Here is a 57,671-nt window from a genome sequence, read left to right on the forward strand (position 1 = left end):
GGGCGGGGCGGGGTGCGGTTCTGCGATCGGCGCCTGTGGCACGAGCGGCACGTCGGGCACCTGCGGCACAGGCGGAGCGAACTGCGGCGGAGCCGACTGCGCGAACTGCGGCGGCGCAGGCTCGGGCGAGACCGGGAACGGCGCCGCGGGAACCTGTCCCAGCGCATGCTGCTGCGGCGCGACGCTCGGGTAGCCGGTGTAGTACGCGTTCCAGTCGGGAGAACCGTCGGGCAGCGGCGGGAGGGGAGTCACCCCGTCGGCATAGGTCGGCCACGTCGGCGCGGATGCCACCGCGCGTCCTCTCTGCTGCTGCGGCTTCTTGGGCGCGAAGAGCGCGTTCAGCAGAGGGATGAGCGTCGTGCCGACCGCGGCGAGGATCGTGAGAGCGACGACGATGCGCCAGTACAGCTCGCCGTAGTCGAAGCTGTTCGGGAAGGCGAGGAAGAAGATGAGCATGGCGACGAGGCCACCGAGGAAGACGAGCGTCGCGATGTAGATGATGCGTGTGAACGTCGTCACGTGTCGCTGCGCGGCCGGCGTGAAGAGTCGCACGTGCAGCAGGGCGAGCTGCAGGATGCCGATGACCAGCAGCAGCTGGAAGAAGCGCTCCGCTCCCGTGAAGTAGCCGTCTTCTTCAGGAAGCCAGATCTTCACCGCACCGACGAGAAGAGCGACGATCCAGGTCACCATGCTGGCGAGGGCGAGCCAGTCCGGCCTGTTCGGCGCGAGTCCCGCTTCGAGGATCGCGATGCCGGCGAAGGCGGCCAGGAGCAGGATCGTGAGGAACGCGCGGCCGATCAGACCGTCCTGATCCCCGATGAGCACCCAGACGACACAGACCAGAGCGGCGGCGATCAGGGCCCCGATCGCGATCCAGATGGCCCCCCTGATGAGCAGTGACATGTTCTTCTTGTCACCTTGCGTCTGTTGATGCGCGGTGATCTCCGGCTGAGACATGGCCATCCTCTCGTTGAGCGGCGATGCCCTCATCCTGCCACGCGGCGTGCCCGATGCCACGGCGGACGTCCGCCTTGTGCGATGTCCTCGTCAGAAACGGCATCTGTGCAGAGAGAGTCAGCCAGCCTTCTTCGCGGCCGCGCTCGCGGATGCCGCGGCGAAAGCGGCGACCCGCGCCTGGGCATCCGATGTCTCCAGCGCCGCCCCGATCGAGCGGGCTTCCTCGCTCAGCTGTTCCACGAACGAGCGCTCCGGCTGCGAGCGCACGAGGCGCTTGGCCTGGCCGTAGGCGTCTGCCGCGCCGGCCAGCCAGAAGCGAGCGATCTCCTCGCCACGGGCCCGCACGAGTGCAGCCTCCGCCGCAGCATCCTCGCCGTCGACCGCCTCCGCGACCAGCCCCCACTCGACGGCCTCCTGCGCGGTGAGCAGACGATCCTGCAGGACGAGCTGCAGCGCGCGGCGCTGCCCGACGGCGTGCGCGAGCTGCGCCGACACCGAGAGGTCGGGCGTGAGACCGATGTTCGCGTACAGGCTGCCGAGGCGCGATCGAGAACCCACGACGGCGTAGTCGCTGCACAGCAGGATGCCGAGTCCTCCCCCCGCGGTCGTCCCGTGTGCCGCGGCGACGACCGGCACGGCCGACTCGGTCAGCGAGCGGATGCCGGCGTTGATGACCTCGGCGAGCGCGGTGATGTCGGCACCCGATGACGCCCCCATCGTCGTGGCCATGTCGATGACGTCGCCACCCGCGCAGAAGGCTGGGCCTGCCGCGTCGATCAGGATCGCCTTCACGTCCGCCCGCGAGGTGGCCTCGGCGGTGGCATCCTTCCAGGCGTGGGCCAGATCGGCGTTGAACGCGTTGAGCCGCGCCGGACGGTTCAGCGTGAGCCGCGCCATCCCCTCTTCGACGGCGAACAGGATGGCATCGCTCATGGCTTCTCCTTCGAGCATGGGACGGGTGGGTCCAGCGTAACCGCGTTCAGTCGTGCTCCCACACGCGGGAGACGAACGCCTCCATCCGTCGACGCGTACCGTCGAGCCGGAAGTCGACCTGCCCCGGCGAGCGCACCTCGTTCGGAGCGAGCGGATGCGCGAGCCGCACGTTCTCATGGCAGGAGAGGTCGGCGCAGATGTAGGTGCCGAAGGAGTCTCCGCGGCGGCCTGCCTCGCCGGAGCGCCGGGCGGAGAGGAGCGCGACCTGATTGCCCGGCTGCATGGTGTGACAGATGCTGCACATGCCCGAGCGTCCGCGCCCGGGCTCGGACGCGCGCAGCACGACGCCGACGACGGTTCCCTCGTGCTGGATCAGCACATACCCGCGCTTGGCGGCACTCGGATCACGCCAGGCGAGGAAGTCGAGGTAGTCCCAGTCGACGAGCACGAAGTCGTGCGGCATCTCGAGAGTGCGCAGTTCGTCGTCGTCCGCGTTGACGAACGACGCCCGGACCTCGGCTTCGGTGAGCGCTCGCATCGCTCCAGTCTATGAACCCTCAGCCGTCTCGGCCGCCGACGGCTGATCCGCGACCGCCCGGTCACGGATCAGGAAACCGAACCCGAAGGCGATGAAGAACATCAGCACGCCGTAGACGGCTGCGGGAAGGCTCAGCTCGACCGAGCCCAGGATGGACTGCGCGATGACGATCGCGAGCGTGGCGTTGTGGACGCCGATCTCGAATGAGATGGCGACGGCCTGTCGCCGGCCGACGCGCAGCCACCGGGGGACGAAGAACCCAACGGTGAGACTGATCAGGCAGAACAGCATGGTGATCAGCGCGAGTTGGGTGAAGTTGGCGACGAGGAGCGCCCAGTTCGACGCTACGGAGCCGGCGATCACGACGACGAGGATGACGACGGAGGCGATGCGCACCGGCTTGTCCATACCGTCGGCGAACCTCGGCCGGTACCGGCGGATCAGCATGCCGAGCGCGACGGGGAGCAGCACGATCGCGAAGACCTCAAGCGCCTTCGACCACTGCAGCCCGAGACGGTCGTCGAACGGCTCGAAGTACGCGATGGCGAAGTTCGTGATGAGCGGCAGCGTGATCACGGCGATCACCGAGTTCACGGCCGTCAATGAAATGTTGAGGGCGATGTCACCACGGAACAGATGGCTGTACAGATTGGCGGTCGTGCCGCCGGGCGAGGCGGCGAGCATCATCATGCCGACCGCGAGGATCGGCGGCAGCTGGAAGGCGAGCACGAGACCGAAGCAGATCGCCGGCAGCAGCACCAGCTGGCAGAGCAGCGCGATGAGCACCGCCTTGGGCTGCTTCAGCACTCGCGCGAAGTCGGCGACGGTGAGGCTGAGCCCGAGTCCCAGCATGATGATGCCGAGGGCAACGGGCAGTCCGATGGTGGTCACCGCTGATCCCATGGGACTCAGTGTGGCGGATGCAGAGCCTCGGTATCACCCTCGTCAGCGCCGATCCCTCCTCCCGCCGTCACGAGATGATCGGGCATCGCGGACTCGCGAGCGCGCAACTGGGCTCGGTGAGCGTGTCGCCTACCGCCGGGCGAAGGCGAACCGCACCGGCGCGGTGTCCGGAGTCGCCGCCACGCACGTCCCCACCGGAAGCGCGGAGAGGTCCCAGTCTTCGACGACGTAGCCGTCGATGATCGACTCATTGAGGCCCTTGGAACGGACCGACGAATCGAAGCGGATGATCTTCTTGTTTCGGCCGTACCGGTCTCGGACGAAGTCGCGCGAGGGCCCATCGAAGAGGCGGAATGAGAAGACCGTCCCGAACGCGGACAAGACAGACATCGCCATCTGCGGGCCGTACATCGCCTCAACCTGCTTCACGTTCTGCGTCCCCACGATGAAACGCAGGCCGAGAGAACGCCCGAAGTTCAACCCATTGGTCAGGTGCGCGAGCTCCGGGAGCAACGCGAACTCATCCAGAACGAACAGCACGCGACCAACCGTTCGCGTGCGCGACATCGCCTCTTGCATCGCGATGTCGAGCATCGTCTTAAAGATCGGTCCGAGCGTGGAGCCTGCGGCGATGTCGTACTCCAGGAACAGCGCATGCCCACCCTTCTCCCGGAGGAACCGCCGGATGGAGAAGTCTCCCGAACGCCCGAAGCTCGAGCGGAAGGATTCCTGAATGACCTGCTGCATGAACGCAACCGTCGCACCGGTGGACGGCGACCCTTCGCGGGCGATGTACTGCTTCACCCCACGGAGATCTTCGTTCCCGGGTCGATCGAGAACCTCATGCATTTCCGCGACGGACATTCCAGCTATGCCCCCGCGGATGTCTGCATTCGTGCGGACGACCGACTCTCGAAGCATTGCCGTGAGCAGAGCGACGAACAGGTCCCGGGCGGCGCTGACGAAGTAGATGTTGTCGCCGGAGTTCTGCAGCAGATTCGCGAACAGTCCGCTGCTCACCTCGTAGATCTCATCTTCCACGTCTCGGCCGTCGGGGGCCGCGCCAAACTCCTCGAAGATGTTCCAGACGACGCTTTTCGCCTCGGGAGACTGCTGCACCGCGCCGACGACGACGTCGCCCGCTCGTCCGAACGCGTCGACGTAGTCACCTTTCGTATCGAAGAAGACCAGGACATCGTCCTGCCCGAGACCTGCGCGGATCGATTCGACGAGGGCGTGCATTCCGACAGACTTCCCGGTTCCGATACCGCCGAGGAACAGGATATGCCGGCTGAGAATGGCGTCCGTCAGTCCGACTGACGTCCCCGCGATTCCGCGCACTCCGAACTCGCACGGCAGCGGGCCGATATGACCGATCGCGTCTGCGAGGGATTGTCCCTCGATGACGTCCTGGATGACATTCACCATCCGCTGGGTCCGAATTCTTCGTCGGGGTCCGGCTCGGACTCGGGTTTTGGCTCGGACTCAAGCTGAGGCTCAGGCTCCAGCTCCAGCTCCGGCTCCGGCTCCGGCTCAAGCTCCGTCTCCGTCTCAGGCTCAGGCTCAGGCTCAGGCGCAAGCTCAGGCTCAGGCTCAGGCTCAGGCTCAGGCTCAGGCTCAGGCGCAAGCGCAAGCTCAGGCTCAGGCTCAGGCTCAGGCTCCGGCTCAGGCTCGAAATCCGATGACGGTTCTGCGGGAGTGGACCTCGCTTCGCTCGGCGGAGCGTCCGTTTCGGGTTCGGTCTCTTGCTCGCTCGCACTCACACCTTCCGGCGTGCTCTCGCCGGGTCGATCGGCTTCCGCAAAATCAGCCGGCTCTCCCGTCGACGAGGTCATATCAAGGACATACAGCTCCCCATGGTGCGGGCCGTCGTCGACGGGCTCCGGTCCCTGGCCCGAGTAGTCGGCATTCGTGGCGTCGACCGCGTCCAGGCTTTCCCGGCGTTTGTCCTGCGCTTCTTTCGTCCCCGTGGTTCCTCGGGAGATGTCACGCGCGAACTTGCTGAGGTCTGCGGCGGATGGAGTGCGAAGCGAGCTCGGCGCGACTGCCGTCTGCGCTGGATGGCTCAACGTCGGAGGGACCGACGCCGGGGCAGGCCCGGCGAAGCCCACCGTCACGCCGAGTTGGACCACCGCGGCCGCCTTCTGGAGCCGCTCGAACTTCCCTGCGGTCATGCTTGGCGCTCGAAGTGGCCGACGCCGACGTCGAAGAGCTCCCGGATGAGCAGCAGCGCCTCTTCCGCAAGCATCTCGTCGAAACTCTGGCCGCTATCCCGTTCGATGTCCTCCATGGCTGCGCGCTGCGCGCGGTCCGCCAACACGGTGGCACGCACGTCGACAGCCACTTCCTCGAGTGTGCGTTGCCCGTCGAGCAGCGGCAACATGCGAAAAGCGAGCTCAGAGACTTCGAACTCTCGCCCGTCCGCGTCAAGCACGTAGGAGCCGCTGCCTACCTGCTTGACAGTCACCGGAGCGACGCAGGTGACGACGACATCGAGATCCTGCAGACCTGGGTGCGCCGGGAGGAGCTTCACTAGCCCTTCGCCGGCGAAGTCCTTCAGCAACTGCGCGGACCCACCGTGCGCCTCAGGAACAACGACCGAAGGATTGAGGGCTTCGTAGAAGTCCCTGAACTCCGGCACTAATGACACGCCAACGGGCGCATCACCAGGAAACGCACCCACCGTGACGACCGCAGCGCCATTCTCGTAGGTGTCGAGTTTTCCGAGCGGTAGAACCCGGAACGGTGACGACAGCGCGGGTGGCTCAAAGGTCATAGTGGCCATTCTTGACTCCAAACTGCGGGATGCGCCAGCGTGAACACTGCGGCGACGGTGGCTGGCGCTGGGAAATACCTCGACCCGTCCCCCTTCTCGCCCTGCAGCGACTACCCGGCTGAGAGCGAACCGCGCGCCTGTGCGTCGAGGATGACGGCGCCCGCATCGAAGGCGATGACGTCGATGTTCGAGGAGCTCGCGTAGAGGAAGGCGTCTGCGGCGCGGAAGACGCCGAGAGCTCGCACCCCTCCCCAGGCGAGCAGTGCAATACCGACGAGCGGGCCGAAGAGCAGGATCAGGACGATCAATACGCCCGTCGTCACCCAGTCGCGATCAGCGGCTAAGGGGATGAACTCTTTGGGGCCGAGGACGCCGAGATACCCTCGTGGGCGAGCGAGCGCGACCACGACAAATGCACCGATGACGATCGATGCGATGGCCACGGTAGTCGAGATCGCCAGCACTGCCGGGGCGAGCCCGCCACCGGAAGAAGACTCGTACGCACCGAAACCGCTGGGGATGCTCGCGAATACGGAGGCCAGGAACGTCCCGAAGATACCGATGCAGATGGCGTTGAGGATGATGGCGACGGCGACCCCTGCACCCAACGCGTCGAGGCCGCGATGGCGTGATGCCTCGATGCCTTCGATCTTCTCGAGCTTGAACTCGCTCGACGTTGTCGATGAAGAGAAGACGTTCTTGCTCTCCGCGGCATAAACGACTCGCGAATCGGTCACGAACAAAAAGCTCACGAGCCTCCCCAACGGGCGAGAGACCGAGGCAATGGGATAACTGGCTATCACTCGCTCGCCCTCGATGAGGCGGAACGGGTAACTGGCCCCTCGCGTCGTGTCGTCTGCGTCGGGCAGCGGCACTGTCGCGTTGTGGTCCTCGGCGGAGGTCGCAGGTTCGAACATGGTGCTCCTTATTCAGAAATGACGAAGTTGATCAATCGAGTGCCGCGGACCGTACGCCGTGGCACATTCAAGTCCGTGAGCCGCGGGCGCTCTCCCGGCGATTGCGGTTGGGTTCGGAAGCCGAGCAGCGCTCCTGACGCGATCGATACGTGAGCTTGCGGCAGCGTGAAAAGCGACCCTCCCGGACGTATGGGCGCCGAGTACCGCACCGTGAACAATCCGGACCCGGGTACGGCCGCGGGCATTGCACTCGGCTGCCAGGCCACTGCAGAGACGGCCGGGCGGGAGTGACGAGCGATAAGCCGCTCGCGGTTGTTCACCAGCAGGAACACGCTGACGCCCAACGCGAGGAGGAGTGCCGCCATGCCTCCCATTCCCGCCGGGCTGAGTCCAGCAGCACGCACCTCGACAACTCCTCCGAACGGCGCGTCAGCGGACCCTCCGGCCAGCCACGAACCGAGAGGGAGCGAAAGCTGCACCGTTCCCGGTTCCTCGACAGCGTGAGCACCAGTGACGGCAGCCAATGAGGGGTTGAAGGTATAGGACCTGCTGCTCCAGAAGATATTCTCGCCCCCGCTCGGCACCACGGTGATGCCGCCGCTGCTGGCCCAGGCACTGTAGGCGGAATTGAACTCATCGAGAGTCTCGCCGGTGATATCGACGACGTACGTCGCCTCACCCCCAGCCTCCGACACGTTTATCGTTCCGACGTTCGCATCGGGCGCCAGCATTTCCTCGAATCCCTTTCCGACGAGGGCAGCCGCCTGAGAAGGAACACGGAAGGTCGTCCTGGCTGAAACGTCGCCGAACAAGCCGACTGTCACTTCCTGCGACGCCGACGTGAACGATGGCGTGTAGGACAGTTCAGCGATCTCGCCGCTGTCGGGGCGCATCGACAAGTTCGCCGGCGATACATCGGCGGACGCCGTGACGTCGTCGGTCAATGGCGGCGCTTCCACCGAACACACGTTCTCGCAACCGACAACGTTCGTGAGCGAGACGTCCAGCGAAGCGGGCGCCGCGGATGAGATGCGCGTGTCCAGCGCGAAGATCGACTCGTCTGCGTCCATGGCGATGCCGGTCGAGTCAGCGATCTCATCCGCTTCGCCCGCGAAGCTCAGCTCCCACGTGTCGGAAACTCGGCGCAACGTCGCCGCCTCCGGGGTATGGGCGGTGAAGTAATCGTCATACAGCCGCTCGTCAACGCCATCGGCACCGACGAACGTGATGGTGCGTCGGATGAGTTCGAACTCCGAGATGTCGGTCGCCATCGTCACGGCGTCGAACCCGTTGTCGTCGACGGCAGTCCCGACGATCGACCCGCTGGAGACATCGATTCCGACACCATCGAACGTTAACGCCGTGGTGCCGACCTCAGACATATTGTTGCGGTTCGACGGATCTACCACCCCGTCTTCCACCAGTCCGTCGAAAAGCCAACTCAACAACGCCTGAGAAGTGAAATTCTCCGCAATGGTCACCCCCGAAACGAGGGTCGAGTCCGCCACGTCGAACCCGATAGATGCGGTCGATCCGTCTCGGGAACCCAGGAGTCCGTAGACCACTTCTTTGTACTCGTCTGAGTCCACGAACGCCAGAGTGAGTGTCAGCATCAGAGAGCCGTCATCGAGGGTCGTGATGCCGCTATAGTCCATCGACTCAGGCAGATGCGCGCGGATCGAGGCATCCGCCCCCTCGGCTCCCCCGACCAGCTTGGCAGCGTCACTTGCGGGCAAGGTGAGTGTCATCGTTCGAGTCCCCGACCCATCACGGTTGATCACCATCGCGGTATCCAGAACCGCACCACACCCCACGAGCAGCATCGCTGCGGCAAGTCCGACAAGCGCGAAAAGCACCCTGAGCACGCGGGGCTTACCGACGTGCGCCTGCATAGATCCCCCCGGAGCAGCATGCGAAGTCACCCGACAGATATCGGCGACGCTGCCCACCATAGGGTCCCGAAACACCCCTCGCAATGCGGTAGTCCGAAAATGACAGCGGACATCCGCGTCGGCATCCGGACAGCGGCCCACAACGATCCTGAGTCGCTGGAAACATCAAGGCCCCTGAATCGGGGGCCTTCATGGTTGCTTCTCTGGTACCTGCGTAACTTCGCGATGTCCTGAGACATCACATGGTGGCGAGTGAGGGATTCGAACCCCCGAATGCGATGCAGTCTGATTTACAGTCACGATCCCACCATGACCGGCACTGTCCGGCAGTGCCCGCTGCTGCCCTTTCATCGTGAGAAAGAGCGGCAGCGAGGAACCGTTTGTCCCCCGCCGTCCGCGCGCATCCTGCGTCGTGTGCCCGCAGTGTGCCCGCTCGTCCTGGCAAGGCGGGATGCGATGTCAGTCGTCCCAGACCACGCGCGAACGGCGCGCTCGCAGTCCTGCCTCGATACCGCGGTTGGGATCACCGCGCTTGTTCAGCAACCAACCGTCCGGGACTCCGCAGGCCTGTGCGAACGCCCGGATGTCGAAGTTGGGATCGTCCTCTAGCAACGCCTGGCCAGCGACCCACATCACATTCACCAGCACGCGCTCTGTTTCCTCGGTGCTCAACGTCGGCGACTTCGTGCGGTCATAGCCGCGGTCATGCCGCGCCCCGTCTGAGCGGGTGTGGGCGTCCGACCAGTCCTGCGCTCTGATCTCGGCGGCGAGGAGCTGGGCGATGGTGCTGAGGGTCGTTCTCATAGTTGCCTCCTACGGGCGGTCAATCTCTTCCTCGCCCCTACGGCGAGGACCTCACCCTACACGGATGCAGAGATCAGAGAAAGAACAGGCGCATGATCGTCCCACCCGCCGCCGCAGCTACAAGCCCGGTGGTAACAACGGCGAGCACGGCGCGGGCGATGTAGTCCGAGTTGCGACATAGCTTGTAGAACTTTGGATGGGCCTCGATTAGTGCATCGACACGCTCCTGCTCCGTCGGATACACGTACCGCATGTGGGCGTGGTATACGAAAAGGTCCGTGAAGATGGTGGCTTTGAGCAGGCTGGCCAAGAACCGGATACCAGGAATCTGCTCCTCAAGCTTGGAGGACAGCTCCGGCGAAGGATCGGCCGGGCTCGATTCAAGCTCTGTACCCTGTTGCTTCGCACGGTCGAACTCGTCCGCCTCCGCAGGAGTCACAGGGTGCGCAGGCCCGTCGCTGAACTCAGCGCTCGCTGGCGCGCCGTCATCCTCAGGCAAGGCGCAGGTTGGCCAGACGGAAGTTCATCGCATCGAGCGACACATCAAACTGAGACGCCAGCGAGAGTGCGCTGGCACCAACCCGACGAGCGCGAGTGACCTCATCTTCTGGCATGAGCAGTTCAGCCGCGAACTGGTTCGCGAAAATTTCCTCGCTGTTAGTCCCGCAGGACGACAGCGAATCTCGCTTGTGGACGAACGGGGCCTCAGCGCGCGCGGGGTCATTCACGATTGCCGTGTAGTGACCAAGCTCGTGCGCCACCGTGAAACGTTGACGCTTGGGCGCATGCTCGGTGTTGACCAATATGTCGGTTCCGCCGTCAACGTGCGTCCTTGCAATCATTCCCGAGGTCGAGTTCGGCAGTGGGGACTGATAGACGTTGACGCCAAGGGACCGAGCAACCGCCACGGGGTCGATCGGATAGCGCGTCGGCGCACCGCCGAAGTACGCGCGCAGAGTGTCCCTTGCTGCTTGCCGGGGCGTAAGGGTATGACTAGCGTTCATCGTCCGGTCCTTCCCTGACAGGATCAACAGCGTCGGCGTTGCCTACGGCAGTCCATCGCCCCACGATTTCAGCCGTAACGCCAGTGTGACAGATGGTGCTATGTGTGTCTGGCGGCGCGCTCAAAGCCTAGTAGCCCCCTCCCCCACTGATTCGACCCCGTCTGTCCCGGTCCAGAGCTACTTGACAGAACCGCCCATCATGGCGGCTATCCATCTGTCTACGATTGGCAGCTCGCGATCGTCGCTGTCGTGGCGGACCAGCAGCAGGTGCTTGTCCATGACCACGCCGAACCCGACGAGGTAACGCTGCACGTCGGCCGCGGTTGGTTTCTCGATGGTGGCACGGTGTAGCACTCCATCCTTGTCCCAGTGCGTCAGCTCGTGCGGTGCATCCGTGAGGTTCAACAGATCATTGGCCTTGGACAGCGCGCGCTCGGCAATCCGCGCCCGCTCAGCCCGCAGATCGACCACCCGCGCTTGGGTAGCGGCAGCCGTCTGTGCGCGGTCGAACGTGATCGGCGGCACCGACTCGGCGCAGATACGACTGACTGTCCTTGCACTCACGCCGACATCGCGGGAGATCGCGTTACGTGCCATGCCACCGCGCGCCAGCTCGCGGATGCGTTCCCGAGTGCTCTCGTCCAGAGGTGTGCGACCACCCGCCCGGCTCTCGCCACTCACGAGAACACCACCGAACCAGCATGGCCGATCAGCTCGACACAAGGTTCCTCTGTACCCAGATCGAAGTGCTGGCCTAGCGGCACTGCATGACCGGTCGAAGTTCCGAGGTCGATAGGCACAGGGCGCTCCCTTCTTAGGGTGCCCGTGCGGTCGAGCGCGGGGCACGTTGATCATCGTGCGCCGCGGATCCCGCCGCCAGCTACCTCAACGATACGCCCCGGCAAGGCCAGCGCCGGGGCATTCGGGGGCGGATCGGCCCCGCCGCGTCTGACTTGGACTCAGTTACCAGGCCAGACACCCGCGAGATCAAGCGGCTTTCTGCTCGCGCGGGCACAGTGCGGGCACATTGCCCCGCATCTACTCGACTGATACGCGAGCGCGTTTGGGGAATGAACCGGGGCGCTCACCAGCGCACGCGAACGGTCACGACGAAGCTCAGGGCTGCTAACCACTGACCGCTACTGGATCGGCGCAGCGAAATAGGGAATGGCAGCCTGCTCCATAGCTCGCAGTTCGGCGCTGAACTCTGTCACGTAGCCGAACATCGTTCGCATCTCGGTCGTGAGGTTTGAATCCTTCTCGCGGAGCTTCGTATCGATCTGGCTCGTGACGTCGGTAGACCGGTCCATCTCAGCGCGGCAATGCTCAATCACGGAGCGAAGCGCTGGTTCCTCAATCCTGAGAAGGATGTCGGTGAACGCCATCTCCAGGCGCGAGTGGAGCGCTCTCAGCTCAGCGGATCGTTCTTCGGCTGCTTCGCCCCTCGCTTTCTCCGGCCGGTCGGTCAGCGAGTCGATGATCGCCGAGAGCTTCGAGTGCTGGAGCTTGAGCACCCATGCGTTGCCGGAATGAAGCAGCTCCACCATGAGTCCGCGCGACGCATCCCGTCGCGCCTCAGCGCGCTGTTCGCGCTCGCGATGCGCTGCGCGCCGATTCGCAACCGCTGCTCCGCCCAGAGCGCCGACGAGGGCCGCTGCGGGAGCTACGAGAACCTTGAGCGCTTCGATGACGAACGCGCCAATCGCTGCCCACGTTCCGGCATCCATTCCGTAATTTTGCGCCACGCGGAGACTTCCTCCGAGGAGGCTCGCGGGGAGCGACGCCGCTGGACAGCTCGGCGGCCGCTCCAACCCGCCGCTGAAATCCGACGCCTTCTCGTCCACGCGTTGGGCGATGAAGCGCGGACGCCCCGGACGCGACGGTACATAGCAGACGTGACGAACGTACACATCGTACGTACATGGTGTACAATGAATACATGACTAGCGTACAAGGAGTACGCGGATTGGATCAGAAATGGAAATCTACGGATTCTGGAACAACAAGGGCGGCACGGGCAAGACCAGCCTTAGCTTCCAGAGCATCGCAACCTACGCTCACGCCAACCCTGAACAGCGCGTCCTCGTGATCGATGTCTGCCCACAGGCGAACCTCTCGGAAATGCTCCTGGGTGGACTCGTCAACGACGGCAGCGGCAAGCTCCTCGAAATTCAGGGCGGACTGATTCGGGCGACTGTGGGCGGGTACTTCCAGCTCCGTCTGCCCTCACCATATGCAGTCCCTTCCTTCACCGCGCAAGACTTCATCACGAAGCCGTCCGCTTACAACAACGCGATCCCGGCGAACGTCTCGCTACTCGCAGGCGACCCGCTTCTGGAGCTGCAGAGCAACGCGATTTCGACCCTCGCGAACACCCAGATCCCGGGTACCAATGCGTGGGTCGCCGTCATCGACTGGCTCGCAGATTTCCTCAGTCAGGTCCAGGACGACTACGACATGGTGTTCATCGATGCGAACCCGAGCTTCTCGATCTACACGCAGATCGCACTGTCCACTGCTAGCCGTCTGATCCTGCCGGTCATGGCCGACGATTCGTCGCGACGCGCCATCCAGAACGCGTTCTCTCTCATCTACGGACTCAAGCTTCCCTCTGACATCTATCAGCGATACGCCTTCGCGACGCGCCTTCGAGAAGCCGGGCGCGAACTCCCGAAGGTGCACCTGATCGTGAAGAACCGGCTGACGCAGTACATGGGCCCTTCGTCCGCCTACGCGGGTGTCCTTCGATCAATCGACCGAGATGTGGATGCCCTGCTGGCCACGAACCCGGATATCTTCACCTTCTCGGCAGCCGCTGACGGGATGGTCAACATCCGCGACTTCCAGACCACGGGTGTCGTCGCGTTCGCACGGGGCTGCCCGTTCTACGCGCTCCGCTCGGGACGGCTGGAGGTTGAGGGTCAGCGCATTCAGGTGAACGAGGACTACCGCATCAACTGCGTCAACGCCATCAACGACCTCGTCGCCAAGCTCTGACGCGGTCAGGTGCGCCCGCCTGAATCGGCTTCGGCGGGCGCAGTCCTGGCGGCAGGCGGATCACGGCGTGTGCCGTGTCAGCAGAACGCCCGAGCCGAAGGACTCCCATCCCAGCTCGGGCGCTCGTTCAGGAGCCGACTACTCAGCCGGATGTGCCGCCTCGATGCGAGCGACCGCGGCCCAGTCCACAGCCACGTCGTTGGCCAGGGCGATGTCGTATCTCGGGCGGTCTGCACTGTGGAGCTGCGTGCGCGTCCGCAGGTCGGGATCGCGGTTCTCGATGGTCGAAGCGAGGGCGTCGCGCCAGGCGGTGCCCACCACCGTCTCTTGCTCGGCGGTGTGCGCCTCAATGGCGTCGGCAGCTCCAAGGCCGACGAGGCGGGAGAACAGCAGCTCCTCCAGCTCGCTCGCCTGCTCCGGCTCCGCGGCCGCGATGCCCTCCACGGCGTCGATGAGCGCAGCCACTCGGACCTCGCTGGCTTCCCCGGCGATCTGAGCGAACGTGAGGCCAGCGTTGCGTAGCTCGGTCACCTTCTCGCGCTCGCGGCCCTGCACGACCACGGCGTCCGCGGTGGTGGGAGTGCGTGCGGCCAAGACCTCGGCACGAGTAGCGACACCCTCCGGCAGGGTGGGCATCGCTCCGATGAGCTGCGCCTTAGCGGCGCGGATCATCTCGGCGCGGCGTCGGACGGTGCCCTGGGCGGACAGGTCCGGGTCGGTGAACGCGGGGGCGTCGCGCAGGGCGACTCTGGCGGCCTGGTAGGCCGCAGCGGGGGTGGTGGTCATGGTTCCTCCATAGGGTCGGTGGCCTGCTGGCCATGGTTCCGCGAACGCTTGTCGCGGTGGTCTTGGACGGGAGGCTCCGCTCCCGGGTGGTCGGTGTCTTGTTGGGTCAGCATCAGCAGCGGGCCGGGCACGTCCAGTTCCTCAGCCGGGTTCACCCCGACACGGGCGCGCGCATCCGGCCAGAGCGAGCCAGGGAATACAAAGCTTCGACCGAGGTTCAGCAGCGGGCACGGCACGATGCACGGCGTGCCCGCGGGGTCGAGCTGGGCGCGCCAAAGGATGTCGCTCAGGGCGGCGTCCAGAGCGTTCGCCTCACTGTCGGCTTGGCCGTCGATGGTCATGGCACCGCCTCCTCGGCGTCTCGGATGCAGCGGTCGCAGGGCAGCGGGTATCCGGGGTGATGGATGCACTCGGTACCCGGGAAGTAGCCGACTGCCGGCCTGAGAGCGCCGAGGGCGTCACAGGTGTCGCAGCGTGCCGGGAACGGCTCCCCGACGTGCTCAGCGCAGCGGCGGCTCATGCTGCACCGTCCCCGTACCGTTCGATGCACGAGTCGCCTCCCGCGCAGGTGCCATCTTCTAGCCACCTGTGGACGTGAGAGCGCTGGGGTTTGGGCCTCAGAGCTTGGGCGGCGTCCCATTCCTCGCGAGCGCGACGAGCACGGCCGCAAGGGTGGCACGGGTCATCGGTCCCGTTGGGGTGTCGGCTGCATGTTGAGGGCGGGGGCGCTCCTCCCCCACCATTTTGAGAACTTGAGCTAACCCCTAGTACCTGCCTGTCCTGCCTGTCCTGTGCAGTTCCCCGGGACACGGGCGAGACTGTCTCCGCGGACGGTCCCGGGGACAGGGCGTCAGCGTCAGCGCGTGACCGCTGCGCCCTTTTCTTCTCCCGCTCGCGACGCCGGACGTTCTCCAGAGCCTCCAGCTCGGATCGGCTCGTCTGCGTCTCGGCGTAGTCCGTGATGCGCCAACATCCTCGTTGGCAGTCCATAGCCCTGAGTCGATCAGCGCGTCCACGCTCGCCGGGTTAAGCTGCGGGACCAGCGGCAGGTCATCGCGTTCGATCATCCCGTCCGTCCGATTTGCGACGGCCCAGAGCGTGGCGACGACCCAGGAGCGAAACGCGGCATCGTTCAGTCGAGCAATTCGTCGGTCCATCAGGTAGCGCTCGGGAATGCGTGCGTCAGTCATCGCTCTCCCTCCCCGGGGGTCACGTTCGGGCGTTCTCGGGCGGCGTCGCGTGATGCTTGGACGCGGCGCTGCGCCTCTCGAAACTCAGCGAGCGCACCGCGGTGCAACCTCGGCTTCGCTGTGCCATCGGTCTTGTGTCTACGCACGGGCTGGTCTTTCTCATCTAAAGGTGGTGGTGGTGATGTGTGCGTAACAGTGGGGTGGTGTCTGATTCGGAGTCAGACATGCCGCTGCATACCCGCTGAATCTCGCGCTTCTCGGTGTCTGCGGGCGCAGCGCGGGCACATCAGGCCTCTTCCAGCCCGAACATGCGCAGCAATTCCGCGCGCTTTACGTACCAGCGACCGCCAAGCTTCACGGCTGGCAGCTCGCCTCGGCGCACCGCCTCATAGGTCTGGCGCAGTCCGGACCCTAAGAGCACGGATGTCTCCTCGACGGAGAGCGTGAGCTGGGGCACCTTGGCCACGGCGCTCACTAGTCACCCGCTTCCAGTAGCGCCATCAACGCGGGCACTGGCACAACCATGCGGCGGCCAAACCGTCGCACGGGGATCTCACCGCGGTGAACGGCGGCGTAGGCAGCGGGGCGGGAGAGGCCGAATACGCGGCCCGCATCCTCCACGCTGATAGTGGTTCGCCCTGCGATGTCGGAGAGCGCCAGCGGGCGCTTGGCCGCAGGCGTGGCATCTGTGGTGCCCATGCGGGAGTCCTCTCAGCTTCGGAAATTAATCAACGAAGCCACGAGCGCGCCCGGCGTCTCACCAGTAGGGCTCCCGTCCCTGCACTGGCATCTTGCGGCGAGATCAATGGTGGCATGGGTGATGCACCTGTGTCAAGCTGGGTCTACATACATATTGCTGGAGGTGAGATGAGTGCAACACTGATTCAGGAAGTGGTCGGTCGAAACGTCCGCCACGTCCGCTCTGCTCGGGATGGTCTATCTCAGGTCGAACTAGGCGCGCGAGTGGCCGACCGCCTCGGGGTAGCGGCATGGTCGTCGGCCACGATGTCGGCAGCCGAGAACGGACGGCGCGAGTTCACGGCAGCGGAAATCGTGGCGCTCGCGGTGGAGCTAGGGGTGCTCCCTGGCGCGCTGCTGCTGATCCCGGAGGATATCGAGGCGGTCGTGATTGGCGGCAAACGCGGCCGAGGCAACGAGGTGATGGGGGGCACGGTCGTAGCCAGGGACGCGGTGCAGCCCATCCCTCATGAGACGGAGGGCGTGGACCGCCTCGCACAGCTCGCCGCGGACGCCGTGAGTCGAGCCGACGCCCTGACCGAGAGCTTGGATGAGCTGCACATTCAAGCGATGCAACTGCGGGTCCAGGCATTGCGCCACTCTCAGGGCAGCACGCCCGCACGCACCGCCGACCACGAATAGTAAGCCTGGAAACCAACCGAAAGGAGCACGCGATGAAAGAACACACGATCACGACGAGAGGCGGTGAGGACGATGGCTCGTGACGGGATAGGACGGCGATGCTATTGCCGTGATGAACTGGGCACGGCCCTCGGCTCACGTTGTCCCAAGCTCAGCAGCTCACGCCACGGCGTCTGGGAGTTCCGCGTCAGTGCGGGCACGGACCCCGCAACTGGCAAGCGGCGAACGTTGAAGCGCACCGGCTACGGCACCCGCAAGGAGGCCGAGGATGCCCGCGATGAGGTCGTGCGCAAGTACAAGCGTGGTGCTCTGCGATTCGAGGTGCCGACGCTAACCGAGCACATGGGCACCTGGCTCGCGCGAGCTGAGCGCAGCGGGGACCTCAAGGCCACCACGCTGCGGGAGTACCAGCGCTATGCGGATGACTACGTGCTTCCCGAACTGGGACCGATGAAGCTAGACGGCATCCGTCGCGCGCACGTCGCCCAGTGGGTGGACCGCATGACGACAGACGGCCGCGGGACGGTGGCTATCCACAGAGCACACGCCACTCTGCGAAGCGCGCTGGCCACCGCCGTGCAGCTCGATCTGATCGAGACGAACCCCGCGGCATCAGTGCGCCTCCCTAAGGCCACCACGCGCCGCGTGGAACCGTGGGAGCCAGACGACGCCGGGGTGTTCCTGGATGTCGCCGCACAGCATCGCCTCGGCGCGTTGTTCGAGCTGGCAGTGATGACCGGCATGCGGCGCGGGGAGCTGGTCGGCCTGCGCTGGCGTGACGTTCGACTCGATGGCGCATCCCCGCATCTCGTGGTTCGTTCCCAGCTCGTGCGCGTCGGTAAGGCAGTTCACGAGCAAACCATCAAGACCGAGGCTGGCCAGGGGCGCGTCGTACCGCTCACGGATCGCGCGGTGGGGTCACTCCTCGCGTGGCAGCTTGCTCAGGCCGCTTACCGCGAGCTGGCCACGTCGGTGGGGCTGGGGCCGACCGAGGATCGAGTGTTCACGATGTCCGATGGTTCGGACCTGCGACCTGAGTATCCGTCTCGGGTGTTCGAGTCGCTGGTGACTCAGGCTGGCCTGCGGGCGCAGCGGTTCCACGATCTCCGGCACCTGTTCGCGTCACTCATGCTCTCCGCTGGGGAGGACATGGGCGTGGTGTCGAAGATCATGGGGCACTCGACAGCGCAGATCACGCGCGACCTGTACGCGCACCTCGTAGGCGACCGTGCCCGCACCGCGGTTGAGGGCGGTTTGGCCCTCCTGCCGCCCTCTGCGCGCACTGCTGTGCCCGCAACTGTGCCCGCAGGGCATTAGAAAAGCCCTCCGCCAACCGGTAGTCCGATCGGTGAGGGCCTAACATCCGCGTCATGGTGCGGATCGTGGCGAGTGAGGGATTCGAACCCCCGAATGCGATGCAGTCTGATTTACAGTCAGATCCCTTTGGCCGCTTGGGTAACTCGCCAGAGCGCACCCGTCCGACTTGGACAGCCAACCGGGGGCACGAGAGATAATCATACCCGCCGGAGCCGGGCACATGAAATCGGCTCGTCAGCTGCCGAAGACGCCTCGCTCGGTCTCGGCGAGCGACTCCGGAGTGCGCAGCAGACCACCCTCCGCGCGGCACGTCGCGGCCGCGATGTCCATCGCGCGGGTGAGCAGCGCCTGCCAGTCGTCGAGCGATGCGGGGGTTCCCGAGACGAGGCCGGCAGCGACCGCCGAGAGGGTCGCGTCCCCCGCCCCCACGGTGTCGACGATGCGCCCGGGAAGCTGCGAGATCGGCGCGGCCGTGGTGCCGGCATCCGTCTCGAGGATCGCACCGTCGGCGCCGGCCGTGGCGAGCACAGCCCGTACGCCGAGGCTGCGGAGCCGTGCGCGCAGCGCGTCGAGGTCGCCGTCGTACAGGATCGCTGCGTCGTCGGCGCCGACCTTCACGATGTCGGCCTCCGCGGCCACACGCTCGAAGCCGCGGACGAACTCGTCGCGGTCGCTCAGCATGCCGGTGCGCGGGTTGGGATCGATCGCCAGGCGCGCGCCCGCGGTCGCCTCGGCCAAGGCGTCGACCTCGGCGAGAACGTCGAAGGGGAAGCAGCTGATCGCGACAAGACCCGCGTCCGCGATCGCCGATCGGGCCTCGTCCGAATAGCGGATGCTGCGCCGCTGCGCCGCCTCATTGAAGACGTACTCGGGCTCACCGTTCGCCGCCCGTTGCACGACCGCACGTGACGAGCCGTGCGGAGCCGCACTCGCGATGAGCCGCACCCCGTGGTCCGTGAGGTACTCGCGGATATGTCCGCCTGCCTCGTCGTCGCCGACCATCGCGACGAGCGTCGTCGCGACGCCCAGCCGCCGAAGCCCGACCGCGACGTTCAACGCGGCGCCGCCGACCAGTTCGCGCACGCCCGACTCGTCACGGATCTCATCGATCAGCGCGTCGCCGATCACGACGGCGGACGCGGTGCCGGCGGACCCCGTGGGTAGACCTTCGTTGCTCATCCGCCGACCTTATCGCGACGCGCGTGAGCGTGCCGCACGAATGCTGTCGCCGCCGCGGCAACCACGCTACGGTGTGGCCATGAAGGCACGATTCTCCGCAGGCGCCGCCGCCCTCTTGCTGGTGGCGGTCCTGACCGCGTGCGGACCGGCATCCGATGGGCCGAGCGAAGCCGGCGACTCATCGAGTCCCTCCGACGGAGCATCCGCTACCCCGGACGAGACGTCGACGCCTTCCCCCTCCCCCAGCCCGACGTCGAAGGGCGTCGCGCTGCCCACGGACTGCCGCGCGATCCTCTCCGAAGACGTGCTCGCTCAGCTCGAAGGACTCCCGCTCAACGATGCCGCCTTCGGTCCCTCCGGTGTGGGCACCGACGGCACACTCACGTGCATCTGGGCAGACCCGCAAGCGGACACCACGAGTCTCACCACGACCATCTCCGTCATGAACCGCGGCCCCGCCCTCGACATGCTCAACGCTCTCGCCGAGACCGAAGGCTTCTCGTGCTTCACGCCCGACGGCGGCACCCGCTGCGAGAAGACCTGGCCCAACACGCAGTATCCGGTGACCGACGGACGCACCCTGTTCTGGCAAGACGACATCCTGATCGACACCCGGTACTCGAACCTGGCCCCCTCCGGCTACACGTCGTCGATCGTCGAGAACCTCTTCGGCTAGACGCTTGCCGGTCAGCGCTGCTCCGGCTCGCGCGCCGGTTCGCGGTCGTCATCGCCGCCGAAGATCTGCACATCGTCGTCTCCCGACTCCTTGTTCTCGAGAAGCGCGTTCTCGCGCCGCGCACGGCGTTCCGCGCGCTTGGCCATCCGGCGTTCGCGCGAGCGCTCGAGGAGGAGGTACAGGATCGGGACGAGGATCAGGGTCAGCAGTGTCGAGCTGATCAGACCGCCGATCACCACGATCGCGAGCGGCCGGGAGATGAACACGCCCCCGCCGGTGATCCCGAATGCCATGGGGAGGAGCGCGAAGATCGTGGCCGTCGCCGTCATGAGAATGGGCCGCAGACGTAGTCGCGTTCCGTGGTACACCGCGGCATCGAGATCCGCACCGCCCTCCCGCAGCTTGTTCACGAGATCCAGCAGCACGATCGCATTCGTCACCACGATGCCGATCAGCATCAGCAACCCGATCAGCGCGGGCAGCCCGAGCGGCGTGCCTGTGAGCAGCAGCCCGAGGATCGCACCGGTCGCCGCGAACGGCACCGCGATCAGGAGGATGGTCGGCTGACGCAGGTTGCGGAACGTCATCACCATGACGAGCAGCACCAGCGCGATCGCGGCGAGCATCGCCAAGCCGAGCTGCCCGAAGGCCTCGTCCTGCTCCGCCGCGACACCGCCGACCTCGTATCGCACGCCATCGGGAAGCTCGACCTCGGCCGTCGCCGCGTCCAGCGCCTGTGAGGCCGCATCGAGTCTGCCGTCCTTCGGAGTGACCGTGATCGTCGCGACGCGCTCTCCGCCGACCCGCGAGATCGACGGTGCGGTCATCTCCTCGGTCACGGTCGCGACGTCTGCGACCCGGACCGCCGTGCCGCGCACCTCGCCCGCCGCCCGCTGCGCCTCGGCCATGCGATCCGCCTCGGCCTGCTGAGCGGCGGACTCCGACTGTCCCTCGCGAAGCTGCGTGAGCTGCGCATCGGCCGCCTCGATGCCCGCCTCGGTCTGCTCGATCGCCGACGCCATCGAGGCGATCTGCTCCTGCCGCTCGGTCTCGGCGTCGATCGCGGCCTGCTGCTCGGGCGACTGAGGCTCCGGCACCACGGGGGCGGAGGCCTGCAGTTCCCCGAACTGAGCCCGCAGCCCTCCGAGCTGTCGGCGGAGGTCGGAGCGCTGCGACGCCGTGTCCGCGATCTGCTTGTCGACCTCCCGCTCGGCCTCGGCTCTCTGCTCCTCCGACTTCTGCTTCTGCTCGGCCTCCAGCTGATCCATCGCCGCCTTCTGCGCGGCGGCCGTCTGCTTCGGGGTGACCGGCAGCACCGTCGCCGCCACCGCCTCGGCACCTCCGCTGACGTCGGCCGTCCGCACGACGAGATCACGCTCCTGGCCGTCGAGCACGACGCTGCCGGCGGGAGTGCCGTTCAGTGCGGCGGTGATGGCCGTGGCGATCTGCTGTTGGTCGAATCCGAGCGCCGCCGCCTTCAGCGGATCGACGACGACCTGGACGACCGGCTGCTCACCGCTGATGTCGCTCGAGACCTTCTGGACGCTCGACTCCTTCTTCAGGACCGCGACCAGGGCCTCGCTCGCCCCGGCGAGCGCCTTCGGGTCGTTGCCGAGCACGCGGAGTTCGATGCCGGCATCCGCGCCGCTCGCGCTCGCTGTCACCACGTCGAAGGTCTTCGGCTCGCCGAGTTCCGCGAGGGCGCGCTCGATCCGAGGCTGCACCTCGGCCGCCTTCGCCTTCTCCTCGAGGGCGACCTCGAAGGTGTTGACCTTCTTCTCCCCGGCGCGCACGGCCGCCCCGGGGATCGTCGACAGCACGCTCTCGACGCCCTCTACCTTCTTGAGCGCTCGCTCGACCGGCTCAGCCGCGGCGAGGCGCTCCTCGACGCTGCCCGACGCCTGCGGCTTCTGTTCCACCGTGATGCTCTGCTGGCCGGACTCGCCGAGGAAGTCCGTCGGGATCTGGGTCGCGAGCACGAAGGTCGCGAGCAGCACGACGACCGACGCGGAGAGCGTGATCACCGGGCGGCGATGCGTCGCACCGAGGAAGGACATGGAGCCGCGCTGCAGCCGGTCCTCCGGCGCTGCCATCTCGGCCCGTGCGAACTCACGAGCGTCCGAGTGGCGATCGTCGGACGATGCGGACGTCTCCCCCGCGAGGGCAGCCTGGGCAGCCGCGCGGCGACGCGCCCCCGGCGACTGGAACAGGTACGCAAGCACCGGCACCACCGTCAGAGCCACCACCAGCGAAGCTGCGAGCGCGATCGTCACCGTGATCGAGAACGGCCGGAACAGCTGACCGGTGACACCCGAGACGAAGGCGATCGGCAGGAACACGGCGATCGTCGTGGCCGTCGAGGCGATGATCGCCCCGGCCACCTGCTTGACCGAGGCGACGATGTCCTCCACCGTCGGCACGCGTCGCTCCGCGTGTCTGTTGATGTTCTCGATCACGACGATCGAGTCGTCCACGACACGTCCGATCGCGATCGTGAGCGCGGCGAGCGTGAAGATGTTGAGCGTGTTGTCCGTCCATAGCAGAGCGATCATCGTGATCAGCAGCGATAGCGGGATCGAGACGGCCGCGATCACCGTCGAGCGCCACGAGCGCAGGAACGCGAAGATGATGATGACCGCGAAAAGGAGACCGAGACCGCCCTCGGTCGAGAGATCCTCGATGGACTGCTCGATGAACGGTGCCTGGTCGAACACCGGCACGAACTCAGCATCCAAGGAGGCGGCGGACTCATCGAGGATCGCCGTGACGCCGTGAGAGATGTCCACGGCATTGGCACCGATGGCGGCCATGACCTGGATCGTGAGCGCCGCCTTGCCGTTCACGCGCGAGATGGACCCGGCGGGCTCGGACTTCAGCGTCACGTCCGCGAAGTCCTTGATCAGCACCACGCCATCTTCGATCTGCACCGGAAGCGCCCCGATCGCGTCGACGCTCTCGATTCCGGGGCCGACGTTGACCGCGACCTCGCCCTGGTCGCTGCCGATCTGACCGGCGGAGACTACCTCGGCGTTGGCCTGCAGAGTCGAGAGCACCGCTGCGGGATCGACCTTGAGGCGATCGACATCCGCGGTGCGCAGGGATATCTCGATGCGCTGCGACTCCTGCCCCTGCAGCGTGGCCGCCCGGACGCCGGGCACCGCGCGGACCTTGGGCAGGACGTTCTGCTCGAGCGACTCGGCGAAGACCTTCGCGTCGGATGACGAACCCGCGCTCAGGACCATCGCCGGGATATCGGCGGCGGAACCGGACTGCACGGCCACTCCGGCGTCTTTCGGCAGCGCGGACTTCACACCGTCGACAGCGGCCTTGATCGCACGGAGAGTCTCATCCGCGTCGAGCTCGAACGGCCAGGTGACGGCGACCTGGGCGCTGCCGGTGGTCGTCGTGGAGGTGATCGACGTGAGTCCACTCACGCCGTTCAGGGCGTCCTCGACCGGCTCGGTCGCGAGGTCCACCATCTGATCGGGCGAGAGACCGGTGGAGTCCACCGAGATGTATGCGCCCGGCTGCGTGATCGACGGCATCAGCTCCTGGCGGAGGGACGACATCGCGATGAGGCCGAAAGCGGCGACCGCCAGGGTGATCAGGCAGACGATGGCACGGTTCGCGAGGCTGGCGCGCGTGAGGAATGTCATGAGTGTGAAGAGTTTCGTTCGATGCGACCGGAGACGGACGTTGCGGACTCACGGCCGGAAGGCCCCCGTCGAGCAACGATCTCTCCAGCAAACCGTGCGCAGCGCTCTCTTCCATCCGCCGCCGGTACCGCCGGTGTCGTACCACGGCACGATTTCCGCCCCGCCCCGCCGGGCACCCTCGCGAGCGCACGAAGAAGGCCCCGGGGTGAACCCCGGGGCCTTCTCAGTCACTCAGTACTTCAGTGTTTCGACTCGTTCGCGCTTCGCGCGGACTCGCTCAATCTTGACGGGCTTCGCTCGTCAATTGTAAGTACCGGGCGTGATGTCGTCCGTCGAGAAAGCGTCGAAGTCGACGTAGCCGAAGTCGCCGTCCGCGTACGCACCGTCGGATGCGAAGATCCGGTTCGGGTAGCGCTCGCTCTTGGCTTCCTCGGTCGCCTCGACCGTGACGTCACGGTACTTCGACAGTCCCGTTCCGGCGGGGATGAGCTTACCGATGATGACGTTCTCCTTGAGACCGACCAGCGGGTCGCGCTTGCCCTGCATGGCAGCCTCGGTGAGCACGCGGGTCGTCTCCTGGAACGACGCAGCCGACAACCACGACTCGGTCGCGAGCGACGCCTTCGTGATACCCATCAGCTCCGAACGACCGGAAGCCGGACGCTTGCCCTCGGCGACAGCCTCGCGGTTGATCGCCTGGTAGCGCTTGAGGTCGACCATCTCACCCGGGAGCAGGGTCGTGTCGGCGTGATCGACGACGGTGACCTTGCGGAGCATCTGACGGACGATGACCTCGATGTGCTTGTCGTGGATCGGCACACCCTGCGAGCGGTACACGCCCTGGACGCCGCCGACGAGGTAACGCTGCACCTCGCGAGCACCCATGACGCGCATGATCTCCTTGGGGTCGAGCGTTCCGACCAGGATCGGCTGACCGACCGTGACGTGCTGTCCGTCTTCGACGAGCAGCGTCGCACGACGCAGCACCGGGTAGATGACTGCCTCGTCGCCGTTGTCGGGCGTCAGGATGACCTTCTTGCCCTTGTCGGTCTCGTCGATCGTGATGCGACCATCGGCCTCGGCGATCGGGGACGCACCCTTGGGGGTACGAGCCTCGAAGAGCTCCTGCACACGGGGAAGACCCTGCGTGATGTCATCCGCGGATGCCGAACCACCGGTGTGGAAGGTACGCATCGTCAGCTGGGTACCGGGCTCGCCGATCGACTGGGCCGCGATGATGCCGACGGCCTCGCCGATGTCGACGGTCTTGCCGGTCGCGAGCGAGCGGCCGTAGCACTGCGCGCAGACACCGACGGCGGAGTCGCAGGTGAGGACCGAGCGCACCTTGATGCTCTCGACACCGAGCCCGACCAGCTTGTCGATGAGCACGTCTCCGACGTCATCGTGGGCCGAGGCGAGGATCTCGCCCGACTCGCTCACGACGTCGGATGCCAGGGTACGAGCGAACACCGAGTTCTCGACGTTCGCGTCGCGCATCAGCTCGCCCTGCGAGTTCGGAGCGGCGATCGGGAGCTCGAGGCCCTTCGACGTGCCGCAGTCCTCTTCGCGGATGATGACGTCCTGCGAGACATCCACCAGACGACGGGTCAGGTAACCCGAGTCGGCGGTACGCAGAGCGGTGTCGGCCAGACCCTTACGGGTACCGTGCGTCGCGATGAAGTACTCCGCCACCGACAGACCCTCGCGGTACGAGGAGATGATCGGACGCGGGATGATCTCACCCTTGGGGTTGTTCACCAGACCACGCATACCGGCGATGTTCCGGATCTGCAGCCAGTTACCACGAGCACCCGACGACACCATGCGGTTGATGGTGTTGTCCTCCGGGAAGTTCGCCCGCATCGCGGTCTGAACCTCGTCGGTCGCCTCGGTCCAGATCTTGATGAGTTCCTGACGACGCTCGGTGTCGGTCGTCAGACCCTTCTCGTACTGCGACTGGACCTTCGCGGCCTGCTTCTCGTAGCCGGCGACGATCTCCGCCTTGTTCGGCGGGGTGAGGATGTCGCTCAGGGCGACGGTCACACCGGAGCGCGTGGCCCAGTAGAAACCGGCGTCCTTGATGCGGTCCAGCGACGCCGCGGTCTCGACCTTGGGGTACTCCTCGGCCAGCTTGTTGACGATCTGCGACAGCTTGTTCTTGTCAGCCTGCTCGCGGACGAACGGGTAGCCCTTCGGCAGCGTGTCGTTGAAGATCGCCTGACCCAGCGAAGCGTCGACCAGTCCGTGACGCTCGTAGCCCTCGGGGGCGTCGCCCTCGAGGAACGTCAGACCCGGGATGCGGATGCGGACCTTGGCCTGCAGGTCGAGGGTGCCCTCGTCCTTGGCCAGGATCGCCTCGCCCACCGAACCGAACGCACGACCCTCACCGGCTGCGCCCTCCTTGACCGTGGTCAAGTGGTGCAGACCGATGATCATGTCCTGCGAAGGCAGGGTGACCGGGCGGCCGTCGGACGGCTTCAGGATGTTGTTCGACGCGAGCATCAGCACGCGGGCCTCGGCCTGAGCCTCGACCGACAGCGGCAGGTGCACGGCCATCTGGTCACCGTCGAAGTCGGCGTTGAACGCCGCGCAGACGAGCGGGTGCAGCTGGATGGCCTTGCCCTCGACGAGCTGCGGCTCGAACGCCTGGATGCCGAGACGGTGCAGCGTGGGCGCACGGTTCAGCAGAACCGGACGCTCACGGATGATCTCCTCGAGCACGTCCCAGACCTCGGGACGGGTGCGCTCGACGGCACGCTTGGCCGCCTTGATGTTCTGCGAGTGACCGAGGTCGATCAGGCGCTTGATGACGAACGGCTTGAAGAGCTCCAGAGCCATCTGCTTGGGCAGACCGCACTGGTGCAGCTTCAGCTGCGGGCCGACGATGATGACCGAACGGCCCGAGTAGTCGACACGCTTGCCGAGCAGGTTCTGACGGAAGCGACCCTGCTTGCCCTTCAGCATGTCGCTGAGGGACTTCAGGGCGCGGTTGCCGGTACCGGTGACGGGACGACCGCGGCGGCCGTTGTCGAACAGTGCGTCGACGGCCTCCTGCAGCATCCGCTTCTCGTTGTTGACGATGATCTCGGGGGCACCGAGGTCGATCAGACGACGAAGACGGTTGTTGCGGTTGATCACACGACGGTAGAGGTCGTTCAGGTCGGAGGTCGCGAAGCGGCCACCGTCGAGCTGCACCATCGGGCGCAGCTCCGGCGGGATCACCGGGACGACATCCAGAACCATCGCGGCCGGGCTCATACCGGTCTCGAGGAACGAGCTGACGACCTTCAGGCGCTTGATCGCGCGGATCTTGCGCTGACCCTTGCCCTCGGAGATCTGCAGACGCAGGTTCTCGGCTTCGCCCGCGAGGTCGAACGCCGCGAGGCGACGCTGGATCGACTCGGCGCCCATGTAGGCCTCGAAGTACTGACCGAAGCGGTCCTGCAGCTCGTGGAAGACGTCGTCCTCGGGGCGGAGCGCGCCGACCTCGAGCGTGCGGAAGTCTTCCCACACGCGCTCGAGCTTGGCGATCTGTTCGTCGGCACCCTTGCGGGTGAGAGTCATCTCCTTCTCGGCGGCGTCCTTGACCTTCTTCTTGGCGTCGGCCTTGGCACCCTCGGCCTCGAGAGCAGCGAGCTCCTCCTCGAGACGACCCAGGCGCTCGGCGATCTTCGCGTCGCGACGGTCACCGAGCGTCTTCAGCTCGAGACGGATGTTGTTCTCCTGCGTGCCCAGGTCGCGGTGACGAGCATCCTCGTCGACCGAGATGACCATGTAGGCGGCGAAGTAGATGACCTTCTCGAGGTCCTTCGGCGCCATGTCGAGCAGGTAGCCGAGACGCGACGGAACACCCTTGAAGTACCAGATGTGGGTGACCGGAGCGGCGAGCTCGATGTGGCCCATGCGCTCACGACGGACGGAGCTCTTGGTGACCTCCACGCCGCAGCGCTCGCAGACGATGCCCTTGAAGCGGACGCGCTTGTACTTGCCGCACGCGCACTCCCAGTCGCGGGACGGCCCGAAGATCTGCTCTCCGAAGAGACCGTCCTTCTCGGGCTTCAGGGTGCGGTAGTTGATGGTTTCGGGCTTCTTGACCTCACCGTACGACCACGCGCGGATGTGGTCCGCGGTGGCGAGGCCGATGCGAAGCTCATCGAAAGTGTTTGACTCGAGCACTGATTCTCCTGTGTCGGAATTCTTTTTGAGAAGTCTGGGAGGGAGGGCCGCCGCTGACGGCGGCCCTCACCTTAGATCTCGTCGATCGAGGCGGCCTCGAAGCGGCTGGAGATGTTGATCCCGAGCTCTTCCGCTGCACGGAAGGCCTCGTCGTCGGTGTCACGCAGGTTGACCAGCGTGCCGTCGGCCGAGAGGACCTCGACGTTCAGGCAGAGCGACTGCATCTCCTTCATGAGCACCTTGAAGGACTCGGGGATGCCGGGCTCCTGGATGTTCTCGCCCTTGACGATCGCCTCGTACACCTTGACGCGGCCGAGGATGTCGTCGGACTTGATCGTGAGGAGCTCCTGGAGCGCGTATGCGGCGCCGTAGGCCTCGAGAGCCCACACCTCCATCTCACCGAAGCGCTGTCCACCGAACTGCGCCTTACCACCGAGCGGCTGCTGGGTGATCATCGAGTACGGACCCGTAGAACGTGCGTGGATCTTGTCGTCGACCAGGTGGTGCAGCTTCAGGATGTACATGTAGCCCACCGAGACCGGCGCCGGGAACGGCTCGCCGGAGCGGCCGTCGAACAGCAGGGCCTTTCCGCTCGAACCGATCAGGCGGTCGCCGTCGCGGGTCGGGGTGGTCGCGTCGAGGAGACCGGCGATCTCCTCCTCGCTCGCACCGTCGAACACCGGTGTGGCGACCTTCGTGCCGGGAGCGGCCTCGAACGCCTGCTCGGGCAGACGCGCTGCCCACTCCGGCTTGCCTTCGACCTTCCAGCCCTGCTTGGCGATCCACCCGAGGTGGGTCTCCAGGACCTGGCCGAAGTTCATTCGTCCCGGGATGCCGAGCGGGTTCAGCACGATGTCGACCGGGGTTCCGTCCGCGAGGAACGGCATGTCCTCGATCGGGAGGATCTTCGCGATGACACCCTTGTTGCCGTGACGGCCGGCGAGCTTGTCACCCTCGGTGATCTTGCGCTTCTGGGCGATGTAGACCACGACGCGGCGGTTCACGCCGGAGCCGAGCTCGTCGTCGCCGTCCTCGGCGTTGAACTCCTTGACCGCGATGATCGTGCCCTGCTCGCCGTGAGGCACCTTCAGGGACGTGTCGCGGACCTCGCGGCTCTTCTCGTTGAAGATCGCGCGGAGCAGACGCTCCTCGGCCGACAGCTCGGTCTCGCCCTTCGGCGTGACCTTGCCGACGAGGATGTCGCCGGGGCGGACCTCGGCGCCGATGCGGATGATGCCGCGCTCGTCGAGATCCTTGAGCAGTTCAGGGCTGACGTTGGGGAGATCACGGGTGATCTCCTCCTTGCCGAGCTTCGTGTCGCGAGCGTCGACCTCGTACTCCTCGATGTGGATCGAGGAGAGGGTGTCGTCCTTCACGAGGTCCTGGCTGAGGATGATCGCGTCCTCGAAGTTGTAACCCTCCCACGTCATGAAGGCGACGAGGAGGTTCTTTCCGAGGGCCAGCTCGCCGTTCTCGGTGGCGGGGCCATCGGCGATGACCTCTCCGACCTCGACGCGCTCACCGGCGGAGACGACGACCTTCTGGTTGTACGACGTGCCCTGGTTGGAGCGGTCGAACTTGCGCAGGTGGTACTCCTGCGTTCCGCCCTCGTCGAGCATGACGACGACGCGGTCCGCGGAGACCTCGGAGACGACACCGGCCTTCTCGGCGGTGAGCACGTCACCGGCGTCGATGGCCGTGTAGCCCTCCATACCGGTTCCGACGAGCGGCGAGTCGCTGCGCAGCAGCGGCACAGCCTGACGCTGCATGTTGGCACCCATGAGGGCGCGCTGTGCGTCGTCGTGCTCGAGGAACGGCACGAGCGAGGTCGCGACCGACACCATCTGGCGCGGCGAGACATCGATGTAGCCGATGTCCTCAGGGAGGAACATGTCGACCTCGCCGCTACCGCCCTTGGGGCGGGCCAGGACGTGGCTCTCGATGAAGCGACCCTTGGCATCGAGCGGGGCGTTGGCCTGCGCGATGTTGAAGTCGACCTCTTCGGAAGCGGTCAGGTAGTCGATGTGCTCGGTGACGACACCGTTCTCGACCTTGCGGTACGGGGTCTCGATGAAACCGAACGAGTTGATGCGCGCGAAGGTCGCGAGCGCACCGATCAGACCGATGTTCGGGCCTTCCGGCGTCTCGATCGGGCACATGCGGCCGTAGTGCGACGGGTGGACGTCACGGACCTCGACGCCGGCGCGGTCACGGGAGAGACCACCCGGGCCCAGCGCGGAGAGACGACGCTTGTTCGTCAGACCGGCGAGCGGGTTGTTCTGGTCCATGAACTGCGACAGCTGCGACGTTCCGAAGAACTCCTTGATCGCGGCGACGACGGGGCGCACGTTGATCAGGGTCTGCGGCGTGATCGCCTCGATGTCCTGCGTGGTCATGCGCTCGCGGACGACGCGCTCCATGCGGGACAGACCGGTGCGGACCTGGTTCTGGATCAGCTCGCCGACCGCGCGGATGCGACGGTTGCCGAAGTTGTCGATGTCGTCGGTCGCGAGACGGATCTCGGCCTTCTTGCCCGAGCGGATGCCGGTGAAGGTCTCCTCGGTGCCTGCGTGCAGACGCACGAGGTACTTGATCGTGGCCACGATGTCCTCGACGGTCAGCACCGACGAGTTCAGCGGCTGGTCCAGGCCCAGCTTGTGGTTGATCTTGTAGCGACCGACCTTGGCCAGGTCGTAGCGCTTCGGGTTGAAGTAGAAGTTGTCCAGCAGCGCGCGGGCAGCCTCGGCGGCGACCTGCTCGCCCGGACGGAGCTTGCGGTAGATGTCGCGGAGCGCATCTTCCTTCGTGACGATCGTGTCCTTCGCGAGCGTCTCCTCGATCGAGGTGTAGCCGGCGAACTCGGCGAGGATCTCCTCGCTCGTCATGCCCAGAGCCTTGAGGAAGACCGTGACCGACTGCTTGCGCTTGCGGTCGACGCGCACGCCGACCTGGTCGCGCTTGTCGATCTCGAACTCGAGCCATGCACCACGGCTCGGGATGACGCGCGCCGACACGATGTCCTTGTCGGACGTCTTGTCGGGGGTCTTGTCGAAGTAGACACCCGGCGAACGCACGAGCTGCGAGACGACGACGCGCTCGGAGCCGTTGATGATGAACGTTCCCTTGTCGGTCTGGAGCGGGAAGTCGCCCATGAAGACCGTCTGGGTCTTGATCTCACCGGTGAGGTGGTTCATGAACTCGGCCTCGACGTACAGCGGAGCGGCGTACGTCTTGCCGCGCTCCTTGCACTCGTCGATGGAGTACTTCTCCGGCTCGAGATACGGGTTCGTGAACGACAGCTGCATCGTCTCGCCGAGGTCCTCGATGGGAGAGATCTCCTCGAAGATCTCGCCGAGGCCCGAGTTCTCGTTGACGTCGGTGCGGCCGGCCTTCTTGGCCTCGGCAACGCGCGCCTTCCAGGCGTCGTTACCGACGAGCCAACCGAAGGATTCGGTCTGCAGAGCCAGAAGGTCTGGGACCGTCAGGGTGTCGGAGATCTTGGCGAACGAAAGACGGGATGCTCCGCGTCCGTTCTTGGTGGTGGTGGATGTGGATGCGTTGCGAGCAGCAGCCAAGGGAATAACCTCCGTGAGCCCCGCAGGGCTTCTCGATTCCTTTGTCGTCAGGTGGAGTGTGCGCTCAAAGACTCAACGAATGCCGACCACCATATGAGGGCAGGGAGAAGCGAGCGCAACTACCAACTATACGTGCGATTCGGCAACATGGCAAGCTCAGTCCTTGACCAATCTCGGATGCTGCGGTAAAAGCATCCGATCAGCCGGCCGAGGGGTCGATGAGCCGAAGCCCGTCGAACCGCGCAAGACCCCGATCGAAGGACGCCAGCGCCGCTCCATGCTCGATCGCCAGCGCCGCGTGATACGCGTCGGGCACGTCATTCCCGCGCGCTCCCGCGCGCCGCACGAGGCGGTCGAAGATCTGCCAGTGCCGCTCTCCCGGGCGGACGATCCGCGTACCCGGGGCGGCGACGGCGTTCCTGCAGGCATCCATGGCCGTCTCGGGATCGGACGGGGGATCGAAGACCCGTGGGTGCGTGAGCAGACGAACAGCACCCGACAACGCGAGTTCGGAGACCCCGATCAGCTCACCGTCCGCCCGAACCCTCGACATCCACTCGATCACTGATCGGTGCTGCGGATGCCCGATGCGCAGGGCGGGGATCCAGAGGTTCACATCGAGAAGGATCACAGGTCTTCCATCAGGTCGAGCATCGCCGAGTTGCTCCGCCAGTTGACTCCGGGCCGCAGGCCCCGATCTCCCGGCACCTCGACCGCGACATCCGCCCAGGAGAAGTCGACGACGGGCTTCTGCCGCTCCGCGAGATACTCGCGAATCGCGTCATCGACGACCTCGCCGAGCGACGCATGCTTCCTGCCCGCGATCACCTTGATCTCGGCGAGCAGATCGTCATCGATATTGACTGTCGTGCGCATGGCTCGAGCGTACGCGCATCATGATGCGGATGCAATGCATCGTGATGCGCGTAGCGCGATCGGATCAGGACGCGATGTTCAGCTCGTTGCCCGGGATCGAGGCCAGCAGCCGTCTCGTGTACGGATCGCGGGGGTTGGTGAAGATCTCCTCGGACGACGCCGCCTCGACGAGCTTCCCGTCCTTCATCACGCACACGTAGTCGCTGATCAGCCGCACCACCGCGAGGTCGTGCGAGATGAACAGATAGCTCAGGCCGTACTCCGTCTGCAGGTCGCCGAGCAGCTTCAGGATCTGGTCCTGCACCAGCACGTCCAGCGCGGATACGGGTTCGTCGCACACGATCAGCTCCGGCGAGAGCGCGAGCGCCCGGGCGATCGCGACGCGCTGACGCTGGCCGCCGGAGAGCTCCGACGGGTACCGCCGCAGCATCGACTGCGGGAGCGCCACATCGTCGAGCAGCTGCCGCACGCGTTTGCGTCGGTCGGCGCCGCTCCCCCGCTTGTAGAAGTCCAGCGGCTCCCCGATGAGGCGCTCGATCGTGAACATCGGGTTCAGGCTCGAGTACGGATCCTGGAAGATCGGCTGCACCTTCTGGCGGAAGTTCTTCGTCTCCGCCCGGCTCAGCGACGAGATGTCCTTACCCTCGTAGCGGATCAGTCCGCTCGTCGGCTCGACCACCTTCAGCAGCATCCGCGCTGTCGTCGTCTTGCCGGAACCGGACTCCCCCACGATCGCCACGGTCTCGCCACGTGGGATCACGAGCGAGACGCTGTCGACCGCCACGAAGTCCTCACCGCGCCCACGCACCGGGTACACCTTGGTGAGATCCTCGATCTCGACGATGTTGTCCTTCTCGACGCGTTTCGTCACTTCGTCTCGCTGCGCTCGCTCAGTAGGGCGCTCGTCGCTGCGCTCCTCGCTCAACGACCGGTCCACCGTCGAAGCGCCGTCGGCATCCGCCCGTTCCTCGACACGGAACGCCTCCGGCCGCAGCCGCGCTGCGGCGACGGACGGCGCCGCGGCCACGAGCGACTGCGTGTACGGATGCTGCGGAGCCTCGAGGATCTGACGTGCGTCTCCCTGCTCGACGACCCTGCCGCGGTGCATCACGATCACGCGCTCCGCACGCTCGGCCGCGAGGCCGAGGTCGTGCGTGATGAGCAGGACGGCGGTTCCGAGCTCGCGCGTCATCACCCCGATCTGATCGAGGATCGTGCTCTGCACGGTCACGTCGAGCGCGCTGGTGGGCTCGTCCGCGATCAGCAGACGCGGCTTGCACGCCAGGCCGATCGCGATCAGCGCACGCTGGCGCATGCCACCGGAGAACTCGTGCGGGTACTGCTTCGCACGACGCTCCGGATCGGGCAGGCCCGCCGCGGTCAGCGCCTCGACGACCTTCGCCTGCACGTTCTGCCGGTTCGCGAGCCCGTGCGCGAGCAGCGTCTCCGCCACCTGGGTGCCGATCTTGGCGACCGGGTTCAGGTTCGACATCGGGTCCTGCGGGACGAGGCCGATGTCCCGGCCGCGGATGGCCCGCAGCTCGCTTTCCGGAGCGCGCGTGATGTCCCGTCCGTCGAGACGGATGCTGCCGGAGGCGACCTTTCCGCCACCCGCCAACAGGCCGATGATGGCCATGGCGGTGGTGGACTTGCCCGAACCGGACTCGCCCACGATCGCGACGGTCTCACCGGCGGCGATCTCCAGATCCACCCCTTCGACGGCGTGCACGACGCCGTCCATGGTGGCGAAGTCCACGGCGAGGCCCTGGACCGACAGCAGCGGCGCGGCTGACATCCGATTCTCCTTCTCAGCGCGCAGGGCGCTCTCGTCTCGCGCGTTCATCGTGCCCTCGTCCGGGGATCCATCGCTTCACGCAAGGCTTCTCCCAACAGCGTGAACCCGAGCGCGGTGACCGCGATGCAAATGCCGGGGAGGAACGCCAGCCAGGGCGCGATCGCGAGCTCCGCCTGCGCATAGGTGAGCATGCGACCCCACTCGGCCGTCTCGGGGCGCCCGCCGCCGAGACCGAGGAACGACAGGGCGGCCGCGTCGATGACCGCGGTGGCCAGTGTCAGGGTTCCCTGCACGATGACCGGCCCGATCGCGTTGGGCAGCACGTGCGACATGGTGATCTGACCGCGGCCGAGACCGAGAGTCTGCGCCGAAAGCACATAGTCGCTCGAGCGCTGCTGCAGCATGGAGGCGCGCAGCAGACGGGCGAAGATCGGCACCTGGGATGCCCCGATGGCGATCATCACCGCGAAGGGCGTCTGGCCGAGGATGGCCGCGATCGACACCGCCAGCAGCAGGTTCGGCACCGAGAGGATGATGTCGACGATGCGCATGATCAGGGTGTCGACCCAGCCGCCGAATGTCCCCGCGAGCAGGCCGAGGATCATGCCCCCGACCAGGCCCATCGCCGTGGAGATCACACCGATGAGCAGTGACGCCTGGGCTCCCCAGATGAGCTTCGACAGCACGTCGCCGCCGAACCGGTCGAGCCCGAGGGGGAACTGCGGCAACTCGCCCGGACCCGGGATGTACGTCGGAGTGATGAACTTCGCTCCGGGGAGCGCGGTCTCCGGATACGGCGCCAGCAGGGGCGCGAGAGCCGAGACCAGCAGGAACGCGAGCACGATCGCCGCGCCGACCCAGGCGGTGGGATTGCGGCGGAGCCGGCGGAACACGTCCCGCCAGAAGCCGCCGGAGCCGTCCTTCAAGCCGGCTTGGGCGATCGCGACGGTGTCGATGACCCCGCCGCTCTCTGCGGACGGACCCTGTGCGGGTGGGAGTGCAACGCTCATGATGCGGCCTCCTGGCGGACGGTGGTGAGGGACATCACTGCACTCTCACTCTCGGGTCGATGAAGCTGTAGGAGACATCCACCGCGAGGTTGATCAGCGCGTACGCGATCGCGATGAAGATGATGAATCCCTGGAGCACGGGGAAGTCCCTCGTGAAGATGGCTCTCGCGAGGAACGAGCCGATCCCCGGGAAGGCGAACACGGTCTCGGTGAGCACCGCGCCCGAGATGAGCAGACCGGTCTGCAGACCGATCGTGGTGATCACCGGGAGCATGGCGTTGCGCAGGATGAAGCGGCTGCGCAGCGTCGATGACCCGACGCCCTTCGCCCGACCCGTGCGGACGTAGTCGGCGTTCTGCACCTCCAGGACACTGGCCCTGGTGATGCGCACGATGATGGCGAGCGGGATGGTGCCGAGAGCGAGGGCGGGCAGGATGAGATGCAGGATCGCATCCCAGGATGCGTCGAACTCGCCGGTGATGATGCCGTCCCACACGTAGAACCCGGTGGGATGAGTGGCGTCTATTCGAGGATTCTGTCGGCCATCCGAAGGCAGCCAGCCCAGCTGCACCGCGAAGACGTATTTCAGGATGAACGCCAGGAAGAACACCGGGATGGTGATGCCGACGAGACTCAGCACGACCGACGCGTGGTCGGTGAACTTGCCGTGCCGGCGGGCGGCCCAGTAGCCGAGCGGGATGCCGACGCCGACGGCGAAGATGAGCGCCATGACGCTCAGCTCCAGGGTCGCCGGGAAGCGGCGGAGGAACTCCTCCACCACGGGACGGTTCGTCTGGATGGACGTTCCGAAGTCGCCCTGGAGCAGGCGTCCGATCCAGATGAAGTACTGCTCGATCAGTGGTTTGTCGAAGCCGTAGAGTTCGTTGACCCTGGCGATGGCGTCCGGCGTCGCCTTCTCGCCGAGGAGGGCGACCGCGGGGCCGCCGGGAAGGGCCCTGACCCAGGCGAACAGCAGGATGCTGAGCCCGAACAGGGTGGGGATGAGAAGCAGCAGTCGCCTGCCGATGGTGCGCAGCAAAGAGATCTCCTAACACGCGGTCGTTGAGCGAGCGAAGCGAGACGAAACGCAGGTTCCGCGAAGGCCCCTGCGTTTCGTCTCGTCGCGTAGACCCGCACTGAGCGAGCGAAGCGAGACGAAGCGTCCTCGCTCAACGACCGGTTGGCGGCGTCAGCTGTTACTTGGTGAGGACGATGTCGGTGAAGACCTCGTCGTTCACGGGGCTGGCCGGGTAGCTCTCCACGCGCGGGTCGAACGCCAGAGTCGGCGCCGGGTGCGCGAGAGGGACACCGGGGATGAACTGCGCGACATCCTCGTTGATCTCCTCGTAGAGCGGGGTCTGCTCCTCGAGGCTCGCGACGCCGCGGGCCTCGGTCAGCTTCTGGAACAGCTCGGGGTTGTCGAAGCCCCACTCGGAGCTCTGCTGCCCGAAGAAGACGCCGACGAAGTTGTCGGTGTCGTTGTAGTCGCCGGTCCAGCCGAGCAGGTGGATGCCGTGGTCCGCGGTGCCGGTGGTGCGGTCGAGGTACTCGACCCACTCCTCCGAGACCGGAGTGGTCTCGACGCCGACCTCGGCGAGCTGCGTGGACAGCACCGTGAAGATCTGCTCGGGGTCCGGCATGTACGGACGCGAGACGTTGACCGGGTAGTTGAAGGTCAGCTTCAGCGGGTTGGCCTCGGTGTAACCGGCCTCGGCCAGAAGGGACTTGGCCTTCTCCTGATCGAAGTCGTACGTGGTGACACCGTCGTTGTAGCCGTTGACGACCGGCGGAACGAACTGGGTCGCCTTCTCGGTGCCCTCGGGCAGAACCTGGGTGATCAGTGCATCCTTGTCGATCGCATAGGACAACGCCTCGCGGACCTTCGGGTCCTGCAGCTCGGGAACCGCCTGGTTGAACGCGAGGTACAGGATCGTGAACGGCGGACGCGACACCATGGTGAAGCCGTCGTCCTCGAGAGCCTTCGTGTCAGCAGGACCGACGAGGTCGTAGCCGTCGATGGAGCCCGACTCGAGCGCCTGACGGCGGGCCGTCGGGTCGTCGATCGTGCGGAAGATGATCTCGTCGACCTGACCCTTCTCGCCCCAGTAGTCGTCATAGGCCGTGAGGGTGATCTGCTCGCCCGGTGCCCACTCGTCGAACTGGTACGGGCCGGTGCCGACCGGGTTCCCCATGGCGTACTCGGACAGCTGCGGAGCCTCGGCCGAGCCTGCGACCTCGTCCGCGCCGAACTCTTCCAGCGCCGACGGGCTCTGCATGCCGAACGACGGCAGGGAGAGCGAGGGGATGAAGCCCGCGAAGGGCTTGTTCAGCTCGATCGTGACCGAGGTGTCGCCGTCAGCGGCGCACGACTTGTAGACGGCGTCAGCCGGGTTCGAGGCGTAGCCCTTGAAGAGCTTGTTGTAGTAGTAGCCGAACGCCTCGGACGCTGCCAGACCGGTCCAGTTGAACCAGCGGTCGAAGTTGAAGCAGACGGCCTCGGCGTTGAACGGCGTGCCGTCGTGGAAGGTCACGCCCTCTTTGAGGGTGAAGGTGTGGGACATGCCGTCCTCAGACGACTCCCACGATTCGGCGAGCAGCGGCGCCGGGTCGGCGGTGCCGGGCTCCGTGCCGACGAGGCCTTCGAACATCTGACGCGAGACACGGAAGGTCTCGCCGTCCTGCGCGAACGCGGGGTCGAGGCTGGCAGGGTCGGAGGATGCGGCGAAGACGAACGTTCCGTCGACATCACCTGCGCCTTCTCCGCTGTCGTCTCCGCGATCGCTGGCGACGCATCCCGCCAGGACGAGCGCGGCGAGCGTGGCGCCGGTGACGGCGACCATCCCCCGCCGTCGTGTGACTGTGTGGTGCATTGTGTGACCTTCCCTGTAGGGCGCTTCCCTGCACGTTCCGACAGCCTCGTCGCCGCCGGACACGGTGATTCTTCGACGCTACCCAGTGAATTCTCAGATACCAAACAACGGCATGTTGCGATCCGGTATCGACATCCTGGTCCTGAGTGTCATCCGGTAGTGTCCAGATCGTGCCCGAATCCTCCCCGCTCGCCGTCTGCTTCGGCGAGGGCATGGTCTCCCTCGTCCCCGCCCTCGCCGCCCCCCTCGAGGACAACCGCACGTTCCACCGCTCGCTCGCCGGCGCCGAGTGGAACACGGCGATCGCGCTCGCGTCCGCCGGCATCCGCACCGCCGTCGTGTCGCGAGTCGGCGACGACGGGTTCGGGCGATTCCTCTCGTCGGAGCTTCGTCGGCACGGTGTCGACGACTCCGCGGTGGAGGTCGATCCGGATGCTCCGACCGGGCTGTATGTGAAGGAACTCGCCCCGCGACCTGACGGCGCGGTCGACGGGACCATGCATTATTACCGGTCGGGTTCTGCTGCGGCGGACCTTTCGCCGCAGACGCTGGAAACGCCCGCGGCATCCGCTGTCCTCGCAGGGGCCGCTCTCGTGCACACCTCCGGGATCACGCCTGCGCTGTCGCCCTCTGCGCGCGCAGCGCAGGAGGCGCTGTTCGCGCACGGCCGCGCCGACCGCCTGCTGAGCTTCGACGTGAACTGGCGTCCGGCGCTCTGGCGCGGGCGCGAGGACGAGGGCAAGGCGCTGATCAGTGACCTCGCCCACCGGTCCGATGTCGTGTTCTGCTCGCGTCCGGATGCGGAGGCCGTGTTCGGCACCGGCGACCCGGATCAGCTGCGGTCGTTGTTCCCCGAGCCCCGCTACCTGCTCATCACCGATTCGGATGGCGCCGTGGCCTTCGACGGCGGGGAACGGGCAGAGAGTTCCGCGCTGGACGTGCCGGTCGTCGAGACGATCGGCGCCGGGGACGCCTTCGCCGCGGGCTTCCTCGCCGGCATCCTCACCGGGCTCTCGCTGGCAGGGAGCCTCGCCCGGGGCCACCGCATCGCGACGCGCGCTCTCACGAGCACCCGCGACCACATCGACTGATTCGCACCCGTTTCGTCTCGTCGCTGCGCTCCTCGCTCAACGACCGGAGCTCGGGAGCGCTCCGTTCCGGAACCCGTTCGTTGAGCGAGCGCCAGCGAGACGAAACGCCGCCGCCGTGCAACTGCGTTTCGTCTCGTCGCTGACGCTCCTCGCTCAACGACCGGGAGGCGCACTCCCTACAGCTCGCGTCCGAGCGCTCCATCCGACGACGGCGTCGAGCCCTCCCTCGATGAACGCCGCGCGCTTCGCGTGGCTCCACCCCTGCAGGCGTTTCTCCCAGGCATAGGCTTCATCGATGCGTGAGAACTCCCCGCTCCAGGCCAACGCGACGGGGAGACGACGCTTCGTGTACGTGCTGCCCATGCCCTGCTGGTGCTGGACAAGTCGACGGTCCAGGTCGCGCGTGCTTCCGATGTAGAAAGTGTCATCGGCGCAGCGGAGAATGTAGACGTAGCCCATGCCGCTGAACCATACGAGCGGATGCCGACATTCACGGCTCCGCAGGAAAGCTGCGTTTCGTCTCGTCGCTGCGCTCCTCGCTCAACGACCGGGATCGGGAGCGTTTCGTCTCGTCGCTGCGCTCCTCGCTCAACGACCGGGAGAGGTACGGCGAGATGCGGCGGCGTCGTGGGTGAGCTGCAGCGAGACCGCTACCGGCTCCCCGCGGTGCTGCACCACGCGGACGAACAGGACATCCACGAGGGCGAGCTGCGCGATGCGGCTCGACATCGCGGCCATACGGAAGGGCGACTCATGGGCGTGCGTGAGCAGCACCACGTCGGCCGTCTGCGCGACCGTCGAATCGGCGACGCTCGTCACCGCCACGGCGAGGGCGCCGGTGGCTCGGGCGACCTCGAGCGCGCGCACGGTCTCGGCGGTCTCTCCCCCGTGCGAGAACGCGATCGCCACATCGTCGCGAGAACGCAGCGACGCCGTCGTCACAGCGAGATGCGGATCCGGCGAATGCGACACCGAGCAGCCGATGCGCGACAGCTTCAGCTGCAGGTCCTGCGCGGTCAACGACGACGCGGCCTGACCGAACAGGTCGATGTGCCGGGCAGCGACCACGGCTCTCGCCACGCGGTCGAGTGCCGCCGCATCGATCCCGAGGGCGGTCTTCTCTATCGCGTCGATCTCCATGGCTGCGAGCTTGGCGGCGATGGCGGCCGGTTCGTCGTCGGGGTCGATGGTCGTGCTGTCGAGGCCGAAGCGGGCCTGCTGCGCCTGCGCGAGCGTGACCGTACGAGCGACGGCGACGCGCAGTTCGCGATACCCGCTGAAGCCGAGCGTCTGCGCGAAGCGCGCCACGGTCGACAGCGAGGTGCGGCAGAGCTTTGCGAGGTCGTTGATCGCCAGGTCGATCACGAGCGTCGGATCGCCCAGGATCGTCTCCGCGACGCGCGCCTCGGCAGCGCTCAGCTTCGGCAGCGAGCGTCGCACCAGTGCGAGAACGTCAGCGTCCATGACGGGTCCGCCTCAGCCGGCGGCATCCACCTTCTGCGGTGGCGCAGGCAGCCCGAGCAGCGTCTCGCGGGCGACCTGAGCTCCCAGCCGGCTGGCGGCGCCGACCTCCACCGTCGACAGCGGCAGCGGATGCCGGGCGGGCAGCCCGACGTTCACGACCACCGCGTCGGAGTCCCGCGCGGCGGCGCGCTCGACGAGTGCCCGTTGCGCGGCATCCGCGTCCGGCCTGTCGATCAGCAGCACCGTGGTTCCGGGAGCCGCGAGCGCCGCGTCGAGCACCCGGTCCTGTTCCGACAGCGGGGTGCTCGCGACGTCGAGTCGCACACGGTAGCCGTCTGCGGCGAGGGCGTCCGACACGTAGGCCGCCGCGCTGTCCACGGCGAGTGAGGAACGACGGCGTGCATCGACGACCGCGAGTCCGGATGCCGCGACCGGGGCATCTCCGACGACCGACACGGCGCGTCGGACGATCCCGGCGGCATCGAAGCTCTCCGCGACATCCTGATGCGCGTCTGCGCTGCGCCGCAGCTTGGTCGCGAGCGCCGCTACCCGTCGCGCGGCCTCCTCGACGCGTTCCCGCGACAGCGATCCATCCCGCAGAGCGGCCGCGATCCCGTCGCGGGCCGCGAGGAAGTCCCGGCGGTCCTGATCGGCGAGAGCGGCGTCGCCGGGGTTGGTGGGGTTGCCGATGCAGAGGAGGTCGGCTCCCGCGGCGAGCGCGAGAGCCGCGCCCCCGCCGATGCCGACGGTCTCGCGGATGGCGGCCATGTCGAGCGCGTCGGTGATGATCACGCCCTCGAAGCCCCAGTCGCGCAGCATCCCGAGCACCCGTGGGTTCAGGGTCGCGGGCGCCTCGCCCCACGCGGGGACGACGATGTGCGCGGTCATGATGGCGTCCACTCCCGCGTCGATCGCGGCCCGGAACGGCTCGACGTGCACGCGCTCGTACTCGGCGAGGTCGAGCGAGATCTCCGGCAGCGCGTGATGCGAGTCGAGATGCGTGTCGCCGTGCCCCGGGAAGTGCTTGACGCACGCGGCGACCGCGGCATCCTGGATGCCGTCGACCATCGCGGTGACGTGACGGGAGACGAGGGCTTCATCGGCGCCGAAGGCGCGCACGCCGATCACCGGGTTGCGCGGGTCGGTGTTGACGTCGGCGACCGGTCCGAGGACGACGTTCGCCCCGACCGCTCGCACGCGACGGGCGAGCTCGGCGCCCGTCCGCTCGGTGGCGATGAGGTCGTCGAGCACGCCCAGCTGCGCGGCTCCGGGAACGGTCGACCCGGATGCCGATTCCAGGCGGGTGACGCTGCCGCCCTCCTCATCGATGCCGATCAGCGCGTCGGGGTTGGCGGCGAGGATCGACGCGCTGAGAGCGCCGAGGCCGTCGCTCACGTTCTGCCCGAAGTAGACCACGCCCGCGAGGCCGTCGCGCAGCTCGTCGAGAAGCCACGACGGCGCCTCCGTGCCGAGGAATCCCGGCCAGAGCACGCCGTTGGCGAGGCGCTCGAGTTCGTCGGTCATCCCTTGACCGCTCCCGCGACCATGCCGGCCGAGAGGCGGCGCTGCACGATGATGAAGAAGATCATCACGGGCAGGGTGATGATGGTGGACGCTGCCATGATGCTGCCCCAGTCGTTCGCGAACAGACCGAAGAACGACTTCAGACCGATCGAGACCGTGTACTGGTCGGTCTCGGCGCCGAGGATCGTCATGGCGAAGATGAACTCGTTCCAGGCGGTGATGAAGCTGAAGATGCTGGTGGCGACGAGGCCGGGCATCACCAGCGGCAGCAGGATGGAGCGGAACATCCGCCACCAGCTGGCACCGTCGATGTAGGCGGCCTCTTCCAGCTCGACCGGGACGGCCGCGACGAATCCGCGCAGCATCCAGATACCGAACGCCAGCGACAGCGCGACGTACACCACCATCAGGCCGAGGATGCTGTTCAGCAGGCCGAGGCTCTTCACCTGGAGGAAGAGCGGGATCACGAGCGCCTCGAGCGGCACCATCTGCACGATGAGGATCATCATGAGGACGGTCGTGCGCAGCTTGAAGCGGAAGCGCGCGACGGCCACCGCCGCGAGCAGGCACACGAGCGCGCTGACGAGCACCGTGACGACGGCCACGATCGCGGAGTTGCGCAGGAAGGTGCCGAAGCCGCCCTCGGTGAGCACGAAAGCGAAGTTGTCGAAGGTGAACTCCTGCGGCAGCAGCGACTGCCCGCCGCTGGAGGCCTTCTTGTCGAAGGCGCTCGAGACCATCCAGTAGACGGGGAAGAGCGTGAAGATCAGGACCGCGGCGACTGCGATCCCGATGCCGATCCTCGATCGGAGGGAGGCACGGGGATTCACAGCTCGTCCTCCTTCATGAGGGACCGGATGTAGACGATGGTGATGCCGATCAGCACGAGCGTCAGCAGCACCGCGAGGGCGGCGCCGAAGCCGTAGCGATTCTGGCCGAAGGATTCGACGTACGACCAGACACCGAGGTTGAGCACGGACCGGTTGCCGCCGGACCCGCCGGGCATCAGGTAGACCTGCGCGAACACCTTGAAGTCCCAGATGGTCGACAGGATGATGACGACCGAGAACACGGGCCGGAGCGTCGGGAAGATGATCTGCCAGAAGCGGCGCCAGGCTCCGGCGCCGTCGAGGGCTGCGGCCTCGAGCATCTCCTTCGAGACGCCGAGGAGCCCGGCGAGCACCGTGATCGCGACGAACGGGAAGCCGTGGTGCACGACGTTCAGCAGGACGATCGCGTAGAACGACCACTGGTTCGTGAACCAGTTGACCGATCCTTCCATCAGCCCGAGGTCCTTGAGGACCGAGTTGAAGATGCCGCGATCGGCGTCGAAGATGAACGTCCAGACATAGGTGCCGGTCACGGCGGGCATCGCCCACGCGACCATGATGCAGCTGGAGACGATGGTGCGCCACACGGTGCCGAGACGAGCGAGCAGCAGGGCGACGAGGGTGCCCACGGTGACCGTGACGAACACGGCGACGGCGGCGAAGCCGACGGTGTTCGGCAGGACCACCGTCCAGAGCGTCGGATCGGTGAGCGCCTCGACGTAGTTCTCGAGGCCGATCCAGTTGCTCTCGCCGGTGTTGATCTCGCGCAGGCCGTAGTCCTGCAGCGAATAGATGACCACCTGCACGAGCGGCCAGAGCATGAGCACCGCGAGGATGATCAGCCCGGGCGCGAGGAGGAGCCAGGGGCGGGCCGCGACGAGCGAGAGGCCACGTTTCGGCCGGCCGCCGACCACGGAGGCGGAGGAGGGCTCCGCCTTCGTGGTCGGCAGTGGCGGTTGCACCATCGTCATATGAGAGGTCTTACTTCTGGTTGAGCAGTTCGGTCATCTCGGCCGCGGCATCCTTCGTCGCAGTCTCGACGTCCTTCTGACCGCTGAGGATGGCCTGGATCATCGAGTTCGTCGTCTTCTTCGCCTGGACGGCTCCGAAGTTCGGCGTGACCGGAACGGATGCTCCGCCGTCGACCATCTGCTCGGCGAACGGCGCCACGAGCGGGTCGGTCGAGGCGAGGGCCTCTTCCATCGCGGACTGGACGCCCGGGAAGTAGCCCGTCTCGTTCGACCACTGCTCGGCGAACTCGCCCGTGGACATGAGCTTGACGAACTCCCACGCGAGGTCGGCGTTCTTCGTCGTGTTGAACACCGACAGGTGCGATCCGCCGAGCACGGACGGGGCGATGCCGCCGTCTTCGCCGGGGATGACCGCTGCGCCGATCTTGCCCTCGAGGTCGGGGTTCGCCTCGATGAGCGCCTTCGGGGTCCACGAGCCCGAGAGCATCATGGCGACGTTGCCCTGGGTGAACGCGTCACGGAGATCGGTCTCCTTCCAGGTGGTCGCTCCCGCGGAGGAGAAACCGTGCTGGGTGGCGAGGCCGGTGTAGAACTCGATGCCGGCCTGCGACTCGGAGCTGTCCAGTTCGCTGGTCCACTCGCCGCCGTCCTGCGTGGCGATCTCGCCGCCCGCACCCCAGACCCAGGGGTAGACCTGGAACTCGGCGTCACCGGCGACCGGGAAGGGAAGCATCTCCGGCTTCGCGGCCTTGATGGCCTCGCCGGCCGTGACGATGTCGTCCCATGTCTTCGGGGCCTCGAGTCCGAGCTCCTCGAACACGTCGGTGCGGTAGACGATGGAACGGACGCCCGCGTACCAGGGCATGCCGTAGAGCTCGTCCTCATAGGTGCCGGCGACCGCGAGGCCCTCGACGAGGTCGTCGCGCAGGCCCTTCTCGGCGTCGACGTACTCGTCCAGCGGCTCGAGCGCGCCGGCGTCGGCGAACTCGGCGGTCCAGGTGGTGCCGGTCTCGGCGACGTCGGGGGTGGTGCCACCGGCGATCGAGGTCACGAAGCGGTCATGGGCGTCCGCCCACTGGATCTCCTCGATCGTGACCGTCGCACCGGTCTCGTCTTCGAAGGCCTCGGAGACCTTGTCGTAGAAGGCGGTCGCGTCGGGGTTCGTGCCCTTCATGATCCAGACGGTGAGCTCCTGGCCTTCGCCGTCGGCGCTGCCACTGTTGCCGCTGTCGGTGGCGCCGCCGGCGCAGGCCGCGAGGCCGAGCGTGGCCGCGGCGCCCAGCGCGACGACCGGAAGAATGCGCTTGTGCATCAGGTGATCTCCTCTTCGAAATTTCTCCTGGCGGGCACCGGATGCTCACCTGGTAGGAAAAAGTATCCACGACTAACTAATTCGCTGCAAGTTCCTCTCACAATCGTCATGCGCCCGTAACATCGGCCCTTCCGGCGGTTTCTCGGCTGGCCGTGCACCAGCCTGGGTAGGCTCGCCGGCATGCCCAGACGCGACCGAGACCAGGACCGCCCCACGGTCGCTCGCCACACCGACGCGAAGAAGCCCACCTCCGTCTCGCGGGTCCTGAAGATCACCGGCATCGTCGTCGCGGTCGTTCTGACGTCCGCCATCGCTGTCGCCGCATTCGTGGTCGTCGACCTCTTCAACCGCGTCGGGGAGGGCGCCGTGACACTCGAGGACGCGCCCGAGGTCGAGCCGCCGTCGATCGGGGCGTATCCCGGCGAGTTCAGCATCCTCATCATCGGCACCGATGAGTGCGGGGAGGTGTCGACCGGTCTCCTGGGCGAGCGCTGCTCCGAGGCCGACGGCGGCGTGCTCAACGACGTGAACCTGCTCGTGCACGTCTCCGCGGAGCCGCGAAACGTCACCGTCGTGTCGCTGCCGCGGGACCTCATGGTCGCCGTCCCCGAATGCACCCGCCCCGACGGATCGGTCGCTTCATCGATGTCGAACGCATCGATCAACACGGTGTTCGAGCACGCCGGCCTGTCCTGCGTCGCCAAGACGGTGTCCGACCTCTCCGGGATCTCCATCCCCTTCGCGGCGAAGATCGCGTTCGACGGGGTCATGGAGGTCACCGAGGCCATCGGCGGCGTCGAGGTCTGCATCGGCGGCGAGGGCATCCGCGACGAGGCGACGGGCATCGACTGGGAGCCCGGGCCGCGCACGGTGTCGGGCATCGAGGCCCTGCAGTTCATCCGCACCCGGCACGGCGTGGGAGACGGCAGCGACCTGGCGCGCATCTCCAACCAGCAGCAGTACATGTCGCGTCTGGTGAAGAAGATCATGAGCGAGGAGGTGCTCACCGACCCCGCGGTGGTGCTGCGCCTCGCCAACACGGTGGTCGACAACATCGACCCGAGCGACGAATTGAGCAACCCCATCCGGCTCGCTCAGCTGGGGCTCGCGATCAAGGATGTGCCGTTCTCGGAGTTCGCGTTCTTGCAGTATCCGAGCTTCCCCGACCCGGACAACCCCGAGGAGAAGGTGATTCCGAACTTCGACGCTGCCGAGACCCTCTGGGCTGCGTTGAAGGCCGGCCAACCGGTGCAGCTCTCGGGCGACGTCGCCACCAACGGCGGAGTCGAACTCGTCGAACCCGCCCCCGGCACCACGACGGAGCCGACGCCGGCGCCGAGCGGTGCCCCCACCACCGAGACCCCGGCGCCGCGCGCCACGCTCGATCCGAGCATCTCGGGCCAGACCGCCGCGCAGGAGACCTGCGCGAACGGCAGGCAGGACTGATCACGGCGCTCCGGGACGCGTAGGCTCGTGCGCATGGGCAGGACGCGATCGCGAGACACGGAGCACCCTGAGGCCCGTCTCGACCACGGTGGCATCGCGCGCATCATCCCGTCGGAATTCACGACCGGCTTCGAGCTGATCGTCGACGGCACGCCGCAGTCGCACGTCGACCTCGACGACCCGACCCACCTGCACTTCGAGTACATCGTGCGGATGGGTGCCGTGATCGACCAGCTCCCGCCGGGCGCGCTCACCGCCGTGCACCTGGGCGCGGGCGCCCTGACCATCCCCCGTTACATCGACGCCACGCGCCCCGGCTCCCGTCAGCAGGTCATCGAACTGGAAGCCCCGCTCGCCCAGCTGGTGCGCGAGCACCTCCCCCTGTCGAAAGGGGCGGCCATCCGCATCCGGATCGGCGACGCGCGGGAGGGAGTCGGCCGGCTCCCGGCGGCCCTCCGGGCGAACTGCGACCTCGTCGTCTCGGACGTGTACTCGGGCGCGCAGACCCCTGCCCACCTCACCAGCGTCGAGTTCTACCGCGAGATCGCGGAACTCCTCGCGCCCGCAGGCGTGCTGCTGGTGAACGTCGCCGACGGCCCTGGCCTCGCCTTCGCGCGACGACAGGCGGCCACGATCGCCGAGGTTCTCCCTGAGATCGGCATCCTCGCCGACACGCAGGTGCTCAAGGGTCGACGGTTCGGGAACCTCGTGATCGCGGCATCCGCGTCACCCCTCCCCACCGAATGGCTGCCGCGGATGCTGGCCGCCGGACCGCACCCCGCGAAGATCGCGCAGGGCGCCGAGGCGCGCGCGTTCCTGCAGGGCGCGCGAGTTGTGACGGACGCCGATGCCGTCGCGTCCCCGAGGCCGAACGCCTCCCTCTTCGACCGCTGACCTGCACGAACCGATCTCGCGATCGGATGCCGCCGAGCGGGGCGCGCCGCCCCGACGACCGGCCGGGCGCCAGGCAGACTGAACGGGGACGCTGCGGAAGGAGAGCAATGAGTTTCATCCAGGGATACGATCAGGAGACCCTCCGCGAGCTGGTCGATCTCGACGAGTGCGCGGCGCGCCTCGCGGAGATCGAGTCGCAGCGCAGCCTCCCCGCGCTGCTCGAGCGCGTGTGGCTGCTGAAGGTGCAGGGTCGGCTCGACGAAGCGCTCGCGCTGGCTGACGACGCGGTGCGTCAGGCGCGGATGGCCGGCACGCGCAAGGATGTGCTGCGCGCACGGGTACTGCACGCGACGATCCTGCAGTACCGGGGCGCTCATGCCGCTGCCGAGCAGGAGCTGGCGACCTGCGCAGACGAGGCCGAGGGGCAGCGCTGGCTGTCGATCGCCGCGTTCGCGCATCACCATCACGGCAAGAACGCGTACGACGCCGGCGACTACGAGACGGCTCGCGAGAGCTTCAAGCGCTCGCTGTTCCTGCGCCGCGAGTCGGGCGCCGAGGATCGCGACCTCGAGACCGCGCTGCTGGCGATCGAGGCAGCGGAACGCCGTCGCTCCGAGCAGCTCGTCGCGGGCTGACCCGCGCATCGTCCACGATGTCGGCGGCATGGCTTAGCCTTGGCGCATGGCGGAACTCGACCGTGTGCGCATCTGGGGTGAGGCACTGATCAGAATGCATCTCGATGCGAGCTGGTCCTTCGGATTCGACAATGCAAAGCGCCGAGCGGGGCTCTGCGACTACACGAACAAGCGCATCACCGTGTCGCGATACCTCGCCGCCCGTTTCGAAGACGACGAGATCCACCAGGTGCTCCTGCATGAGGTCGCCCATGCCCTCGCCGGGCACACGGCCGCGCACGGCCCGGCGTGGAAGGGCGTGGCGCGAGATCTCGGCTATGTGGGCGGCACCACGCACCGCGGTGAGACGGCCGTCGAACTCGCCCCCTGGGTCGGCCGGTGTCCTGCGGGCCACGTCACCTATCGCCATCGCCGCCCCACGCGGGCGACGTCATGCGCGCGGTGCTCGCGCACCTTCGACCCGCGATACGTCTTCGCCTGGACGCGTCGGGAGATCACGAGCGACGCGCGCCTGGCCGCGCAGCTGCCCCGCTGACGATCGGCCGACAGTCGATCGTCTCGGCGATCAGTCGAGCGGGTCGATGATGTCGTGGCTGCCGGATGCTGGGCCGTTCGCCGCTCCCGGTTGAGTGCTGGACGCCGAAGCGCCTCGGCGACGGACCAGTGCGGTGACCGCGCGCCACCCGATGAGGAATACGCCGAGCACGAGCGTCGCGACGATGATGAACGGCATTTCTGCGGTGTCTCCGCTGACGACGCGCAGGAGCATTCCGCCCACGACGGTCACGACCCAGACGACTGCGCCCCAGAGCACTGACCACGGGCGCCGCGGGCGCCCCGGCAACAGCGCGGCGAGCAGGTGTCCGATGAGCAATGCGACGAGGAACGGCCAGGCGGTGAGCAGAAAGCCCGCCGGGTTCTCGTCGTGGGACGCGCGTCCGATGACCGCGAAGATCAGCACGAGCACGACGTCGACGAGGAGAGCGGGGAAGTACCTCATGCCACGACCCTACGTGCCGCACGGTGTCGCCGTACATGCCCCGCGGCTCGGGCGAGGACTCGCGGTGTTCAGGCGAACCGAGTGAAGCGACCGCCGCGCAGCACCGGGACGGCGTGCACGGCATCGAGCGCAGACGCATCCGCGATCGCCGTCGGCACGAGACCCGATGCCTCGATGCGTGCCGTGGCGGCGACGCCGGCGTCGATCTCGCGCGCGGAGCCGCTCGCGCTGAGCAGGTGCCGGAGGGCCCGGCGCAGGGCGCGGAACCCCTCGGCGGCGACCGCCGCGTCCGGCGCGGTGTGGTCGATGCCGAGGTCGGTGAGCGCCGCGACGATCGCCCCCGCGCCGAGCTGATCCTCGACCGCGAACCGCAGCTCGGCCGCCGCATCCATTTCCCCCGCGGCGATGATCGCCACCGAAGTCCGGGCCTGCCGGCGCTCCTGCACGATCTGCACCGTCCGCGCGACGGCCGAGGCGTTGCGAATGCTGCCGAGCAGCACGGTCGCTTCCGACCCGGCGGCAGCCGACGCCACCGCGGCGCCGTTCCGCGACCATTCCTCGGCATCTGCCAGCACGACCTCGCGGCCCTCGGCGACGGCATCCGTCACGGTCGATGAGAACCGCAGCACGTCGACGACCACGACGATGTCGGCCGGGGCCAGTCGGGAGAGACCGGCGACACCCCAGTCGAGACGGACCTGGTACGTGAACTGATCGAACGACGACGGCATCCGTCCAGCCTAGAGGCGTCAGTCGGCGGCGAGAGCTTCGACGGGCGCGACGCGCGTCGCCAGTCGCGTCGGCCTTGCAGCCGCGACGAGAGTGAGCACAGCGGTCGCCACGACGATGATCGCCACCGGCAGCCACGGGATCTGCGGGGCGACGAGACCTGCGGGCGTGAAGTCCGGCAGCGTCGGCACCGAGCCGAGCAGGGACTGCGCCGCGATCCACCCGTAGGCGACCCCGAGGACCAGCCCGGTCAGCGTCGCCGCGACGGTGATGTGCGTGGCTTCGAGCAGGACCATCGTCCGCACCTGCCGGTTGGACAGGCCGATCGAACGGAGGAGCCCCAGCTCACGGCGCCGCTGCACCACGCCGATCGTCAGGAGGTTGACCAGGCCGACGGCCGCGATGACGGCCGAGACCGCGACGAGCACCATCATGATCGCCGCGAAGGCGTCGAACGGCGCGAAGAACTCCTCCGGGATGTCTCCCGTCACCTGCCTCATCATCAGGCGCTTGGCCGATTCCAGGGCTACGGCGAACATCGTCACGAGGGTGACCCCCATCACCACACCGATCGCCATCCGCGAGGACCGCTCGGGGTAGCGCAGGGCGTTCTCCGCCGCCAGGCGGGCGGTCGCGCTCGATCCGAACATCCGACCCACCAGGCGCAGCACGGGCGGCATGAACATCACCGAGCCGATCACCAGACCGGTGAACGACAGGATGCCGCCGAGAAACGCCACCACGACTCCGAGCGGGCTGACCAGCCCGATGACGACGCCGGCGGCGAGCAGCACGGCACCCGAGACCAGCAAGATCCACGCGCCGATGTGCCGACTCGGCTTCGCGGCGACCTCGTCGTGCGTGCGCTCGACGGAACCGCCGAGCGCCTGGAGAGGGGTGACCGACAAGACGCGCCGCGAGCCGGCCCAGGCGGCACCCCACGTGGTGAGTGCGACGCCGATCACCGGCAGGGCGATGAACGGCCGCGCGAAAGAGAAGCCCGCCGGATCGTTGTCGATGAACTGCGCTCCGACCTGCACTCCGATGGCCGCGAGGACGAGACCGGCGAGCAGCCCGATTCCGGCACCGAGCACGCCGATGATGAATCCCTGGCGGCCGACCAGCGCCCGCTGCGAGCGGGCCGTCGCGCCGATGAGCCGCATCAGCGCGATCTGGCGCGTGCGTCCGGCGATGATCGTCGCGAAGGTGTTGGCCGTCACGATCGCCGCGACATACATCGCGACCGCGGTCAGCAGCACCGAGAGCAGCCCGACGACGACGGCGAGCGTGCCGCTGTCGCCGATGAACGGGTCGGCCTGCAGCACGGCGCCGATGTACGCGGTGACCTCGACGAGGATCACCCCGAACGCGGCCGAGAGCGCGGCGACGAGGATGCTGGCTCCCATGCCCCGGTCGCGGAGCCAGCCGAGCCGGGGCCCGGTGGCCGCCGTCTCGGGGACGACCGTGGAGACGGCGGTCATGCCGCCACCTCCGCAGCGAGCATGTAGGCCGAGATCTGCTCGGCGGTCTGACGCGGGTGGTCGGCGACGATGCGGCCGTCGCCCAGGTAGAGCACGCGGTCGGCGTGGCTCGCGGCGATCGCGTCGTGCGTGACCATCGCGATCGACTGGCCGTGTTCGCGGCTGGCGGAGGCGAGCAGCTGCAGCACCTCGCGTCCGGTCTTGGAGTCGAGGTTGCCGGTGGGCTCGTCGGCGAAGACCAGGTCGGGCGCGGTGGCGAGTGCCCGTGCGATCGCGACGCGCTGCTGCTGCCCTCCGGAGAGCTGGTGGGGGCGGTGGTTCAGGCGCGCACCGAGGCCGAGCGAATCGATGAGTCCGTCGATGCGGGCCCGCTCGATCGCGCTCGGACGTCGGCCGTCGAGCTCGAACGGCAGCATGATGTTGCCCAGCGCGTCGAGGGTCGGCACGAGGTTGAACGCCTGGAAGATGAACCCCACGCGGCGACGGCGCAGGATCGTGAGGTCGAGGTCGGAGAGTCCCGTGATGTCGGTGTCGCCGATCCAGGCGCGTCCCTCGGTGGGGCTGTCGAGTCCCGCCATGATGTGCATGAGCGTGGACTTGCCGGAGCCGGACGGCCCCATGATGGCGGTGAACTGCCCCCGGCGGATGCCGACGCTCACGCCGTCGAGCGCATGCACGGTCCCTTCACCGGAGCCGTAGGTCTTCGTGAGGTGCTGGACGCGGGCCGCGAGGCCGAGGTCGCTGGTCGTGATCTCCATACCTCTGACGCTATTTCGGGCGTGCGCCCCGCCGCGTCGCCCGGCAGAGGCATCCCTCGTACATCGCAAGGATGATCGCGCACTCCCGCCGAGCGGCCCCTCTGCGCGCGAGCCGCCCCTCTGTGCTCGTTCGCAAGGGGCCGGTTCGCGCAGAAGGGGCCGGGTCGGCGAGGTAGAGGAAGGGACAGATCAGGCGAGGCCGTGCTCGAACGCGAAGACGACGAGCTGCACTCGGTCCCGGAGCGCGAGCTTGGTGAGGATGCGGCTGATGTGGGTCTTCACCGTGGCCTCGCTCAGGTACTCGCGGCCGGCGATCTCGGCGTTCGACAGCCCCCGTGCGGCGAGCGCGAAGATCTCCTTCTCCCGGTCGGTGAGATCGGAGAACCGGGCGGGAACCGGTTTCGGGGCCTTCGCGAAGTGCTCGAACAGCGTGCGGGTGGCGGATGCCGCGATCACACTCGAACCGGCGTGCACGGTGCGGATCGCCGCCAGCAGGAACTCCGGATCCGCGTCTTTCAAGAGGAAGCCGCTGGCGCCCTGACGGATGGCGCGCGCCGCCGCTTCGTCGAGGTCGAACGTCGTGAGCATGACGATGCGCGGAGGCGCGGGACGGGAGAGGATCTCCGCCGTCGCGGTGAGCCCGTCCATGACCGGCATCCGGATATCCATCAGCACCACGTCGGGCCGGCTGGCGCGCACGACCTCGAGCGCCTCCTGCCCGTCGCCCGCCTCGCCGACCACTTCGAGGTCGGGCTGGGAGGCGACGAGCATACGGATGCCGGCGCGGAAGAGCGACTGATCGTCGACGAGGACGACTCTGATCATGCGTGCTCTCCCTGGTTCGTCGAACACCTCATCCGTCGAGCCCGGACTCGGCGGGGGCGATGGGGAGAGAGCCGCGGACGACGAACTGGGCCCCACGGCGTTCGGCTTGCAGACTACCGCCGACGAGCTGCGCGCGCTCGCGCATGCCGATGAGTCCATGGCCCCCGGGCACAGTCGCCGCCTCCGCCGAGATCGTGTTGCGCACCTCGATGTCGACCTTGTCCGGCAGCCATGCGAGGCGCACGTGGACGGTGCCGTCGCCGTGCCGGATCGCGTTGGTGAGAGCCTCCTGCAGGATGCGATACACCGCCAGCTGGATCGCCCCCGGCGGCTCGCCCGGCGGCACCGGGTCGATCGTGACGAGCGCTTCGACGCCCGCCTGCCGCACCTGGGCGAACAGCGTCTCGAGGTCGGCGAGCGTGGGCTGCGGGCCGTCACCCTGGCGGTGGCGCAGCTGCGTGAGCAGCATCCGTACGTCGCTGAGCGCGCCACGGGCGGTCTGCGCGATGGTGCCAAGGGCCTCGGTGGCGACCTCCGGCTGCGCAGCGGCGGCATAGCGGGCACCGTCGGCCTGCGCGATGACGACCGCGAGCGAATGGGCGACGATGTCGTGCATGTCGCGGGCGATGCGCACGCGCTCCTGCTCCTCGGCGGCGAGCGACTCGGCCTGCAGCTGCGCGGCACGGGTGCGGCGGGATCGCAGCACGACCCGCCAGAGCAGACCGCAGACCCACGCGAAACCGAGCGCGAGCACCGAGACCGCGAGCAGCAGAGTGCCGGCGGTGAGCTGCTCCCACCCCGTTCCGGTGCCGAGCTGCACCCCGCTGACGAAGACCATGTAGAGCGCGGCGGTGAGTCCGCCGATCAGCGCGGACGCGAACCCCCACCAGAGCACGCGGCGGGTGCCCCACGCCGAGGTCGCGTAGAGGACCAGGAGGATGGCGAGGTCGATCGGCAGCGGGCCGAAGCCGGCGATCATCTGCAGCACGGCCCCGGCCCAGGCGGCTGCGAGCGCCAGGCCGGGTGCGAGGCGGCCGATCGCGACGCCGCCGAACATCAGCACACCGGCGAACACCACCGAGGCGACCGCCATGCCGGTGATCTCGACGTTGCCGGTCCCCGGGCCGTAGAACACGACGGAGGTCGGCGTCAGGACGAGGAAGAGCAGCACCGCCCCGATGATGTCGAGGACCAGTGCCGTGCGGGAGAGCGGGCGGATCACTCCCCCACGCTACGCGAGCGTCTGCGCCCCGGCATCCGTCGAGAGATGTATCCCGGCGCTATGCGCGGCAGACGATCTCGCCGTGCGGGACGAGGTACCACCCATCGCCGTCGTCAGCCCAACGCCGCCAGGCATCACTGATGTCCTGCAGGTCTGCCGCCGTGGCCATGCCGCTGCCGACGAGCTGACGCGCGAGCGCGGACTCGACGATCCGGTCGGCCCACATCCCGCCCCACCACGCGCGCTCGTCGGGAGACGCGTAGCACCAGGTGGATGCCGTCGCCGTGACGTCCTCGAAGCCGGCGGCTCGCGCCCAGGACAGCAGTCGTCGACCGGCATCCGGTTCTCCGCCGTTGGCTCGCGCGGCCGCCCGGTAGAGCGCCAGCCATCGGTCGAGCTCAGGAAGCACCGGGAACCAGATGAATCCGGCATAGTCGGCGTCTCGCGCCGCGACGATGCCGCCGGGCACCGTCACGCGACGCATCTCGCGGAGCGCCTGCACCGGGTCGCCGACGTGCTGCAGCACCTGATGCGCGTGCACGACGTCGAACGAGTCGTCGGCGAAGCTCAGCGCGTGGACGTCCTCCACGGAGAAGTCGACGTTCGTCACTCCGCGGGCCGCGGCGAGCTCGCGCGACAGCGAGAGCGCCGCATCGTCGATCTCGGTCGCCGTGACGTGTGCGACGACCCCGGCGAAGTCGACGGTGATGCTTCCGGGACCCGCGCCGACGTCGAGGAGTCGGGTCGCGGGCGTGAGGTGCGGCCGCAGGTAGGCGGCGGAGTTCTCGATATCGCGCACGCTGTGCGACCGGAGGACGGATTCGTGGTGTCCGTGGGTGTACGAGGCCATGCTTCAGTCTGGCAGGGGCTCAGCCTGCCAGGTGCGCCACGATCAGCGCGGCGACCTCCGCCACCGTCGAACCTGTGGTCTCGACCAGCACCTCCCCCTCGCGCAGGGGCTCCTGCCGCTGGCGCATCGCTGTCGCGACGACGCCCTCGACCACTTCGCGCGATGCCCCGATCAGGTCGTCGCCGATCACGCGCGGACCGTCGCCACCGACCCTCCGGCGGACTCGATCACGCGTAGTCGAGGCGTCGGCGTGGAGCCGGACGAAGAGCACGTCGGCGCCAGGGAACGCGGCACGCACGTCTGAGGGGGCGATCTCGAACGGCGCCGCTACGATCGTCGTGCGTGCGCCCGCACCGGAGAAGAGGCGGTGCAGCGCCGCGACGTTCCCGGCTCCGACTTCGTGGTCGATGTTCCACCGGAACCCGAGTTGAGCGGCGTCGATGAATCCGGTGCGCTCCCCCTTCTCCCAGCGCGCGCTCGCGATCTCCCACCCGACCATCGAGGCGCCGGCGCAGCGGGGACCCGTGAGCCAGATCACTCGCCCGGATGCCGCCTCGACTGTGCGAGCAGGCGCCGCCTCCGCGACACCGGCTCCCCAACGCGCGAGCACGGTGGCCGCGGTCTCCTCCACGGAGTGGCCGTCAGTCGGAATGCGGGCCCAGGAGGCATATGCGTCGCGCGTCTCCCGCGAGCCGACGGCGAGCGCGTTCTCGAGCTGCGCGCTCGTCCAGCCGCGGGGAGCCAACCGCTCCCGCCTCGTCGCCTCATCGGCATCCAGCCAGAGGGCGACGGTCGGATGGCCGTTGCCCGAGAGAGCCTCGGCCGGATCGGCCACGCCCGACACGATCAGGCGCTCCGCCCCGGCGACAGCGAACCGCGCAGCGATGAGCGCGAGAGCCGTCTCCTTCAGCTGCCAGCGATCCGTGTCACCGTCCGGGCCGGGATAGCACATGCCCAGCTGATCGATGTCGACGTAGCCGAGGCGCACGCCGTCGGCGGCGAGCTGCTGCGCGATCGCCCACGCGACCGTGCTCTTGCCCACGCCGGGCACGCCGGCCAGTCGCAGCAGATCCATGCGCCCAGTCTGACAGGACGGCCTCACGACCACGCGGAGCGCTCAGGTCAGCGCAGGTCGAGCACGGCGCGCCGGATGCTCTCGCGATCGGGCTTGCCGGAAGCGAGCACTGCCAGCTCGTCGACGATGATCAGGCGGGCCGGACGCGCATGCTTGCCCAGCTCATCGCCGACGGCGTCACGCGCCTGCTCCAGCTGCTCTCCTTCGCTCCGACGGAGAACCTCGCCCCGCGCGACGACGATCACCGAGGCCTCGCCCCAGCGTTCGTCGTCGATGCCGACCACGACCGCCTCGTGAAGGCCCGGGACGCGCCGGACGATGCGCTCGACGCGGTCGAGCGAGATGTTGATCCCGCCGGAGACGATCACGTTGTCGGCGCGCCCGTGCACGCGCACGACGCCATCCTCCACGAGCCCGAGATCTCCGGTCCGGTACCAGCGGATGCCGTGCTCGTCACGCAGGAACGTCCGGGCGGTCAGCGTCCTGTCCTCGAGGTAGCCCTCGGCGAGCATCGGGCCCGCGATGCGCAGTTCACCGTCGACGGCACGCACTGTGACCGACTCGAGAGGCACTCCGTCGTACACGCATCCGCCGCTGGTCTCGGTGGAGCCGTAGGTGCGCACGAGTCTCACGCCGAGATCGGCAGCCCGCTCGCGGAGTGGCTCCGGGAGTGACTGTCCGCCGACGAGGATCGCCCGGTACGCCTGGAGCGCGGCGCGCACGGCGGTGTCGTCGGCGGCGTCGAGCAGCGTCGCGACCTGCGCAGGAACGAGGGAGGTGAACAGCTCGGGGAGGCCGGCGCCCGGCGCGGGCCTCAACATCGCCAGGGTCGCCTCGGCGAACGACACCGGCGAGAACCGCCCGTCGATGGACGAAGGTTCGGTGCCGGCCAGAATCGATCGCACGAGCACCTGCAGCCCCGCGACGTACCCTGTCGGCAGCGCGAGCAGCCATCGCCCACTGCCGATGCGGGACGCGGTCGCCTCGGCGCTCGACCGCAGCGCCTCGGCGCTCAGGGCAACCCGCTTCGGGATGCCGCTCGACCCCGAGGTCGCTATCACGGCGGCGATGCCGTCGGGCACCTCGGTCGGGGCGTCGGCCAGCATGCCGAACCCCAGCGCCGCACGGCCGTCGAGAGCGCGGGCGAGCGCGCGGCGCACCTCTGCCGGATCGTCGGTTTCCGTCGGGATCAGTGCGGCCATGGGGCCCCGCCCTCAGCGTCCATACGAGCCCCCGAACCGCATCCGCTCCATCGACTTGAAATAGCCCTTTCTCAGGGCCCGCTCCGCGCTGTCCTTCGCTGTCGAAAAAAAGTCCTTCTCGGACTTGGACAGCCCGACCGCGTCCATCTTGCGGT

53 protein-coding genes and 1 tRNA gene (1 of these 54 running past the window's edge) are annotated in these 57,671 nt (G+C 67.3%); 9 read left to right on the forward strand and 45 right to left on the reverse strand.

From position 1 onward, the window contains the following. From RS85_RS11155 to RS85_RS11220, 14 genes are all read right to left on the reverse strand, one after another. On the reverse strand, positions 1-903 hold a 903-nt coding region (locus RS85_RS11155), incomplete at its 3' end, for a hypothetical protein (protein ID WP_235282414.1). 171 nt (positions 904-1,074) lie between these two features. After that, positions 1,075-1,890, reverse strand: a complete 816-nt coding sequence (locus tag RS85_RS11160; protein WP_046013536.1) for an enoyl-CoA hydratase/isomerase family protein — start codon at positions 1,888-1,890, stop codon at positions 1,075-1,077. Between the two features lie 46 nt (positions 1,891-1,936). Beyond that, the gene (locus tag RS85_RS11165; protein WP_046013537.1) at positions 1,937-2,428 is read right to left on the reverse strand and encodes an FBP domain-containing protein; all 492 of its coding nucleotides are present in this window, start codon (positions 2,426-2,428) and stop codon (positions 1,937-1,939) included. Positions 2,429-2,437: 9 nt separating this feature from the next. Continuing rightward, positions 2,438-3,331, reverse strand: coding sequence for a bile acid:sodium symporter family protein (locus tag RS85_RS11170; protein WP_046013538.1), 894 nt, complete (start codon positions 3,329-3,331; stop codon positions 2,438-2,440). Between the two features lie 129 nt (positions 3,332-3,460). After that, a complete protein-coding gene (locus RS85_RS11175; RefSeq protein ID WP_052703539.1) occupies positions 3,461-4,759 on the reverse strand; it encodes a type IV secretory system conjugative DNA transfer family protein in 1,299 nt (432 codons plus the stop codon). Continuing rightward, the gene (locus tag RS85_RS19885) at positions 4,753-5,505 is read right to left on the reverse strand and encodes a hypothetical protein (RefSeq protein WP_052703540.1); all 753 of its coding nucleotides are present in this window, start codon (positions 5,503-5,505) and stop codon (positions 4,753-4,755) included. The genes RS85_RS11175 and RS85_RS19885 overlap by 7 nt, the downstream gene beginning before the upstream one ends. After that, positions 5,502-6,107: a hypothetical protein gene (locus tag RS85_RS11185; RefSeq protein WP_152642405.1), complete on the reverse strand. Its 606-nt coding sequence runs from the start codon at positions 6,105-6,107 to the stop codon at positions 5,502-5,504. Before RS85_RS11185 ends, RS85_RS19885 begins: the two co-directional genes overlap by 4 nt. 110 nt (positions 6,108-6,217) lie before the next feature. Continuing rightward, positions 6,218-6,982 (reverse strand): hypothetical protein, encoded by a 765-nt coding sequence (locus RS85_RS11190; RefSeq protein ID WP_152642406.1) that lies wholly within the window; start codon positions 6,980-6,982, stop codon positions 6,218-6,220. 50 nt (positions 6,983-7,032) lie between these two features. Then, positions 7,033-8,916: a hypothetical protein gene (locus RS85_RS11195; RefSeq protein WP_046013541.1), complete on the reverse strand. Its 1,884-nt coding sequence runs from the start codon at positions 8,914-8,916 to the stop codon at positions 7,033-7,035. 459 nt (positions 8,917-9,375) lie between these two features. Beyond that, positions 9,376-9,720 carry a hypothetical protein gene (locus RS85_RS11200; protein WP_046013542.1) on the reverse strand — a complete coding sequence of 115 codons (345 nt, stop codon included), beginning with the start codon at positions 9,718-9,720 and terminating at the stop codon, positions 9,376-9,378. Positions 9,721-9,793: 73 nt separating this feature from the next. Further along, positions 9,794-10,219, reverse strand: coding sequence for a hypothetical protein (locus RS85_RS11205; RefSeq protein ID WP_046013543.1), 426 nt, complete (start codon positions 10,217-10,219; stop codon positions 9,794-9,796). Further along, positions 10,212-10,724 (reverse strand): ImmA/IrrE family metallo-endopeptidase, encoded by a 513-nt coding sequence (locus tag RS85_RS11210; RefSeq protein ID WP_046013544.1) that lies wholly within the window; start codon positions 10,722-10,724, stop codon positions 10,212-10,214. The genes RS85_RS11205 and RS85_RS11210 overlap by 8 nt, the downstream gene beginning before the upstream one ends. Before the next feature lie 177 nt (positions 10,725-10,901). Next, positions 10,902-11,405 (reverse strand): hypothetical protein, encoded by a 504-nt coding sequence (locus tag RS85_RS19025; protein ID WP_152642407.1) that lies wholly within the window; start codon positions 11,403-11,405, stop codon positions 10,902-10,904. Positions 11,406-11,863: 458 nt separating this feature from the next. After that, on the reverse strand, positions 11,864-12,568 hold the full coding sequence (locus tag RS85_RS11220) for a hypothetical protein (RefSeq protein ID WP_152642408.1): 705 nt from the start codon (positions 12,566-12,568) through the stop codon (positions 11,864-11,866). Positions 12,569-12,701: 133 nt separating this feature from the next. Between RS85_RS11220 and RS85_RS11225 the strand changes: the two genes are divergently transcribed. Then, positions 12,702-13,721, forward strand: a complete 1,020-nt coding sequence (locus RS85_RS11225) for a ParA family protein (RefSeq protein WP_046013546.1) — start codon at positions 12,702-12,704, stop codon at positions 13,719-13,721. A 138-nt stretch (positions 13,722-13,859) separates the two neighbouring features. Here the strand turns inward: RS85_RS11225 and RS85_RS19030 are convergent, their stop codons facing one another. The 4 genes from RS85_RS19030 to RS85_RS20240 form a co-directional block, all read right to left on the reverse strand. After that, positions 13,860-14,507, reverse strand: coding sequence for a hypothetical protein (locus tag RS85_RS19030; protein ID WP_052703543.1), 648 nt, complete (start codon positions 14,505-14,507; stop codon positions 13,860-13,862). Next, positions 14,504-14,848, reverse strand: a complete 345-nt coding sequence (locus tag RS85_RS11235) for a hypothetical protein (protein WP_046013547.1) — start codon at positions 14,846-14,848, stop codon at positions 14,504-14,506. The genes RS85_RS19030 and RS85_RS11235 overlap by 4 nt, the downstream gene beginning before the upstream one ends. 1,135 nt (positions 14,849-15,983) lie before the next feature. Beyond that, a complete protein-coding gene (locus tag RS85_RS11240; protein WP_160298625.1) occupies positions 15,984-16,163 on the reverse strand; it encodes a helix-turn-helix domain-containing protein in 180 nt (59 codons plus the stop codon). A gap of 8 nt (positions 16,164-16,171) precedes the next feature. Further along, positions 16,172-16,396 (reverse strand): helix-turn-helix domain-containing protein, encoded by a 225-nt coding sequence (locus tag RS85_RS20240; RefSeq protein WP_046013549.1) that lies wholly within the window; start codon positions 16,394-16,396, stop codon positions 16,172-16,174. A 168-nt stretch (positions 16,397-16,564) separates the two neighbouring features. Here RS85_RS20240 and RS85_RS11250 point away from each other — a divergent pair, with 168 nt between their 5' ends. Continuing rightward, a complete protein-coding gene (locus tag RS85_RS11250) occupies positions 16,565-17,077 on the forward strand; it encodes a helix-turn-helix domain-containing protein (RefSeq protein ID WP_235282415.1) in 513 nt (170 codons plus the stop codon). 72 nt (positions 17,078-17,149) lie between these two features. After that, positions 17,150-18,394, forward strand: a complete 1,245-nt coding sequence (locus RS85_RS11255) for a site-specific integrase (protein ID WP_152642409.1) — start codon at positions 17,150-17,152, stop codon at positions 18,392-18,394. 66 nt (positions 18,395-18,460) lie between these two features. Here RS85_RS11255 and RS85_RS11260 read toward each other — a convergent pair. Both RS85_RS11260 and RS85_RS11265 read right to left on the reverse strand, forming a co-directional pair. Further along, a tRNA-Tyr gene (locus tag RS85_RS11260) sits at positions 18,461-18,542 on the reverse strand. A gap of 86 nt (positions 18,543-18,628) precedes the next feature. After that, on the reverse strand, positions 18,629-19,573 hold the full coding sequence (locus RS85_RS11265) for a PfkB family carbohydrate kinase (RefSeq protein ID WP_046013552.1): 945 nt from the start codon (positions 19,571-19,573) through the stop codon (positions 18,629-18,631). Positions 19,574-19,652: 79 nt separating this feature from the next. Between RS85_RS11265 and RS85_RS11270 the strand changes: the two genes are divergently transcribed. Beyond that, positions 19,653-20,249 (forward strand): hypothetical protein, encoded by a 597-nt coding sequence (locus RS85_RS11270; RefSeq protein ID WP_046013733.1) that lies wholly within the window; start codon positions 19,653-19,655, stop codon positions 20,247-20,249. Positions 20,250-20,260: 11 nt separating this feature from the next. On the opposite strand, the gene RS85_RS19035 is transcribed toward RS85_RS11270, so the two are convergent. From RS85_RS19035 to RS85_RS11315, 9 genes are all read right to left on the reverse strand, one after another. Further along, positions 20,261-23,905 carry an efflux RND transporter permease subunit gene (locus tag RS85_RS19035; RefSeq protein ID WP_082087593.1) on the reverse strand — a complete coding sequence of 1,215 codons (3,645 nt, stop codon included), beginning with the start codon at positions 23,903-23,905 and terminating at the stop codon, positions 20,261-20,263. Positions 23,906-24,205: 300 nt separating this feature from the next. Beyond that, a complete protein-coding gene (rpoC, locus tag RS85_RS11280) occupies positions 24,206-28,081 on the reverse strand; it encodes a DNA-directed RNA polymerase subunit beta' (RefSeq protein ID WP_046013553.1) in 3,876 nt (1,291 codons plus the stop codon). 71 nt (positions 28,082-28,152) lie between these two features. Next, on the reverse strand, positions 28,153-31,656 hold the full coding sequence (gene rpoB, locus RS85_RS11285) for a DNA-directed RNA polymerase subunit beta (RefSeq protein ID WP_046013554.1): 3,504 nt from the start codon (positions 31,654-31,656) through the stop codon (positions 28,153-28,155). A 199-nt stretch (positions 31,657-31,855) separates the two neighbouring features. Next, positions 31,856-32,287, reverse strand: coding sequence for a TA system VapC family ribonuclease toxin (locus RS85_RS11290; RefSeq protein ID WP_046013555.1), 432 nt, complete (start codon positions 32,285-32,287; stop codon positions 31,856-31,858). Beyond that, positions 32,284-32,532: a CopG family ribbon-helix-helix protein gene (locus RS85_RS11295; RefSeq protein ID WP_046013556.1), complete on the reverse strand. Its 249-nt coding sequence runs from the start codon at positions 32,530-32,532 to the stop codon at positions 32,284-32,286. The genes RS85_RS11290 and RS85_RS11295 overlap by 4 nt, the downstream gene beginning before the upstream one ends. Positions 32,533-32,596: 64 nt before the next feature. Beyond that, the gene (locus RS85_RS11300; protein WP_162836772.1) at positions 32,597-34,327 is read right to left on the reverse strand and encodes an ABC transporter ATP-binding protein; all 1,731 of its coding nucleotides are present in this window, start codon (positions 34,325-34,327) and stop codon (positions 32,597-32,599) included. 44 nt (positions 34,328-34,371) lie between these two features. After that, a complete protein-coding gene (locus RS85_RS11305) occupies positions 34,372-35,337 on the reverse strand; it encodes an ABC transporter permease (RefSeq protein WP_046013558.1) in 966 nt (321 codons plus the stop codon). 34 nt (positions 35,338-35,371) lie between these two features. Further along, positions 35,372-36,376 carry an ABC transporter permease gene (locus tag RS85_RS11310; RefSeq protein ID WP_046013559.1) on the reverse strand — a complete coding sequence of 335 codons (1,005 nt, stop codon included), beginning with the start codon at positions 36,374-36,376 and terminating at the stop codon, positions 35,372-35,374. A 157-nt stretch (positions 36,377-36,533) separates the two neighbouring features. Continuing rightward, on the reverse strand, positions 36,534-38,207 hold the full coding sequence (locus tag RS85_RS11315) for an ABC transporter substrate-binding protein (RefSeq protein WP_046013560.1): 1,674 nt from the start codon (positions 38,205-38,207) through the stop codon (positions 36,534-36,536). A 170-nt stretch (positions 38,208-38,377) separates the two neighbouring features. On the opposite strand from RS85_RS11315, the gene RS85_RS11320 reads away from it, so the two are divergent. Then, positions 38,378-39,298, forward strand: coding sequence for a sugar kinase (locus RS85_RS11320; RefSeq protein ID WP_052703550.1), 921 nt, complete (start codon positions 38,378-38,380; stop codon positions 39,296-39,298). Between the two features lie 153 nt (positions 39,299-39,451). On the opposite strand, the gene RS85_RS11325 is transcribed toward RS85_RS11320, so the two are convergent. The 6 genes from RS85_RS11325 to RS85_RS11350 form a co-directional block, all read right to left on the reverse strand. Next, positions 39,452-39,757 carry a GIY-YIG nuclease family protein gene (locus RS85_RS11325; RefSeq protein WP_046013561.1) on the reverse strand — a complete coding sequence of 102 codons (306 nt, stop codon included), beginning with the start codon at positions 39,755-39,757 and terminating at the stop codon, positions 39,452-39,454. A gap of 129 nt (positions 39,758-39,886) precedes the next feature. Continuing rightward, on the reverse strand, positions 39,887-40,762 hold the full coding sequence (locus RS85_RS11330; RefSeq protein ID WP_046013562.1) for a MurR/RpiR family transcriptional regulator: 876 nt from the start codon (positions 40,760-40,762) through the stop codon (positions 39,887-39,889). A 12-nt stretch (positions 40,763-40,774) separates the two neighbouring features. Beyond that, entirely contained in the window at positions 40,775-42,286 is a 1,512-nt protein-coding gene (locus RS85_RS11335) for a glycoside hydrolase family 3 protein (protein WP_046013563.1), read from the reverse strand. Beyond that, the gene (locus tag RS85_RS11340) at positions 42,283-43,116 is read right to left on the reverse strand and encodes a carbohydrate ABC transporter permease (RefSeq protein ID WP_046013564.1); all 834 of its coding nucleotides are present in this window, start codon (positions 43,114-43,116) and stop codon (positions 42,283-42,285) included. The genes RS85_RS11335 and RS85_RS11340 overlap by 4 nt, the downstream gene beginning before the upstream one ends. Beyond that, positions 43,113-44,087, reverse strand: a complete 975-nt coding sequence (locus tag RS85_RS11345) for a carbohydrate ABC transporter permease (RefSeq protein ID WP_046013565.1) — start codon at positions 44,085-44,087, stop codon at positions 43,113-43,115. The genes RS85_RS11340 and RS85_RS11345 overlap by 4 nt, the downstream gene beginning before the upstream one ends. A 10-nt stretch (positions 44,088-44,097) precedes the next feature. Continuing rightward, positions 44,098-45,399: a sugar ABC transporter substrate-binding protein gene (locus tag RS85_RS11350; RefSeq protein ID WP_046013566.1), complete on the reverse strand. Its 1,302-nt coding sequence runs from the start codon at positions 45,397-45,399 to the stop codon at positions 44,098-44,100. A gap of 180 nt (positions 45,400-45,579) precedes the next feature. On the opposite strand from RS85_RS11350, the gene RS85_RS11355 reads away from it, so the two are divergent. From RS85_RS11355 to RS85_RS11370, 4 genes are all read left to right on the forward strand, one after another. Then, positions 45,580-46,845, forward strand: a complete 1,266-nt coding sequence (locus tag RS85_RS11355; RefSeq protein WP_046013567.1) for an LCP family protein — start codon at positions 45,580-45,582, stop codon at positions 46,843-46,845. Positions 46,846-46,878: 33 nt separating this feature from the next. Next, positions 46,879-47,739: a spermidine synthase gene (locus RS85_RS11360; RefSeq protein WP_046013568.1), complete on the forward strand. Its 861-nt coding sequence runs from the start codon at positions 46,879-46,881 to the stop codon at positions 47,737-47,739. Between the two features lie 107 nt (positions 47,740-47,846). Beyond that, positions 47,847-48,374: a hypothetical protein gene (locus RS85_RS11365; RefSeq protein ID WP_046013569.1), complete on the forward strand. Its 528-nt coding sequence runs from the start codon at positions 47,847-47,849 to the stop codon at positions 48,372-48,374. A gap of 46 nt (positions 48,375-48,420) precedes the next feature. Beyond that, a complete protein-coding gene (locus RS85_RS11370) occupies positions 48,421-48,909 on the forward strand; it encodes a SprT-like domain-containing protein (RefSeq protein WP_046013570.1) in 489 nt (162 codons plus the stop codon). A gap of 30 nt (positions 48,910-48,939) precedes the next feature. Here RS85_RS11370 and RS85_RS11375 read toward each other — a convergent pair whose 3' ends face one another. The 10 genes from RS85_RS11375 to RS85_RS11420 form a co-directional block, all read right to left on the reverse strand. After that, positions 48,940-49,374 carry a DUF3054 domain-containing protein gene (locus RS85_RS11375; RefSeq protein WP_046013571.1) on the reverse strand — a complete coding sequence of 145 codons (435 nt, stop codon included), beginning with the start codon at positions 49,372-49,374 and terminating at the stop codon, positions 48,940-48,942. 68 nt (positions 49,375-49,442) lie between these two features. After that, positions 49,443-50,105, reverse strand: a complete 663-nt coding sequence (locus RS85_RS11380; RefSeq protein ID WP_046013572.1) for a 2-phosphosulfolactate phosphatase — start codon at positions 50,103-50,105, stop codon at positions 49,443-49,445. An 18-nt stretch (positions 50,106-50,123) separates the two neighbouring features. Further along, positions 50,124-51,584, reverse strand: coding sequence for an ABC transporter permease (locus RS85_RS11385; RefSeq protein WP_046013573.1), 1,461 nt, complete (start codon positions 51,582-51,584; stop codon positions 50,124-50,126). Further along, positions 51,581-52,342 (reverse strand): ABC transporter ATP-binding protein, encoded by a 762-nt coding sequence (locus RS85_RS11390; protein ID WP_046013574.1) that lies wholly within the window; start codon positions 52,340-52,342, stop codon positions 51,581-51,583. The genes RS85_RS11385 and RS85_RS11390 overlap by 4 nt, the downstream gene beginning before the upstream one ends. A 189-nt stretch (positions 52,343-52,531) precedes the next feature. Next, entirely contained in the window at positions 52,532-53,167 is a 636-nt protein-coding gene (locus tag RS85_RS11395; RefSeq protein ID WP_046013575.1) for a response regulator, read from the reverse strand. A gap of 28 nt (positions 53,168-53,195) precedes the next feature. Next, the gene (locus tag RS85_RS11400) at positions 53,196-54,389 is read right to left on the reverse strand and encodes a sensor histidine kinase (RefSeq protein ID WP_046013576.1); all 1,194 of its coding nucleotides are present in this window, start codon (positions 54,387-54,389) and stop codon (positions 53,196-53,198) included. A gap of 58 nt (positions 54,390-54,447) precedes the next feature. Then, entirely contained in the window at positions 54,448-55,239 is a 792-nt protein-coding gene (locus RS85_RS11405) for a class I SAM-dependent methyltransferase (protein WP_046013577.1), read from the reverse strand. A gap of 19 nt (positions 55,240-55,258) precedes the next feature. Further along, complete coding sequence (locus RS85_RS11410; RefSeq protein ID WP_327037216.1) at positions 55,259-56,347, reverse strand: AAA family ATPase; 1,089 nt, start codon at positions 56,345-56,347, stop codon at positions 55,259-55,261. 14 nt (positions 56,348-56,361) lie between these two features. Next, positions 56,362-57,516 (reverse strand): AMP-binding protein, encoded by a 1,155-nt coding sequence (locus RS85_RS11415; RefSeq protein ID WP_046013579.1) that lies wholly within the window; start codon positions 57,514-57,516, stop codon positions 56,362-56,364. Between the two features lie 12 nt (positions 57,517-57,528). Further along, a protein-coding gene (locus RS85_RS11420) for a DUF3800 domain-containing protein (RefSeq protein WP_046013580.1) crosses the window boundary here: on the reverse strand, positions 57,529-57,671 show its 3' end. 571 nt of this gene lie beyond the right edge of the window; 143 of the gene's 714 nt are visible here — the last part of the coding sequence; its start codon lies beyond the right edge, outside the window; its stop codon occupies positions 57,529-57,531.

Origin of the sequence: Microbacterium sp. SA39, assembly GCF_000967865.1 — a bacterium.
Lineage (GTDB): Bacteria > Actinomycetota > Actinomycetes > Actinomycetales > Microbacteriaceae > Microbacterium.

Excerpts from the sequence above, each read along its gene's own strand:
- RS85_RS11415 (WP_046013579.1), bottom strand. The coding sequence starts at position 57,516 with ATGGCCGCACTGATCCCGACGGAAACCGACGATCCGGCAGAGGTGCGC.
- RS85_RS20240 (WP_046013549.1), bottom strand. The coding sequence starts at position 16,396 with ATGGGCACCACAGATGCCACGCCTGCGGCCAAGCGCCCGCTGGCGCTC.
- RS85_RS11355 (WP_046013567.1), top strand. The coding sequence starts at position 45,580 with ATGCCCAGACGCGACCGAGACCAGGACCGCCCCACGGTCGCTCGCCAC.
- RS85_RS11250 (WP_235282415.1), top strand. The coding sequence starts at position 16,565 with ATGAGTGCAACACTGATTCAGGAAGTGGTCGGTCGAAACGTCCGCCAC.
- RS85_RS11325 (WP_046013561.1), bottom strand. The coding sequence starts at position 39,757 with ATGGGCTACGTCTACATTCTCCGCTGCGCCGATGACACTTTCTACATC.
- RS85_RS11375 (WP_046013571.1), bottom strand. The coding sequence starts at position 49,374 with ATGAGGTACTTCCCCGCTCTCCTCGTCGACGTCGTGCTCGTGCTGATC.
- RS85_RS11380 (WP_046013572.1), bottom strand. The coding sequence starts at position 50,105 with ATGCCGTCGTCGTTCGATCAGTTCACGTACCAGGTCCGTCTCGACTGG.
- RS85_RS11255 (WP_152642409.1), top strand. The coding sequence starts at position 17,150 with ATGGCTCGTGACGGGATAGGACGGCGATGCTATTGCCGTGATGAACTG.
- RS85_RS11300 (WP_162836772.1), bottom strand. The coding sequence starts at position 34,327 with ATGTCAGCCGCGCCGCTGCTGTCGGTCCAGGGCCTCGCCGTGGACTTC.
- RS85_RS19035 (WP_082087593.1), bottom strand. The coding sequence starts at position 23,905 with ATGACATTCCTCACGCGCGCCAGCCTCGCGAACCGTGCCATCGTCTGC.
- RS85_RS11405 (WP_046013577.1), bottom strand. The coding sequence starts at position 55,239 with ATGGCCTCGTACACCCACGGACACCACGAATCCGTCCTCCGGTCGCAC.
- RS85_RS11305 (WP_046013558.1), bottom strand. The coding sequence starts at position 35,337 with ATGAGCGTTGCACTCCCACCCGCACAGGGTCCGTCCGCAGAGAGCGGC.
- RS85_RS11350 (WP_046013566.1), bottom strand. The coding sequence starts at position 45,399 with ATGCACAAGCGCATTCTTCCGGTCGTCGCGCTGGGCGCCGCGGCCACG.
- RS85_RS11170 (WP_046013538.1), bottom strand. The coding sequence starts at position 3,331 with ATGGGATCAGCGGTGACCACCATCGGACTGCCCGTTGCCCTCGGCATC.
- RS85_RS19885 (WP_052703540.1), bottom strand. The coding sequence starts at position 5,505 with ATGACCGCAGGGAAGTTCGAGCGGCTCCAGAAGGCGGCCGCGGTGGTC.
- RS85_RS11395 (WP_046013575.1), bottom strand. The coding sequence starts at position 53,167 with ATGATCAGAGTCGTCCTCGTCGACGATCAGTCGCTCTTCCGCGCCGGC.
- RS85_RS11265 (WP_046013552.1), bottom strand. The coding sequence starts at position 19,573 with ATGAGCAACGAAGGTCTACCCACGGGGTCCGCCGGCACCGCGTCCGCC.
- RS85_RS11335 (WP_046013563.1), bottom strand. The coding sequence starts at position 42,286 with ATGACCGACGAACTCGAGCGCCTCGCCAACGGCGTGCTCTGGCCGGGA.
- RS85_RS11160 (WP_046013536.1), bottom strand. The coding sequence starts at position 1,890 with ATGAGCGATGCCATCCTGTTCGCCGTCGAAGAGGGGATGGCGCGGCTC.
- RS85_RS11165 (WP_046013537.1), bottom strand. The coding sequence starts at position 2,428 with ATGCGAGCGCTCACCGAAGCCGAGGTCCGGGCGTCGTTCGTCAACGCG.
- RS85_RS11360 (WP_046013568.1), top strand. The coding sequence starts at position 46,879 with ATGGGCAGGACGCGATCGCGAGACACGGAGCACCCTGAGGCCCGTCTC.
- RS85_RS11345 (WP_046013565.1), bottom strand. The coding sequence starts at position 44,087 with ATGACGATGGTGCAACCGCCACTGCCGACCACGAAGGCGGAGCCCTCC.
- RS85_RS11175 (WP_052703539.1), bottom strand. The coding sequence starts at position 4,759 with ATGGTGAATGTCATCCAGGACGTCATCGAGGGACAATCCCTCGCAGAC.
- RS85_RS11210 (WP_046013544.1), bottom strand. The coding sequence starts at position 10,724 with ATGAACGCTAGTCATACCCTTACGCCCCGGCAAGCAGCAAGGGACACT.
- RS85_RS11315 (WP_046013560.1), bottom strand. The coding sequence starts at position 38,207 with ATGCACCACACAGTCACACGACGGCGGGGGATGGTCGCCGTCACCGGC.
- RS85_RS19030 (WP_052703543.1), bottom strand. The coding sequence starts at position 14,507 with ATGACCACCACCCCCGCTGCGGCCTACCAGGCCGCCAGAGTCGCCCTG.
- RS85_RS11330 (WP_046013562.1), bottom strand. The coding sequence starts at position 40,762 with ATGGACGCTGACGTTCTCGCACTGGTGCGACGCTCGCTGCCGAAGCTG.
- RS85_RS11365 (WP_046013569.1), top strand. The coding sequence starts at position 47,847 with ATGAGTTTCATCCAGGGATACGATCAGGAGACCCTCCGCGAGCTGGTC.
- RS85_RS11200 (WP_046013542.1), bottom strand. The coding sequence starts at position 9,720 with ATGAGAACGACCCTCAGCACCATCGCCCAGCTCCTCGCCGCCGAGATC.
- RS85_RS11195 (WP_046013541.1), bottom strand. The coding sequence starts at position 8,916 with ATGCAGGCGCACGTCGGTAAGCCCCGCGTGCTCAGGGTGCTTTTCGCG.
- RS85_RS11385 (WP_046013573.1), bottom strand. The coding sequence starts at position 51,584 with ATGACCGCCGTCTCCACGGTCGTCCCCGAGACGGCGGCCACCGGGCCC.
- RS85_RS11370 (WP_046013570.1), top strand. The coding sequence starts at position 48,421 with ATGGCGGAACTCGACCGTGTGCGCATCTGGGGTGAGGCACTGATCAGA.
- RS85_RS11185 (WP_152642405.1), bottom strand. The coding sequence starts at position 6,107 with ATGACCTTTGAGCCACCCGCGCTGTCGTCACCGTTCCGGGTTCTACCG.
- RS85_RS11225 (WP_046013546.1), top strand. The coding sequence starts at position 12,702 with ATGGAAATCTACGGATTCTGGAACAACAAGGGCGGCACGGGCAAGACC.
- RS85_RS11270 (WP_046013733.1), top strand. The coding sequence starts at position 19,653 with ATGAAGGCACGATTCTCCGCAGGCGCCGCCGCCCTCTTGCTGGTGGCG.
- RS85_RS11390 (WP_046013574.1), bottom strand. The coding sequence starts at position 52,342 with ATGGAGATCACGACCAGCGACCTCGGCCTCGCGGCCCGCGTCCAGCAC.
- RS85_RS11235 (WP_046013547.1), bottom strand. The coding sequence starts at position 14,848 with ATGACCATCGACGGCCAAGCCGACAGTGAGGCGAACGCTCTGGACGCC.
- RS85_RS11295 (WP_046013556.1), bottom strand. The coding sequence starts at position 32,532 with ATGCGCACGACAGTCAATATCGATGACGATCTGCTCGCCGAGATCAAG.